The following is a 57,671-nucleotide window of genomic DNA, read 5'->3' on the forward strand; positions in this document are numbered from 1 at the left end:
AACCACGTAAAGATTTCACCGATTGCTCGCCTAACACCCAGCGTATCGCATCGGTTATATTACTTTTTCCACTACCGTTTGGTCCGACTACAGCCGTTACACCTGGAACGAATTCAATTGAAATTCGTTCCGCAAACGACTTGAAGCCGAGACTTTCCAATTTTTTTAAATACATATTCATACTCCTATTATTCATCACAAGCAGCACTTAGAAAACCGCTTGAATACACAAGGTTTTTCAACTTATTCATTTTATCATAATCCATCGTTCAAAAGAAGTCTGGCTCTTATTTTCCACTGAAATGCTCTCTGCAATTTGCAAGATTCGAAGGGAATTGATATATTAAAAAGGATATTTTTGATATATCATACGCTTCGGATCATTATTATGGGAGGGGTTTCATGTCATTCGATGAGGCTAATCAAGAGAATTTATCACAGATGCTCAATGAACTTGCTGATCATTTAAATGTTGCTAATCGTGGTCTATTTGATGCGGAAGACTATGATTTGAACAAATACAATGATTTAAAACTGTTACATCAGGTCATCATGAATAAAGAAAAGCTAAGCGCCCTTGAAACACAGGCATTTGTAGATGAACTTGCAACAATCCGTAAAAAATAAATCAGTGGACTCTTCCACTGATTTATTTTTTTCATTCATTCAATTTATTCAAGGCGACTTTTGCGGCTCGTTGTTCGGCTTCTTTCTTCGATTTTCCAAGCCCTTCTCCAATGATAGCTCCGTTGATGAATACATGAACAAGATATTGCCTGTCATGCGCAGGACCTTTTTCCTCGGCAACCTCATATGTCACCTTTTCATCTTTGTTCTGTTGTATCAATTCCTGAAGCTCGCTCTTATAATCCATCCCATGGGAAAAAGCGCCAGTTTTTATTTTCGGAAAAACATGTTCACCTAGAAATTCAATAACCTTTTCGTAGCCTTGATCAAGATAAAGCGCACCTAAGAATGCTTCAAATACATCTGCTAATATGGCAGGACGATCTCTTCCGCCTGTTTGCGCTTCTCCTCTGCCAAGCAATAAATACTTACCAAACTGTAAATCCCTCGCAAATTCTTCTAAAGACGGCTCGCGCACGATAGCTGCACGCAGCTTCGACAATTCGCCTTCTGGCATTTGTTGGTAAGTAGAATAGAGATATTGAGAAACACCTAATTCAAGAACAGCATCTCCTAAAAATTCAAGTCTTTCATTATCCGAAAACTCTTCCTGACCATGCTCATTCACATACGATGAATGGGTAAAAGCTTGATTCAACAAAGACTTTTCCTTAAAATCAATCTGTAGCTGGCGTTCTAATTCACTTACATCCATACAGTTCACCTCGTTGTGAATAGGTAAAGAGGCTGGGATAACGATTCTAGAAAAATAAAATCCCAGCCTCTTCTTTTTTATTATTAGGAAACACTGTTGATATAATTTACAGCGTCACCCACTGTATTAATTTTCTCAGCTTCTTCATCAGCAATTTCCATGTCGAATTCGTCTTCAAGTTCCATTACAAGCTCCACTACATCGAGGGAATCTGCGTCAAGGTCATCTTTGAATGACGCTTCTAACGTTACTTTTTCCTCTTCTACATCTAGACGATCAACAATGATTTCTTTTACACGATCAAACACATCTGCCACACCGTTCACCTCCCTTCAAAGTCGTAGTCACGTCCGGCTCCAGCGCCCAGCAACTAGCAGGTCTTTTGGTGGGACGAGCATTGCGCAGTCCCAAACTTCACCCTCCTCCAATCGATAAGTCAACATCAACTCACTGCGTCGCCTGAGTTTCCTTTATCCCCCCTCGGAGTGCTCCAGTTTGTACGTTGCTAAACGGGCACTTACGCCTTTGTATATTACATTACCATTCCGCCATCGATATGTATCGTTTGTCCGGTAATATAGCTCGCATCATCGGAAGCTAAAAAGCGCACGACTTTCGCGACATCTTCAGGTTCACCAAAACGGTCTAATGGGATCACGGATAGCATGGCTTCCTTTTGTTCCTCATTTAGTGCCTCGGTCATATCGGTTGAAATAAAGCCTGGTGCTACTGCATTCACTAAAATATTTCTGGAAGCAAGTTCTTTTGCAGTTGTTTTCGTAAGTCCGATTACTCCTGCTTTTGCTGCTACGTAATTAGCTTGTCCCGGGTTCCCGCTTACTCCGACAATAGAAGCTACATTGACAATCCGACCGGCGCGCTGTTTCATCATTTGCCGGGTTACTGCTTTCGTACAAAGGAAAACGCCTTTTAAATTCGTGTTAATAACATCGTCAAATTCTTCTTCCTTCATACGCATCAATAAATTATCTCTCGTAACACCTGCATTATTCACAAGAATATCCAAGCTGCCGAACGCACCGATTACTTCTTTCACCATTGCTTTTACACTGTCTTCATGTGAAACGTTTGCTTGGATGGGAAAGGCTTGGACACCATAACTTTTAAGTTCCTCAGCAACTTCTTTTGCTTTTGCTTCACTTCCAGCATAGTTAACCGCAACATTCGCACCCTGTTTGGCAAATTCAATTGCGATTGTTCTGCCGATTCCCCTGGAAGCACCGGTTACTAATACACTTTTCCCCTTTAACATTTATGCATCCTCCTTATACCATTCCAAAAAGTCTTGTAGAGATTTCGCATCTTGTACCGCAAAAGTTTTCGTTTTTCGATCGATTTTCCGCAGCAGTCCAGAGAGTACTTTTCCATTTCCGATTTCAACAAATGCGTCGATTTCTTCCTCCATCATCGCCCGGATGGATGCTTCAAAACGGACAGGAGAATAGAGCTGCTTGATGAGCAAATCTTTAATTTCATCTTTTGCTGTAACCGGGGCAGCCGACACATTAGCATAGACTGGAATGCTTGCATTGTTAATCTCTATTCCGTCTAAGTAACTCGCAAATTCTTCGTTCGCCGTTTTCATTAATCTTGAATGGAACGGCCCGCTCACATTAAGCGGGAGTACTCGTTTTGCTCCTTTTTGTTTTAACAGCTCTGCAGCTAGTTCCACGCCTTTCACAGAACCAGAAATAACAATTTGTCCAGGACAATTCAAATTGGCAAGATCAACTACTTCCTCTTTGATACCCTGTAAAACTTCCGTGATCTCTGCTTCATCCAAGCCAAGAACAGCGGCCATGGTCCCTTGCCCTTTCGGAAATGCTTGCTCCATCAAACGGCCGCGTGTCGCAACGAGTGGAACAGCATCTTCAAAGGAAATAGAGCCGGAAGCTACCAATGCGCTGTATTCACCGAGGCTATGTCCGACCGACATAATCGGCTGAACCCCTTCTTTAAGCAAAACTTGCTCGATTGCAACACTTGTAAGCAAAAGTGCCGGTTGGGCATTTTCCGTTTCTGTGAGTGTATCTTGTGGTCCATTAAACATAATTTCTATTATATCTTTATTTAATAACTCATTCGCTTGATGAAAAAAATCTTTCACTTCCTGATAGGTATCATAAAAGTCTTTTCCCATTCCAACAGCTTGGGAACCTTGCCCAGGAAACATAAATGCTACTCGTTTCACGTCACTCACTCCTCTATATCCATTGATTTTATCGTTTCACCTATCATATCTGTTACATCATTATCAACCATATGCTTTGCTTGCCGGATTGCATTGACAATTGCTCGGCTTTTCGATGAACCATGTGCCTTAATGACTGGTGCTGCTAAACCAAAAAGTCCGGCGCCACCATATTCGGAGTAATCTAAACGATTTTTGAGAGCTCCTAAGTCATTTTTTACAAGTCCCGCAGCAAGTTTCGTTTTCAAAGAGGATGTGAACGTTTCTTTTAGTAAGGCGAAAACAGTTTGTGCTGTCCCCTCAATTGTTTTTAACGCAACATTCCCGCTAAAACCATCCGTTACAACAACATCAGCCGCATGGTCGAATAAGTCACGAGCTTCGACATTTCCGATAAAATTAATCGGCGCTTGCTCCATTAATTCGAAGGCTTTCTTCGTTAGTTCATTGCCTTTGGCGTCTTCAGTCCCTACATTTAAGAGAGCTACAGTCGGATCCTTAATTCCTCTCACCTTTTCCGAGTAGATCGACCCCATAATACCATATTGAAGCAGATGACTTGCTTTAGCTTCTACATTCGCGCCGACATCAAGAAATAGAAAGCCTTGTCCATTGATGGTCGGCAGTGTCGGGCTTAATGCTGGACGAGAAATCCCTGGGATCCGTCCAACGATAAAGAGACCGGCACTCATTAAGGCACCAGTATTTCCAGCAGAAATACAAGCATCCGCTCTTCCTTCTTTAACTTCTTTAGCCATCAGTACGAGAGAGGCATCTTTTTTACGGCGTACAGCCCGTACTGGTTCATCCTCACTCGTAATAACTTCTTCTGTATGTATGATTGAAATATTTTTTGAGTTTGTTAAATAGGGTTTTATATTCGCTTCATCACCAATTAATGTAATCGATAAATCATCAAACTCACGAATCGCGTCCACTGCACCCTCAACGATTTCTTTTGGTGCATGGTCACCGCCCATTGCATCTATTGCTAATTTCATATTATTTGCCACCTGTTTCTTCATTGGATTGGAACATTTGGAAGTTACCTGTAAATACAACTTCCTGTTCTACATAACTTGTAACGTGAACAACAGTCAATCCTTTATCATTTTTGCCTTCCACCGTTGCCTTCGCAATCACCCGCTCACCTTCTTTTACTTGACGGGTAAACGTAATTTCCGATTTGGCAGTAAGTGCTAATTGCTCATTAATGACAGCTACTGCGAGTGAATTGGCTTGAGCAAATAAATGATGTCCTCTAGCAATCTTGTTTCGTGAAAAAACAAGATCCTTTGAGATATCCAATATGGAGATTGCCCGTTCATCCAGTTCCAGATCAATAATTTCGCCAATCACTTCTTCAATTTGCAAAGCACGGACCGTTTCATTCCATTGATCTTTCGCAACCGATTTAATCCGTTCACGCATTTCGGGAATGCCGAGTTCCATCCGGTCCAGACGGATTGTTTGAATGCTCACGTTAAATTCGTTAGCCAATTGTTCATCTGTTATAAAGGGAATTTCCTCGATTTTCTCTTTTAAAAGTTGCTGTCTTTCAGCTTTAGTTTTTTTCATTCTGCACCGTCCACTGTTTACCATACTTTATGACTTGGTACTAATAGTAATATATAATACGATATATAATTATGCAAGCCATTATCATGAAAAAATCAATCCAATTTCGTATGGAGATCTGGATCGGTTTCGAGTAACTCGCGCAGTTTTGCGTATTCACTATCATTCGTTAGCAATTGCTGGTTGACGATAAAGGTTGCATCATTTCTTGCTGTTTCAAGGGCACGATAATCATGTACCATGTCTGCCACCTTAAATTCCGGGATTCCACTTTGTTTTCTCCCGAAGAAATCTCCTGGCCCCCGCAGTTGCAAATCTCTTTCTGCTAATTCAAATCCATTATTTGTCTCGGTCATAATGCTCATTCTTTCTTTCCCTACTTCATTCTTCGGTTCAGCAATCAAGATACAATAACTTTGCTTGTCGCCTCTACCGACCCTTCCTCGCAATTGGTGAAGTTGTGCGAGCCCGAAGCGTTCTGCATCATAAATAACCATAATCGTCGCATTCGGTACGTTTACGCCAACTTCAACGACGGTTGTTGAGACAAGCACTTGTATCTTGTTTTCGGCGTAATCTTTCATAACTGCATCTTTTTCATCGGCTGGAAGACGACCATGCATTAAGCCAACCTTTATTTCCGGTGGGAAAAACTCAATCAACTGATGGTAAAGGTCGACGGCATTTTGGATATCCAATTTATCGGATTCTTCAATAAGTGGGCTGATCAGATATGCTTGTTCACCGCTTTGCACATGTTTGATTATAAAATTCAAGATCCGCTCAAACATATTCTCCTTCACCCAAAGCGTTTCCACTTCCTTTCTTCCAGCTGGCATCTCATTGATTTGGGACACATCCATATCACCAAAGGCAGTGATTGCTAGCGTACGGGGAATTGGTGTTGCTGTCATGAATAACACATCTGGATGAAGACCTTTATCCCTTAATGTCCGGCGTTGTTCCACTCCAAAGCGATGCTGTTCATCAACAATAACGAGACCGAGATCATGGAACAGGACATCATCTTGAATGAGCGCATGGGTACCGATGATTAGATCTATTTCCCCCGCTTCAAGTCCCGCCACTATCTCTCTACGCTCCTTCGCTTTAACCGACCCTGTAAGGAGACGGACATTCGCAAGCTCCCCGAACAATTCCTGCAATGATTGATAGTGCTGTTCTGCAAGTATTTCCGTTGGTACCATTAATGCTCCTTGCTTTCCAGCTGTCAAAGAAGCATAAAGACAGATCGCTGCGACTGCTGTTTTTCCCGAACCTACATCTCCTTGCAATAAGCGATTCATCCGGTATGAAGAACGCATGTCTAAAAGAATTTCTTCAAGTGATGCATTTTGCGCATTTGTTAATTTGAAAGGAAATCGTTCGATAAAGCTGTCCACTTTCTCCACATCATATTCCTGTGCATTTCCTTCCGTCGCTTCCCGGTGTTGCTTTCTTAAAAGCTGCATCTTCAACTGGAAAAGCAAAAATTCCTCATAAATATACCTTCTGCGTGAATGCTTCAATTGAACACGATTTTGCGGGAAATGGAGCATTTCTACTGCATCTTTCCGGGCTGGCAACTTATAATCTGTTAGGTAGGATACAGGAAGGATTTCTGTTATTTGATCACCATAATCTTTCAGCGCTTGAGAAATTACCTTTTTCAACCGGTAATTCGTTACATCCCCTTTCACCGAATACATCGGCTGGATTTCTGTGGAATCTTCCTGGGCACCTTTCCGGTAATTACTAACGGTAATCTGTAATCGGTGCGCATCCCATTTACCAGTAAGGGTGACAATATCTCCTGCATTTAATTGTTTTTTCGCGAACGCTCGATTAAACATGACTGCCTTAATGGCAACATTCTCTACATCTACCGTCAATACTAAACGTGACTTTTTTCTTCCATAAAAATTCAGGGAAGGCTCATATAAAATCCTTCCCACAATGGTTACTTTATCTTCATGGATTAGCTCGCTTAGTGGTAAAATTTCTAATACATCATATTTATACGGTAAATAATGCAATAAATCTTCAACCGTATAAACATTCATCAGATTTAAATCTTCCGCGAATTTTTCTCCGATTCCTTTTACATTTTTTACTGATTCGTTAAGCACGTCTATCACTCTTTCTAAACCGAAACACCAAATATTTTTTCTTTTAAAAGTCTTCCCGTCGGCGTGTCCGCAAGTCCTCCTTCACCAGTCTCACGTAAGCTTGGCGGCATTTGCCTGCCAATTCTATACATCGCGCCAATCACTTCATCCGCCGGAATCCGGCTCGTTACTCCTGCTAAAGCAAGATCTGCTGAGACAATCGCCTGGGACGAACCTAGTGCATTACGTTTCACGCATGGTACTTCTACTAATCCAGCAACTGGGTCACAAACTAAGCCGAGCATGTTTTTTAATGTAATTGCAAAGGCATCAGCAGATTGCTGCGCTGTACCCCCTGCCATTTCGACAGTTGCCGCTGCGGCCATTGCACCTGCTGAACCGACTTCTGCTTGACATCCACCGGCAGCGCCTGATATAAACGCATTGTTCGCTACGACAAAACCGAATGCTCCTGCAGTGAATAAGAAACGAATCATTTGCTCACGCGTCGGATTCAGCTGATTCTTTACTGCGAAAAGCGTACCCGGTACACAACCAGCACTTCCAGCTGTTGGCGTAGCACAAATAATTCCCATTGCAGCATTTACTTCATTCGTCCCCATCGCTTTACTAACTGCATCAAGTAAAATTGGTCCGGATAATGGTCTTTTCTCCTGCATATACTTCTGCACAAGTACCGCATCTCCGCCCGTCAGTCCGGTTACAGACTGCACACCTTGTAATGCTCGCTCAATAGCATTTTCCATTACTTGCAAATTCTTTTCCATCTCGGTAAATATATCTTCGCGGCTCCGTTCTTTCACATCCATTTCCTGAAGAATCATCACTTCCGAAATTGGCATTTCCTTCGTCTCTGCCATTTCCACCAATTCAGCAATTGTCCGAAACATATGCATGCTCCTTTCGATTCTAACTTTCTATTTTCGAAATCTGGATAATATGTTCTCTGGATTGTAATTCTTCCAATATATCGTCACTGACATTTTGATCGACTTCGATAACCATCAACGCTTCTTTGCCAACATCTTTTCTATTCACTTCCATATGACCGATATTGATTTCATGTTTCGCTAATATTTCGGTAACGGATGCAATCGTTCCAAAGCGGTCGTTATGCATAATCAAAATCGCCGGATGATTTCCGGAAAGCCTTAACTGAAAACCGTTCAATTCAGTAATTTCTACTTTTCCACCGCCGATTGAAATTCCGGTCAGTTCTAACTTGTCATTACCATCACCGATGAGAATCCTCGCAGTATTCGGGTGATCTACCCGTGAGTTGTCTTCAATGAATTCAATTTCCAAACCATTTTCTTTGGCAATATCCAGCGCTTTGCTCATCCGTAGGTCATCTGTTGCAAATCCGAGTAATCCTCCTGCAAGTGCAAAATCTGTTCCATGGCCTTTGTACGTCTTTGCGAAAGATTCATAGAGATAGATTTTCGCCCATCTCGGCTGTTTTCCAAATAAATTCCGTGCAGCAAGTCCAATCCGCGCTGCTCCTGCCGTGTGTGAGCTTGATGGCCCAATCATGACCGGTCCAATAATATCGAATACGGAATTATATTTCATTTTAACACCGCCTTTTATCGACTACTCATTTCCTCTACAATTATAGCAAAAAAGATTAACAGGTGCATAACTCTCGTTAAAAAACCGCCTCATACCAAGTTGATTTGGTATGAGGCGGTTGGTGATTTTGTTTACTCGACAGCGAAGATATAGGAATAGATTCGCTGTTCGCCGTTATGAACCTCAATTTCTACGTCTGCGAAATATTCTTCAACATAAGTTTCGATCTCAGCGACTTCCTCTTCTGTAACATCTTCACCATAAAGGATGGTCAAGATTTCATCGTCCTCTGTAATAAGTTCGTTTAATAATGATTTTACAGTTTCCTGTTTATTTTCATTAGATGTGATAATTCTCCCATCTTCAATCCCCATAAAGTGATTTTTTTCAATCGTTATTCCGTCAATTTGCGTGTCACGGACAGCATACGTGATTTGGCCAGTTTTCACTTCTTTACTAGCCGCCTCCATCGCTTCCTTGTTCGCTGATAATTCAGCATCCGGATCAAAGACGAGCATGGCACTGATTCCTTGAGGGATTGTCCTTGTTGAAACGACAGCGACATTTTCGTCAGCGATATCCGCTGCCTGTTCAGCTGCCATTTGGATATTTTTATTGTTTGGCAGAACAAGTACATTTCTTGCATGAGCTTTCGTGATCGCTTCTGCAATGTCTTTCGTGCTCGGGTTCATTGTTTGTCCACCTTCAATTACAACCGTAACTCCAAGACTTTCAAATAATGCCTTGAGTCCAGCCCCCATTGTAACGGTGACAATACCGTATTCGGCTTTTTCTTTTGGCTTATCCGTTTTTACTCTATTTCCAATAATCGCACTGTGTTGCTCACGCATATTCTCTATCTTCATGTTGATTAAGCTACCGTAGCGCTGACCGAGTGTTAAACAGTCTCCGGGTTGTTCGGAGTGGACATGCACTTTTACAATTTCATCGTCTGAAACAACAAGTAAGGAATCCCCCATTGTACTTAACGTCTCGCGGAATTCTTCCTCATTATATGGATGGTTTTTTAATTTATCGTCTTCAAATTTAACCATAAACTCTGTACAATATCCATAAACAATTTCAGATGTGTCCATGAAATCTTGCGTTATTTTATGATGTTCCGCATTCACAAGGTCTTCCATTCCTACATCAATCGTCGTTTCTTTTGGAAGTTCTTCCCCTTTAAGTGCGGCTAAGAATCCTTCATAAATTGTTACTAAACCTTGTCCACCCGAATCGACAACGCCGACTTCCTTTAAAACGGGAAGTAAATCGGGTGTACGTTTTAATGATGCTTTTGCTTCCACCAGGATTTTCTCCATTAGAGCAATGATATCTGTTTCCGTTTTCGCAATTTCCACTGCCTGAATGGCTGCGTCCTTTGCAACAGTAAGAATTGTCCCTTCAACAGGCTTCATCACTGCTTTGTACGCTGTCGTCACTCCAGCTTCAAATGCTTGCGCAAAGTCTTCCGCTTCTAATGTTTCTTTATTGTCCATCCCTCTACCAAATCCGCGGAAAATTTGCGACAGGATAACACCCGAGTTTCCTCGTGCGCCCATTAATAAACCTTTTGCAAATGCATTCGCAACAACGGAAACATTGTCTGAATCCGTTTGCTTCACTTCATTTACACCTGAGGTCATAGATAAATTCATATTTGTTCCTGTATCCCCGTCTGGTACCGGAAACACGTTTAATGCATCAATTTTTTGTGCATTGTTTGATAGGTGATGTGCCCCGGAGAGGATCATCTGTGCTAACAGACTACCATCCAACTTATGTATAGTCACCATACTTCCTCCTTAAATAAACCATGCCTAACTCCTGTTAACTGCTCATTTAGGTTAAGACTGTTCTATACTTTGTACGAAAACAGCTTAGAGGAGTTTAACAGGCAGTAAGCAATTCCATGTAGTTTTCATTAATCGTTAGCCACTCGGACTCCTTGAATGTATATATTTACTGAGTCAATGGATAGGCCTAAAGTTTGTTCCAGTGTATATTTCACTTGAGACTGCACATTGCTCGCAACCTCAGAAATTTTCGTGCCATAACTTACGATGATATATAAATCGATATGCAATTCTTCGTCTTCCTGACGAACTACGATTCCACGGGAATAATTCTCTTTCCTTAAAATTTCAGCGATCCCATCACGTATTTGACTTTTGGATGCCATTCCTACAATCCCGTAACATTCAACTGCTGTACCTCCCGCAATCGTTGCGATGACATCATTTGTGATTGTTACTTGACCATCGTTTGTGTGAAGTTCAATGGACATGAGGATCCTCCTTCATGATTTCTATTTCGTAAAAATAAAATAATAAATAAAGCCCTATCTTAATATTGATTTTATAAAGCATAAGGCTATTCTACTACAATCTATCCTTTTTTAAAAGTGAATGTGCGATTTACGAGCCGTTATTTTCTCTTCTTACAATGGCGGATTTTTTTCTATCTGTCAAGCGATTTTTCTTTGCAGCAAAAAATATTTCGTTGCATTATTGGTTAACTTGTGGTAAATTGTATAAGTATGAAATTCGACATTTGATATAGTAAGGAGGGAATGTCATGGCTAGAAAATGTGTTGTAACTGGACGTAAAACGAGCAGCGGAAATCTACGTTCTCATGCTATGAACTCCAACAGACGTAAATGGAAAGCAAATGTACAAAAAGTACGTATCATGGTAGATGGTAAACCTAAACGTGTATATGTATCTGCACGTGCTTTGAAATCAGGTAAAGTAGAGCGCGTATAGTCGCTCGAATTCCATGATGAATGGTATACATGTACAACCAAAAAAGTACTCTAATCCAAGAGTGCTTTTTTATTTTGTCCAAATTCTAAAATGGTAAACCAAGCTTTCTACCCAGCTCCGCAGACCTCAAGGAGAAGAAGGGTATGCTTGATCAAAGTAAGCAAAAAACACAGCTTCTGTCACGTGATGGACAAAAGCCGTGTTTTTTATTTATCTTTTTTAAATACACCCATGACCACTTTCACAAATCCACCAATAAACCTTGGGAGCTTAATCGTATAAAATTTAATTGGTTCCCCCTCCTTCGTACAAGCCAAGCTTCACGCCTCTTAAGAATCCCTACTCTTTATTAATAATAATATGCCTCGTCTGTACGAAAAATTCCCACTTTCGCGAGATAGTTCATTGGAGATGCAAAGGGTTGATCCCCAGGTGATTGTTTCGTTTTCCAGCGGATAATAAAAGCCTTTAAGTGTGATGCCTTCTACAATCTCGCTAAATGGAACAAAAGAAATGTACGGATAATCAGGATCTCTATTTATCGTATGTGTCCCAGGCTTTGTTAAGACCAATTGATTTTGTCTATCAATAATTTTTCCGTTTATCCCTTTTTCAAGAATTCGATATAATAGTTGAATGTTTATTAGTTCATGATCTTTTCTGCCAGCTGTCACTCCGAATAAAAGAATTGTTTCCGGGTGAAGCTCGAAAGCTTTGTTCAACGCTAGCTCTAGGTCTGTCTCATCTTTTTCACTTGGAAGTTTGTTAAAGTTATTTACTTTACACTGGATGCGTCTCATTTCTTCTGATGCAACCGAATCAAAGTCCCCTACCGCTTCAAAGAGCTTTAAACCGGAATCGATAATATGAAGAGCGCCCCGGTCTGCTCCAATCCACAAATCCACCGTATCCTTGTACGTAGTAAGATTGGGTAAAGCTTTTTCCGGCCCACTTCCTACAATTCCGATTGTAAGATGGTTCATGGATTACTCATTCCTTGTTGCGTCAACAATTGCCTCAATTGCTTGTTTTCTATCAGGCTGACTGAAAATAGCACTGCCAGCAACGAGGACATCTGCTCCAGCATCTGTACAAATCTTTGCGGTATCCGTATTGACGCCGCCATCCACTTCAATCTCAAAGGAAAGACCTATTTCTTTCCGCCAATTATCAAGCTGTCGAATCTTCTGCACGCTTTCCTCAATAAACTTCTGACCGCCAAAACCTGGATTTACCGTCATCACAAGTACCATATCAATATCTTTCAAGATTGGTAACAGAAGCTCTGCAGGTGTCGCTGGGTTGATCACTACCCCGGGCTTTACTCCATTGTCTCGAATCAGTTGGATTGTCCGGTGTAAATGAACACAAGCTTCCTGATGAACCGTAATAATATCCGCACCAGCTTTTGCAAATTCAGGAATATACTGATCCGGATTTTCAATCATCAAATGAACGTCAAGCGGGAGTTTTGTTACGGGGCGTATAGCTTCGACAATCAACGGTCCAATTGTAATATTAGGAACGAAATGGCCGTCCATCACATCGACGTGAATATAGTCAGCCCCATATGTTTCTACCTCCTTTATTTCATTACCTAACGTTGCAAAATCAGCAGATAATATAGATGGTGCAATTTTTACCATATTAATACCTCGGCTTTCTTAATGTAATTTCTTCTAGGAATCGTACATAATTTTCGTAACGCAAAGCGGCTATTTCACCTGAAGAAACAGCTGCCTTTACCGCACATTTCGGTTCTTTTAGATGCATGCAGCCCCTGAATTTACAATCCCCCAACAGTTTGCGGAATTCAGGGAAACAATGAGACAGTTCATTTGCTTCCAATGTCTCAAATTCGAGGGAGCTAAATCCTGGTGTATCTGCAACAAGCCCATGGTACATTTCAAGCAATTCAACATGTCTTGTCGTATGCCTCCCTCTCCCAAGGCTCTCAGAGATCTCGCCTGTCTTTAAATCCAGAGAATCATCGAGCATATTAAGTATCGAAGATTTTCCAACACCAGACTGACCAGCTATAACCGTAATGTGATCCTTGAAATAAGCTTCCAGAACGTTAAACCCTTGTTCGTCCTTCATCGATAACAACTCCGTACGATAACCAATATCCTCATATAACTTACGATATACTTCCATTTTTTCCTTTTCTTCGGCAGAAGCTAAATCCATCTTTGTGATAAAAATAACCGGCTGGATGTTTCTCGACTCGATAAGTACTAAAAAGCGATCCAGTAAGGTCTGATTGAAATCAGGTGCTTTTGCGGAAGTAACAATAATAGCTTGTGTGATATTGGAAATTGGCGGCCGGACGAGTTCATTCGAACGAGGCATAATTTCCATGATATAGCCCTCATTCGGATTTTCATACTCGAATGTAACAAGGTCTCCGACAAGGGGGGTGATCTTTTGATTACGAAATACCCCTCTGCCGCGGCACTGATAGATTGCTCCATCTTCTGTCTTCACATAATAGAAGCCACTTAACGCTTTAATAATTCTGCCTTTTGCCATTTAGTCACCCTCTTCGTAAGATACTACATCATTTGTTACGATTTCATCGTCTCTCGTAATGATATATTCCGCCTCATCATTGTAAGCAATGAGCAGTGTGAAGGTTACTGGAGTATCTTCTGTAATGGTTAACTCTTCATAAACATCGGAAACATTGTTATTCACATCTCCAATATAGATTCGTACGGTCTGTTCTACCGGTTCTTCAGGTGTCTCTTCTTCAGGGTTCTCTTCCTCTGTTTCCTCATCTTCATTTATCCCTGTATAAGGAACAGTAAGAGTAATCCGATGAGAAGTCGGCGGTATTTCACGCGGTCCGGTGGATATATATACATCAACCGATGCTCCTTCCTCAAGTTCCGTGCCGGATTCAGGAGATTGCCGTATTACTTTGCCTTCCTCCACATTATCCGAATCCTCTTCACGTTTTTGAAATACAAGATTATTTCTATCTAAATAATCTTTTGCTTCTTCTTCTGTCATACCAGTTAAATTATTTAAACTGATTAACTCTGGACCAATACTGACTTCGAATATGACACGCGTTTCACTTGGGATAACCTCTGTATCTGGTGACGGTTGAAGCTGGTCTGTTATTTCTCCGGATGGTTGATCAGAATGTTTTTCTACGGTTAAAATATTCTCTGGATCAAATCCTTCACCCTCTAAAATCTGTATCACTTGATCAAGGTCTTGTCCAACATAATCCTCCATCGGGAATCGTTCTTTTCCTTCACTTACAGTTAATGTTACAGTTGATTCTTCTTTCACCGTACGTCCGGCAGTCGGATCCATAGAAACAACATGACCTTCTTCAACTTCATCAGAGAATGTAAGTTTTTGCTCGACAATCAGATTTAAATTCTCCAGCTGTTCTTTTGCATCCTCATATTCTTCTCCGACCACGTCAATAAGCTCAACATCTTTTGGTAACAGAATTCCTGGTACAAAAAATAACACAACGGCAGTAGCGGCAAGCAAGACGAAGAGAATACTCAAGATGAGCAACCACTTCTTCTTTCTGCTTTTTTTCTTCTTTTCTTTCGGTTTCTTGTCTTTCTTTTTCTTTCCTTCTCCATCTGCTTCTGGAGGGTAAGCTTTCGTTGTGCCATTTGGCTTACTTATAATTGTTTCCTCATTTTCAGACCCATGAAACTGATCATCGGTTATGATCGGTATCGCTCGTGTTTCTTCACCGACCTCTACAGGTGGTTCGTAAGGCGGTTCATTCAGCCGATCCGGATCTAACGCATGATTAATCGCATCTTCAAGCTCGTAGATGGATTGGTAACGGTGGAACGGGTCTTTTGCAGTTGCTTTCAGTACAATATTTTCCACACTTTGCGGAATATGTGGATTATATTGCCTAATAGATGGTGTTTTACTTTGTAAATGCTTCAATGCAATTGATACGGGTGATTGACCGGAAAAAGGTAATCGGCCGGTTAATAACTCGTAAAATAGAATACCGATTGAATAGATATCTGATTTCTTTGTTGCCATTCCGCCTCTGGCCTGTTCCGGTGACAAGTAATGAACCGAACCAAGAATGGAATTCGTTTGAGTCAGTGATGTGGCACTTAACGCAATCGCAATTCCAAAATCAGTAACCTTTGCTTGCCCGAAACTGTTCATGAGAATATTTTGCGGTTTAATATCACGGTGGACGATATCATTATCATGAGCGTGAGCAATGGCAGAGCTAATTTGCTTCACAATATCTACCGCTTCATTGACCTCAATTGGACCTTGCTGTTGTATGTATTCTTTCAATGTTAGACCATCAACATATTCCATGACCATGTAAAGAATGTCTTCTTCTTCCCCAACATCAAAGATATTTACAATATTTGGATGAGTTAGGCTTGTTGCAGCTTGGGCTTCCCTGTCAAAGCGGGTTATAAATTCCGTATCATTAATATATTCACTACGGAGTGCTTTAATTGCCACATCACGCTCTAAAATCGTATCACGCGCGAGGTACACTTCAGCCATACCGCCGCTACCAATCTTTTTAATGATTTTGTAGCGTTCATTTAATAGGTGGCCTTGTCTCATTCCATTTCACCCGCTCTCACTGTCTGTTCATGATGTATAAGTGCGATTGAGATATTGTCCTCTCCACCACGCTCGTTTGCAAGACCAATTAATTCTTCACCAGTTTCCTTAAGAACAGCTGGTTTAGACAGGTAATTTTCCAGTTCTGCATCTGTTAATTTATTGGTCAATCCATCGGAGCATAGTAACAGTTTATCTTCCACTTCCCAAACAATTGTTTGAATCTCACATTCTGTCATTACTTCCGTTCCAAGTGCACGTACTAAAACGTTTTTTCTTGGATGGTAGGCTGCATCATCAGGTGAAATTTGTCCGGCGCGAAGCAATTCATTTACTAAAGAATGATCCTCTGTAAGTTGTTTCAGCGCACCATTATTGTATAAATAACCGCGACTGTCGCCGATATGAGCAACTGTAATGAATTCATCTGTGCAGGCAGCAAGAACAACAGTAGTACCCATGCCTTCCAGCTCTTCCTGTTCTTTTGCTTTTTTAAAAATGATAGTATTTGCCTCTTGAATTGCTTCGTTTATCCATTTTTCGAGCTCGGTTGCTTGTTCGAAGCCTCTTTCCTTTTCCCATTTCTGTTGAAGCAGATTTGTTGCAAGTTCGCTCGCTACCTCCCCTCCAGAATGTCCTCCCATTCCATCAGCGACAATTGCGAGCACTTGTTTTGCTTGGTTATAAAAAATGCCACCTGAATCTTCATTCTGATTCCTGACCTTGCCGACATCAGTTAGAAAGTATGCTTCCATGTTGACCCCCCCTTAATCTAAGCTTCTTTGATAAAGTGAAACTTCACTCAGTTAGGGGCTTTTTTCCCCACGGAGTGTTAGTTGAACAGAATCGGGCGTTACCTCCCACCTAAACTTTCTCGAAGACCCTAAAGTTTAGGTGGGAGTTTTACGGACGATTACACCGGGATAAATTTTAAAATTGTTTCAAGTTCCTTTCCTTAAACGGGTTAGAAAGAAACCGTCAGTACCGAAACTTTGCGGGAAAAGTTGAAGACCATACTCGGTGACACCGATAGAAGACTGTAATTCTTCCGGTAGCTCCTTGAAGAAATCAGCATCGACGGTAAAGTCAGGATTTTCTTTAAGAAAACTTTTGATCACCTGTTCATTTTCCGTTTTTTCTATCGTACATGTACTATAAACGAATAAACCGTCATTCTTTAGTAAATCAGCAACATGATTGAGGATATCAAGTTGAATTGTGTGCAGCCTTTCAATATCCCGTTCCGACTTTTCATATTTAATTTCCGGTTTGCTGTTGATTACGCCTAGCCCTGAACAAGGGGCATCGACAAGAATCCGGTCAAAACTTGCTTCGGCATATTTCTCCTTTAATTTACGGGCGTCGTGGGCTGTTGCTTGAATGATAGATAGATCCAACGTTTTCTGTTTGTCTTCAATGAGCTTCACTTTCTTCTGATGCAGGTCATGAGCATAAACGGCTCCTTCATCAAGCATTTTCTCAGCAATATGTGTTGCTTTTCCGCCCGGAGCACTGCATGAATCAAGGACATCCATTCCAGGTTCAGGTTTTAACACCTCAGCAACTAACATGGAACTTTCATCTTGAATCGTCAGCTTCCCTTGTTCAAATAATTTACTCGAGAGTACATTCCCTTTTTGAATTAAAATTCCTTGATTCGAAAACAGGGATGGTTTTACAGTAAACCCTTCTTGTCTCAGTTCTTCCATTGCTTCTTCGCGGGATATTTTTAATGGTTGAATACGTACAGACATTGGCTTCTGTTTTAAATTTGCTTGGCAGATCGCTTCTGTTGTTTGAAAACCGTATTGTTGAATCCAGCGGTTCACGAGCCATTCTGGGTGACTCGTCTCAATGGAAAGTCTTTTTACTGGATCTTTTATCTCACTTATTTCACGTACACCATTTCGCTGGATATTTCGCAAGACCCCATTAATAAAACCTTGAATGCCGCGATGCCCTTTTTTCTTCGCAATTTCAACTGCTTCATGAATGACGGCGTGGTCCGGAATCTTGTCCAAATAAACCATTTGATAAACAGACATCCGTAATAGCATTCTTACCCAGTCATCTATTTTTTTATTCGGGTCAACATACTTGAAAAGGTAATAATCGAGCGTCATTTTCCTTTCTAATGTTCCGTAGATAATCTGTGTCAAAAGAGCTTCATCTTTCGGGTTCAATTCTTTTTTCTTTATTTCTTGATTAATTAATAAATGACTGAAACCATGATCCTTTTCAATCCGTACTAATAATTCCAGTATTAAGTTTCTTAGTTTGGCTGTCTTCATCTCATTCTCCTAAACGTACACCGACTTGAATCCGGTCAACTGACCCTTGAAGGAAATCTTTCACATGCATTCTCGTTTTTCCTGCTGGCTGAATTTCTGTAACGCGAATTCCTTTTTTATCTCCGCAAACGACAACGAAATCAGCTTGATCGTTTTTGGCTACAATTACTCCTGGCTCACCATCATACGTTTTGTCATCGGTTTCTCCCCACCATATCTTCATCGTTTTCCCAAGATAAGTCGTATAAGCAACTGGCCATGGATGTAAGCCACGGATTTGATTGTAAATTTCTGCACTACTCTTATTCCAATCAATCCATTCATCTTCCCGTTTAATATTTGCAGCGAATGTCGCTTGCCCTTCTTCTTGAGTGATTGGTGTCAGCTGTTTGTTAAACAGTTCTGGTAAAGTTTCGATTAATAATCTCGCTCCAGCTTCTGATAATTTATCATGCAGGATGCCGACATGGTCGTCTGCAGCAATTGGTACTGTAACTTGTGTCAGTATATCTCCTGCATCAAGTTTCTCAACCATGTACATAATCGTAATCCCAGTTTCTTTTTTGCCCTGAACAATAGCATGATGAATCGGTGCACCGCCACGCAGATCTGGAAGTAAAGAAGCATGAACGTTAATACAGCCAAATGGCGGGGCTTCGAGCAGTTCATTCGGCAGTAATTGGCCGTAAGCGGCTGTTACTATTATATCCGGGTTTACATCAATAATTTTTTGGTAATCATTTCTCAACCGTTCAGGCTGGAACACCGGCAGTCCTAACTCTTCTGCAGCTTGTTTAACTGGAGATGGGGTAATAACCCGTTTTCTCCCCTTAGGTCTATCTGGCTGAGTTACGACTAAAACAATCTCGTACGCCTCCCTGGCTAGCGCTTGGAGAATTGGTACCGAAAAATCCGGTGTACCCATAAATACGATTTTTTTCATCGGTTATACCTACTTTCTATTCTTGACGATGATTGGATTAAATTACATCATCTGATAAGGTTGCATATCTACAATAATTTGTAAGTCATGTTTTTGAATCTGTTCCTTAAACTTGTTCGTAATTTCTTGAATAAAGGTGCGTAACTCTGGTTCGTGCTTGTATTTTACCATGCATTGGTAACGATATCTATCCTTAATACGCGGGATTGGCGAAGGTGTAGGACCAAGGATGATTGTTTCCGGGCCTACTTTCATCACCAACTCTTGGACAAACTGCTGTGTAGCCTGTACAACTTGTACATGGTTCTCGTGGGTAATGGTGATTAGCACCAAATAATAGTAAGGCGGGTAACGGAATGCTCTTCGTATCGTCATTTCTTTTTTATAAAAATCTTCAAAGTTATACTCACTTGCAAGTTCAATACTGTAATGGTCCGGTGTGTAAGTCTGGACGATTACTTCTCCAGGCAGCTCATGTCTTCCTGCACGTCCGCTCACCTGGGTAAGCAGCTGAAACGTCTTTTCAGATGAACGAAAATCAGGCAAGTGCAGCATAGAGTCGGCTGTGAGTACGCCAACCAATGTGACATTTTCAAAATCAAGTCCTTTTGCGATCATTTGCGTGCCTAAAAGTATATCTGCTTTATGTTCACTGAACTCGCGAAGCAGCTTTTCATGGGCGCCTTTTCTTCTTGTCGTATCTACATCCATCCGGATCACCTGGGCTTCAGGGATTAATTGGGTCAGTGATTCTTCCACTCGCTGTGTTCCAGTGCCGAAATAGCGGATTAAGTCACTGGAACACTCCGGGCAATTGTTTGGCACCGGTTCTTCATAGGAGCAGTAATGGCATTTCAGTAGATGACTATTCTTATGATAAGTTAAGGCGATATCACAGTGCGGACATTCTTTTACATGGCCACAATCGCGGCACATAATAAAGGTCGAGTATCCTCTTCTGTTTAAAAGCAAGACGATTTGTTCACCTTTTGCGATACAGTCTCTTATTTTTTCCATGAGCAAGCGGGAAAACATCGTCCGATTTCCTGCGTGGAGTTCACTCCGCATGTCGACGGTAAGCACTTCAGGAAGCGGCTTATCGTTCGTCCTTTTTGTGAGCGTTGCTAATTTATATACTCCTTTTGCAGCTCTAGCATAAGATTCAAGGGTTGGAGTAGCGCTCCCTAGAACAACTGGAAAGTTTTGATCCATCCCTCTTTTGATCGCAACGTCTCTTGCATGATAGCGGGGCTGATCTTCTTGCTTATAGCTAGTCTCATGTTCTTCATCAATAATGATAATCCCGAGGTTTTCAAATGGGGAAAAAATAGCGGAACGGGCTCCGACAACGACCTGCACTTCTTTACGTTGGATTTTCCGCCACTCATCAAACTTTTCACCTGCTGACAATGCACTATGCATGACAGCTACATTCCTGCCGAATCTTCCTTTGAATCGCTTTACCATCTGGGGGGTCAGGGAAATCTCAGGGACGAGTACAATCGCTTCTTTCCCTTTTTTGATCACTTCTTGAATCGCCTGCAAGTAGATTTCCGTTTTCCCGCTGCCGGTTACACCATGGACGAGAATCACTTCATGTTCATTATTTTCAATACTCGCTAGAATCGGTTCGATCGATTGCTGTTGTTCCGCTTTTAGCGGAAGCGGCACTGTCCGTTCGATTGCATCGTCATTATATGGATTCCGGTATGTTTCTTTTCGGTATGTATCGAGAAGTCCTTTCTCCACTAATGCTTTTACCGTATTTGTCGTCGTTCCAATCGTTTGCAGTAATGATTTTTGTTTTATCTCCTGCGGGTTCTCGATGAAAAATTCAATAATCGCACGTTGTTTCTTTGCTGATTTGGGTAAATAATGTAAATCTTCTTCCAATAAATGAATTCCTTTTTTTGGGAACACCATTGTTTCAAACTTCTTTGTGATTTTCGACTGGACGATATAATCAATTTGAACTTCTCCAGCCTCTATTGCTTTTTTCAAGATTTGATAGCTTAACGCAGAAGCTTCAAACTCTTCAAATGGAATGACACCCCGACCTTGGAATAAATCTTCCAGTTCTTCTGATAGTGTTTCTTCACTTAGGCGGCTAATTTCTTTCTTATATTTCGACTTCAGCACTTGAGGCAGCATTACTTGCAGCGCAACGATGGAAAGAGATAATGTATGGTGAGCCAGCCATTTACCCAGATCAAGCAATTCCTTTGTTAGAACGGGAACTACGTCTAACACTTCCTCAATTGGTTTTAGTTTCGTAAAGGATGAAGTATCGGTGATTTCTACAACAAAGCCCATAATCTTTCTCGGACCAAATGGAACAATAACACGCATACCTGGTGTCAGTACCTGCGTGTAGCGGTCTGGTATTTCATAATCAAAGGTTTGGTCGATGGCCGCAGAAGGCACATCGACGATTACTTTTGCTACATTCACTATAACTCATCCTTCATATCACGAATAATAAGCTTCCATAAATTTTCTGCGATTGCTTTTTTGGATGCTAACGGCAAACTTTCTTCTTCTAGTGCTCGATTTAAATAGGTAACGATGTTCGTATCTCCTGCAAAACCCGCTCCTTCAGAAGAAACATTGTTTATGACAATGGCATCAAGGTTTTTCTGTTCTAATTTACCTTTTCCGTATTCAAGCAGATTTTCGGTTTCTGCTGCAAAACCAACAAGAAACTGATGGTGTTTCTCTTCACCTAGAGACTGGAGTATGTCTTTCGTTCGCTCCATTTCAATAACGAGATCTTCTCCTGACTTTTTCATTTTTTCCTTAAATGTTTGTTTTGGGCGGTAATCTGATACGGCTGCTGCTTTTATCACGATATCACTTTCCGGGAAATATCGAAGAATCGCTTGATACATCTCTTCTGCAGAAACGACATCTATTCGCTTAATCATTGGATTTGCCATCTGATTATCTGTAGGTCCGGCTACTACAGTCACTTCCGCACCAAGTGCCGCTGCAGCTTCAGCTAAAGCAAAGCCCATTTTCCCTGACGAACGGTTGGATAAAAAACGAACGGGGTCAATAACTTCACGCGTTGGTCCAGCAGAAATTAAAACGCGTTTTCCTTTTAATGGCTCGTCCTTTTGTTGATGATTCTCGACTACTTCAATAATTGTTTCTGGTTCTTCGAGTCTGCCTTTGCCAACATAACCACATGCCAAATACCCGGCACCCGGTTCGATGAAATGGTATCCCCATTCATCCAATTGCCGCATATTTTCAATTACGGCAGGATTTGCATACATATGCACATTCATAGCAGGAGCAATATACACTTCCGCCCGTGTCGCAAGGAGTGTAGTAGACAGCATGTCATCTGCAAGCCCATTCGCCATTTTTCCAATAATATTCGCTGTTGCTGGAGCAATTATCGCAATCTCTGCCCAGTCAGCCAGATCAATATGAGCTATTTTTGCTGGATCCTTTTCATCAAATGTATCGATATATACAGGGTTTCTGGATAAGGCTTGGAAGGTGAGCGGCGAAACAAATTTCGTTGCATTTTCCGTCATCAAAACTTTTACATTTGCACCTTTTTGTGTCAGCTTACTCGTCAGCGCACAAGCCTTGTAAACAGCAATCCCACCTGAAATTCCCAACAAAATATTCTTTCCTCTAACCACAATCAAAAACCCCCTTCTCAACTCCCTTAAGTTTAACATATTTAACAACAAAAGCGGAAGCGTGCGCTTAGGGACGTACAAACTGGAATACTCCGTAATGAGATAAAGGAAACACGGTGAGGGACGAATCGATGTTGACTTATCGATTGGAGGAATATGAAGTTTGCTAGTCCCTGCACGCTGCAGCTAGACAACAACAAAAGCGGAAGCGACCCGGTTAGCGACGTACGGGTTGGACTGAACTGTAGGAGATAAAGGAAACACAGCGACCAACGGGAGCTGATGTTGACTTATCGAACGGAGGTGAAGGAAATCCGCTAGTCGCTGGGGCGCTTTCGCTAGACAACAACAAAAGCGGAAGCGTGCGCTTAGGGACGTACAATTCAGAAAGAAAAAACCCCGCTATAAAGCGAGGTGTTTATTCTTCTTCTGCAATATACAATTTTCCATCCGCAATCTCTTCTAGTGCAACCCCAACAAAGGTGTGGGAAGTTGGCTCTTCAATCATTGATTTTTCATCTTCCGCCAGCTGTCTTGCTCGCCTTGCAGATAGTGTGACTAATTCATACTTTGAATAAATTTTTTCCTGTAACTGGTCAATGGATGGTTCTAGCATCATGTCAATCTACCTCCAGTATTTTTCTATATAGTTTTTCCACTCGTTCTCTTTTCAGATGCTCCGCTTTGATAATCGCTTTTACCCGGTCAACAGCCTGATCGACGTCATCATTTACAACAACATAATCATAAGCATGCATCATTTCAATTTCGTTACGGGCTTCTTTTAACCGGTTGATGACAAGTTCTTCCGTTTCTGTTCCACGGCTTACGATGCGATTTTTTAATTCATCAAGACTAGGAGGGAAGAGAAAAATAAAGACTCCTTGCGGGAAGTTATTTTTCACCTGTAAAGCTCCTTGAACTTCAATCTCGAGAAATACGTCTTTTCCTTTTGCTAATGTTTCTTCAACAAAAGCCCTTGGTGTCCCGTAATAGTTATTGACATATTTCGCGTACTCTAAAAGTTCGCTATTCGTAATCATTTGTTCGAATTTTTCCTTCGAACGATAAAAATAATCCACGCCTTCCACTTCGCCCGGTCGCATATTGCGCGTCGTCATGGAAATGGAGTATTGTAAATCCGTCTGTTCTTCAAAAAGTCTTTTTCGAACGGTTCCTTTACCAACACCAGATGGTCCTGAAAGGATAAATAAAATACCTGACTCATCCTTCAATTTCTCTTCCTCCTAATACAAACTTACTCTATAAAGAAATCATCTATTGTTTTAATGATTTATTACGCATTGACGGTCTGTAAATCCCACCTCTATACACGAGGAAAGCTCAAAATGTGAAGACAGGGGATAAACAGTCCGTAAATCCGATTCTGTTCAACTAACATTCAGTTAGGATGGTAAGGAAATCCCCGCTGAATGAAGTTTCACTTTAAGATTCCTCCGTCACTTCTTCATGGTTCATGACTCGTTGCCCGACCGTTTCCGGTTGGACTGCAGATAAAACGACATGATCGCTATCCGTAATAATAACTGCTCTCGTTCTTCTGCCGTATGTAGCATCAACTAACTTATTGTTATCTCTTGCAACCGAAATAATCCGTTTAATAGGAGCTGATTCCGGAGATACAATAGAAATAATTCGATTAGCTGAAACAACATTACCAAATCCAATATTTATTAACGTCAGATTCACTTACGTTCCCCCTTATCAGCTAAAACCGTCTAATAGTATGCATTCAAAAAAATATTTTTGAACAATACCTAATATATCTATTATACTTTAATCTAACAGATATTTATATTTATATCCAATCAAATCTTTAACTACTCGATATTTTGTATTTGTTCTTTTATTTTCTCTATTTCGGTTTTCAGGATGACATCAAGCTCATTGATTTCCGCTGCTGTTGCTTTTGATCCGATTGTATTTGCTTCCCGGTGCATTTCCTGACAGATGAAGTCCAGTTTTCTGCCGACACTTCCTTCTTCTTTTAACGTGCTTTTCATTTGATTGATATGACTATGCAGTCTCGTTAACTCCTCGGTAATATCGCCTTTTTCAGCTAATATGGCTACCTCTTGCATAATCCTTGCCTCATCAATTGTACTGTACGCAGCAAGGTGATCGGTAATTCTTTTATTGATTCTTTCGCGGTAGGTTTCAATTACTTTCGGACGAATGTGTTGCAGGCGGTTCATTGTCTCTTCTAATACCTGTAACCGTTCTTTTAAATCCTTCTCAAGGAAAGCCCCTTCCGCTCGTCTCATTTCCAAAAGCTTCTTGCATGATTGTTCCATCGCTTGTAACAGATTAATTGTTAATGTTTCGTCTTGTTTCTCTTCTTCCTCAACAATAAATATATCCTCTATATTCACCAACTGCTCGATATTCAGTTCACCTTTAATTGGATAATGTTGCTTGATTTCTTCCACGCGCTCAACATACTGTCCCAATAATTCCCAGTCCACATGTACATTTTTATGAATCGATCCTTCACCTTGTACTGATATATATACTTCAATTTTACCTCGTTTAAAATAGTTTTTAATTATTTTCTTGAATTTTTCTTCGAGATAGTAAAAGCTGCGCGGCATTTTTAATGTAATATCTAAGAAACGGTTATTAACAGAACGCATTTCCACCGTTACTCTGTGTTCCGTATGTTCAAGTACTTGTTTCCCATAACCTGTCATGCTCAAGAGCATTTTCATCACTACCTTTTCATGAACAGTATTCTTATGTACTCATCTTTCGCACCTAAAAACACAAAAATAAATCTTCTTTATCAAGCAGCCGAAACCTTTAAGGCATGTACTTAGAAACGATTTAATGAATTTCATAATAAGGATTTACCGCTCCTTCGCCACAACATGTAGTTGCGTAGAATCTTTCTTAACTACATGATGTGGCGAAGAAGCCGTTTTTGTTAATTATGAAATTCATTCGATTACTTAAATAAAAAAGTTCTCCAATCTAAACTGGTGCTCGCTTTCATTCAGCGTAAGTGTGCCTAACTCCGAAACTCCCTTCTGGAGGTCCGCAGTCCAGACACCTCTCGCACCAGCCTATCCTCCCGCAGGAATCTCGAGGTGTCTGGACTGCTACCAGGAAAGGCCGAATATAGACTACTGTTTAATATTCCAGGAGTTTAATCCTTATCGTGACGGAACAATTTCTATTCAGAGAATCATCTAACCAGTTCAGTTGCCCGGGGGACGGTGACTCCTGCGGGAACAGCACGAGCCTGGAGACCCCTTAGTGCTTAGCCCGAGGAGCTCTAGCAGTGCCCAAGGATGCGCATCCGTCCACCGGGCAACTGAACGACGATTAGAGAGCGAACCATGAGAACATGAAAAATACTTACGCTGAATGAATGGAATCGTGTTTATAACTATGATGCATTATCGGCTTTATTCATTATATCAAAGGCTAGCTAACTATTTCAGGCCGAGAAAGTTGAGTTATGTATACCTTACCACGATTTCCCTTTTCTGCGTAATAAAACATACCCGGATCCCCTTGCACAAGGCAGAAGGAATACCGGGCCTGTTTTATTTCTTTGTATAAGCGAATAGTACTGTCGGTAGTAGACTTAGCACAAGCACAATCAACCAATCTAATATTCCGAGTGCAGTAGTATGGAATATCGGTTGAAGTGGTGGCCAATATATGACAACAAGCAATAGCAGGACAGATGACAGGACAGCAAATAGTAAATATTTATTTTCAAAAGGGTTCCGAGCAAAAATGGACTTCTCACTTCGACATTCAAATACATGAATGAGCTGGGCCATAACAAGTGTTGTAAATGTCATCGTCCGAGCATAAGTGAGGTTCTCAGAATCATTATAATAAGCGAACAAGAAAGCAATTAAAGAAACGAGCCCGATCATAATTCCTCTACTGACAATTTTATAACCGAGTCCTCTTGCGAAAATCCCTTCCCGCGGATCTCGCGGTTTTCGTTTCATCACATTTTCTTCTGACGTATCCATTCCAAGTGCCATTGCAGGCAATCCATCCGTTACGAGATTAACCCAAAGGATTTGCACTGGAACAAGGGGTAATGGCATTTTCAGCATCACAGCAAATAACATAACAAGGATTTCCCCAACATTGGAAGCTAGTAAATAACGAATGAATTTCCGGATATTTTCATATATATTCCTTCCTTCATCAATCGCTGCTTTAATTGTTGCAAAGTTATCATCCATTAGAACGAGGGAGGAAGCTTCTTTTGTTACATCCGTCCCGCTTATCCCCATGCTAATGCCGATATCCGCAGCCTTGATGGAAGGGGCATCATTCACGCCGTCTCCTGTCATTGCGACAACATGGCCTCGGCTCTGGAAAGCTTTTACAATCCTTAACTTATGTTCTGGAGTGACTCTAGCAAATACATAAATATCTTCAATTTGTTTTTCCAATTCATGCTGGTTCATTTGATTTAACTCACTCCCTGAAACGACCCGGCCTGATGCAGGGAGTAATTCCAGTTCCTTCGCTATCGCCGTGGCAGTATTTGCATGATCCCCCGTAATCATCACCGTTTTAATCCCAGCTTGTCTACATGCAAGGATTGCTGGTTTTACTTCTTTGCGTGGAGGATCAATCATACCGTATAATCCGATAAACGTAATCTCCGTTTCCAGAAACGCAGCGTCATCAAGCAGTTCATCTTTCCGTAATGGCCGCATACCGATTCCGATAATTCGTAAAGCATCATTTGCCATAAGGTTGATTGCTTGATTAAATTTATCTTTCCCTGCAAAATCAAGAACTTTCCTGCCGTCTTTCGTCAAATGGAACGATGACCTTGGCAATAATACATCAGGCGCTCCCTTTACGATGAGGAAACGTCTGCTGTTTTCATCTTCCACAACGACGCTCATCCGCTTCCTTTCCGAATCAAAAGGAAATTCCTTTATTAACCGATATTCCGTTTTCAGTTCTTCACTTAATCCGAACTTCCGCGCTGCAACAAGCAAAGCCCCATCAACGGGATCGCCATCGATTGTATACTGCCTATCTTGTAACTTTAAATTTGCCTGATTGCAAAGCATGCCATATCGGAGCATCACATTCAAGTTCGGATGGCCTCCATCGACGATTTCGTTTCCATTCAAAATGTCTCCATTAATCTGGTAACCTTCTCCTGTTAAATGAAGGAATTCCCCGTTCAGATAGAGTCTTTTAACAGTCATCTGGTTCTCCGTCATCGTGCCCGTTTTATCGGAACAGATTACGGAAGCGGAGCCTAATGTTTCAACGGAAGAAAGCTTCCGGACAATCGCCTTCCGTCTAATCATTCTTTGTACACCGAGGGATAGAGCAACTGTTACAATTGCCGGTAAGCCTTCTGGAATGGCTGCCACCGCTAAAGAAACACCCGCAAGGACCATATGATAAAGTGGTCTGCCCTGTAAAATTCCCAGAACAACAACTAATGCAGTAAGAAGTAAAGCGACAACAATCAAAACTTTACCAAGTTCCGCTAATTTGCGTTCGAGCGGCGTCATCAGCTTTTTCGTTGTCATCATTAAGGATGCAATTTTCCCCATTTCTGTCTGCATCCCTATTCTTGTGACAATACCGGTACCTTGTCCCCTTGTTACTAATGTTCCCATGAACCCCATGTTCAGCTGATCCTGAGGACCTAAATCGGTCTGTGTCATCGCTTGTCCAATTTTTGCAACGGGTAAGGATTCACCGGTCAAGGCGGATTCCTCGATCTCTAGGCTGTTCGCTTCAACAATACGGATATCAGCCGGGATACGGTCACCGCTTTTTATTTTTATTACATCCCCTGCGACTAGTTCACGGGAATTTACTTTTTCCCATTTCCCATTTCTTTTCACATTGCTTATAGGTGCAGATAATTGCTTCATTTTCTCAAGCGAATCTTCTGCCTTTTGTTCTTGGAAATAGCCGATGCCCCCATTTACAAGTACGATGACCATAATCGCGATCGCATCGACATATTCACCGAGAAGACCGGCAATTAAAGTGGCACCTAATAACACAAGAACCATAAAATCTTGAAATTGTTTCAAGAATAATAGCCACCGGGATTGTTTTTTCTGTGCTTCCAGTTCATTTGCTCCAAACTTTTTTTTCCGTGCTTGTACTTTTTCTTCGGTCAATCCTTCTGGAATGGTGACTTGCAGTTGTTCCTCCACTTCTTTTATATCTAATTGATACCATTTCATCTGCATTCCTCCAAGCCTTTACTAATCCACTACTACCCCATCTATATGCCGTACTCGTGTAATTAATGCTATAATACTTAGAAGAGGTGATTATATGCCATTTGACGGTATCGTTACACGAGCGGTGACAAATGAATTACAAGACGCTCTGCTTCCAGGTAAAATTTCAAAAATTTATCAGCCTACTGCTCAAGAACTTATTTTTACGATTCGCAGTCAGGGAGTAAACCAAAACTTACTCTTTTCGATACATCCAACATATACGCGAATCCATCTAACAAAGAATAGTCTCGTTAATCCGAAAGAACCGCCAATGTTTTGTATGGTACTCAGAAAGCATCTTGGAGGGGCAACGATCAATTCGATTGAACAAGATCGCTTGGAGCGGGTCATAACCTTTTCTTTTTCAACAAGAAATGAAATCGGAGACCAAAGTGAAAAGCAGCTGATCATCGAGTTGATGGGAAGACATAGTAATGTCATTCTCGTTAATGAAGAAACTGGGAAAATCATTGACAGTATGAAACACATTTCCATGGCACAGAACCGCCATCGGACTATTCTGCCAGGACATGACTATTTGAAACCACCGGAGCAAGATAAGCTGAATCCATTGGAAATTGCTGGAGAGGACTTAATAAAACGGATTGATTTTAATGCTGGTAAAATAGACGGGCAGCTTGTCCAAAATCTTACAGGCTACTCCCCTTTCATCACGAAAGAAATAGTAAGAAGGGCTAAGCTTGGTGATATGGCTATTTATCAAGAGAAATTTGAGGAAGTCAATCACGACGTTGTTCAAAAAAAATTTAAACCAACAATTTACACTAACGGGCGCGAAGATTACCACGTCATAGAAATTACAGCAGAGAAATTAGAAAGACAGGAATTTGTTGCGGTGAGTGACATGCTGGACAGTTTCTACTCCGGAAAAGCTGAAAGAGATAGAGTCAAACAGCAAGCAAAAGATCTTTCCCGATTCATCCGAAATGAAATAAACAAAAACGAACGGAAATTGAAAAAGCATTACCTGACATTGAAAAAGGCTGAAAAAGCTGATCGCTATCAAAAATACGGAGAGTTATTAACCGCTCATCTCCACCTGGTAAAGCCTGGTGACACAGTTGTTACAGCGATCGATTATTATGACCCGGAACAGAGTAAAGTGGAAATCGAATTAAACCCGCAAATTTCACCGAGTGAAAATGCCCAGCGCTTTTTCAAGACTTATCAAAAGTTGAAAAACTCGAGGAAAATCGTTCAAATAGAGATTAAAAAGACAGAAGAAGAAATCGATTATTTTGATCGCCTTCTCCAACAAATTGAAGTAGCAAGCGAAGATGATATTGATGAAATCCGCGAAGAACTTAGAGATGAAGGTTATTTAAGAAAACAACGGACAAAAGGTCGGAAGAACAAGGTGCAAAAACCTGTACCAGAAACATTTATCGCTTCGGACGGAACAGCGATTCTTGTTGGCAAGAATAATAAACAAAATGAGTATTTAACAATGAAGCTCGCACGCCGAGATGAAATTTGGCTGCATACAAAAGATATACCTGGGTCACATGTTGTTATTCGAAGTACGGAGCCGAGTGAAGAAACGTTACGTGAAGCGGCAAAACTTGCTGCTTATTTCAGTAAATCCCAACATTCTTCTTCAGTTCCGGTAGATTACACGCTAATTCGCCATGTAAAAAAACCAAACGGAGCGAAACCAGGCTATGTCATATACGACAACCAAAAAACCTTATTCGTTAACCCTTCCGCCAAGTTCGTGGAAGAACATAGACAGAAATAGTAAATCGACAGAACAAAGGCGCAAGCGCCCTTACAGGCTAAGTACGCGATCGTCTTCGCCACGCCTGTACTAGCACATTCTGTGCGTCGTAGCAACGTACAAACTGTGCCTTCCAGGATGGGGTGAACTTAATCGAACTTCCATTCTTCTCTTTGAGATAAAGGAAACTCGGGCGAAGATAGTGAGTAGATGTTGACTTTCACCACAAGGGTATAAGTGCGACTAAGCCTCACAAAGACCGAACGCCGAGTCTTCTTTATCGATTGGAGGAGTGGGAAGTTTGGGACTGCACACTGCTCGCCCCACCAAAAGATCTGCTAGTTGCTGGGCGCAGAGCGGACGTGGCTAGCCTTGGGTATCTAAGTTATCCACAGCATTTTTATTTTATAGTTTCCTATGCAATAAAAAAGGATTATTCCCTCTTCTCGGAATAATCCTTTTTTATTGACTTTTATTCTACTGCTTGGGGGATTAATTTAACGTCTACGTTTCCTCTTGTCGCTTTGGAATATGGACAAGCTTGATGAGCTGCTTCGACCAGTTCGTCGGCTTCTTCAGGACTAACACCGCCGATTTTAACCTTCAGCGTCACACCTATTTTATTGCCGCCGTCGCTTTCATCCTTCATAAAACTAACTTCAGCAGTTGTTTGCGAATCAATTTGTTTATCTTTTTTAGAAGCCATGAGGTTCAACGCTCCATCGAAACAAGCGGAATATCCAGCCGCAAATAATTGCTCTGGATTCGATCCTTTTCCATTCTTATCCTGCAACGGATTAACAAGTTCAAGATCCAGTATGCCGTCCGATGATTTCACATGACCTTCTCGTCCATTTTTGGCTGTTGCACTTGAAGTGAAGAGTACATCACTCATTAACTACCACTCCTTTTCTAATATAATATATATCTTCCACATTTACAGGAAGATAAAACATTATATAGAACGAAACTTCATTCAGTGGGCGACCTTACTTCTCCAGCTGTATATTAGTTGAACAGAATCAGCGATTTACGGAATGTTTACCCCACTTTCACATGTTGGGTTTCCCTCACTTAGAGATGGAGGTATTACAGACTGTTAATGCGTGAGAAATTTAGTAGAAGTCAAGGCCTCAATAAAACGATTCACTTGGGGAAGCTGGCGCGCATCCTCCTGGTAGCAAACCCATGTATCACGGGTAACACTTTCCCCGGCAAGCATCAGTGGCAAATGCGGATATTCTTCCATCATAGAATCCGACACACTCTTTGGCAGAACTGCCATTCCTATTCCCTGTTTCATGAATTGCTTACATGTTTCAATCTGATCTACCGTCATCGTCTTGAGCGGTTTAATTGATGCCTGCTGATAATAAAGCCAGTTATCAACTAATTCATGCATGCTATCATCGCTTTTAAAGGAAATCAATGGCCGTTCCTTCACACCATCTTCTGGAAATGGCTCAGTATCAAAAATATAAAGCGGGTCAGCAAATAGACGTACACAAGTGCTTTCCTTTAATTTATCGCCTCGGATAATGCAGACATCATAATTTTTATGATCAAGGCGAATATCTTCACTAATACCAGTTACAAGGTCGATTGCAACTTTTGGAAACTGATTGGTGTATGCACCGAGGATCTTTGGCAGAAAGCGTTGGCTGATAAGTGAAGAACAAGCAATCGACAAGGTACCCTGCACTTCTTTACTAGACTTCGCAAGTTTATTTAACACGTGTTCTTCCCTATCAATTACTTCTTTTGCATGTTCTAAAATAATTTCACCTGCTGGGGTGAGTTTTAAACGCTTGGATGTTCTTAGAAATATTTGTACTCCGAAATATTCTTCTATGTATTTTAAGCGCTGAGTAACAGCCGGTTGCGAAATAAGGACAATTTTTGCAGTGCCGCGAATCGTACCTATTTCATTTAATTTGATCAACAGTTCATAATCCGTGATTTTCATGTTAACACCCTTATTTGATTTCGATATATCTATTATAAAGGAATCACGGCCAAGATTCAGTAAATCAGGACAGGGGAAAACTGACAGTTTCATGAATTTACATTTAACTATCGCAAAGTAGCAAAGCAAATCACACTTATCACCTTGCTGAATATAAATAACTAGCTGTCCAAACTACGAAATTTGAGTTAACAAATAAACCGAATGAAAGGGTCTCCTTTCACTCGGTCTTAGTTTAATGTATTCCGCCAGTTTAATAGCTCGTGCATTTCTTCCTTACTTAATTCACCGCTGACCGTTAATGCTTCAAGTAGTTCATCAAAATTTGTCACGGTTTCGTGAATGAGGTTTGCTGCACGAAAGTTATCCTTTGCCTTTTCTAATCCGTAAGAAAAAATAGCTAATACACCAGCAACATCTGCCCCAGTAGCGGTAAGAGCTTTCGCAGATTGAATCGCTGAACCACCCGTCGAAATAAGATCTTCAATGACAACGACACGCTGACCTGATTCAATGATTCCTTCAATTTGATTTCCTTTACCGTGGGCTTTCGGCTTGGAACGTACATAAACGAGTGGTAAATCAAGTGCAGTGCTTAACCATGCGGCATGAGGAATCCCTGCTGTAGCACAACCAGCAATTACATCCGGTTTCCAATTATTTGCTTCTAATAGTGAAATAAATCCTTCTGTAACTTTTTTGCGGATGGCCGGATATGACATAATCAACCGGTTATCACAATAGATGGGTGATTTTACACCGGAAGTCCAAGTGAAATAGTTCTTCGCATTAATCTGTACTGCACGAATATCGAGTAAGTCACGCACAAGTTCTTTTTCAATTACCATGTATAAAAGTCTCCTTTATCGCTTCCTGATAAGCTGCTTTCGGATCAGCTGCTCTTGTGATACTTCTTCCCATCACAAGATGGTCGGCCCCTAGTCGACTTGCTTCAGCAGGAGTTGCAACCCTTTCCTGATCATCTTGAGAAGATGCTGCTAAACGGATCCCTGGTGTTACAGTCAAAAAGTCTTCTCCGCATAAGCGCTTTATTTCTTTTACCTCATGAACAGAACAGACAACACCGTCAGCCCCACTTGCTTCAGAAAGACTTGCCAATTTCGTTACCTGCTCATCTAATTTAAGCTGCAGCCCTAATTCCTGTTGCATCGACTGTTCACTCATCGATGTCAGTATCGTAACTGCAAGCAGCCTTGTTTGATCTGCCCCACCTGCAAGCAAGCCTTCTTTCGCCCGTTTCATCATATCGGAACCACCAAGGGCGTGCACATTGACAATATCAACATCCAATCTTGCTAAATTCTTCATGGCCCGTTCCACTGTTGTTGGAATATCGTGAAGTTTTAAATCAAGGAAAATCGAATGATTATCCGCCTTTAATTTTTCAATCATTGCTGGTCCTTCTCGGTAAAAAAGCTCCATCCCTACTTTTACCGGAACTCCTTGCAAATGATGACGAGTAAGGAATTGTTCCGTTTCCTGCCAATCCGAGAAATCTAACGCAAGATAAATTAAGTCTGTCATCCTGTTACCGCCTTTCCGATCGCTTCCTCAACCGAGCTGAAGCCATATTTCTGCAGTACTTTCGGTAACTCTGAAATTAGTTCTGGAAGGATAAGTGGGTTCTGGAAATTTGCTGTTCCGACTGCAACTGCACTTGCTCCAGCGAGCAGGAATTCCAGCACATCTTCTGCCGTTTGAATTCCTCCCATGCCGATAATCGGAATGTTTACTGCTTGTTTCACTTCATAAATCATCCGGACTGCAATCGGCTTAATCGCCGGACCGGAAAGACCGCCTGTTTTATTTGCAATGAGCGGACGTTTCGATGGAAGATGCAGCTGCATGCCTGTTAATGTATTAATCATCGTGAGACCATCTGCTCCAGCTTCTTCTACTGCTTTTGCCATGGCAACAATATCCGATACATTCGGGGAAAGCTTCACATAAACTGGCTTATCACTTGCTTGCTTTACCTTTTCTGTTACATGTTTGGCCATTTCCGGATCTGTTCCAAATTGAATGCCGCCTTCCTTCACATTTGGGCAGGATATATTTAATTCCAGCGCATGTACATTCCGTGTTAGATTAAATTTAGCTGCTACTTCTTCATATTCTTCAACCGTGCTTCCAGCAATATTCGCTATAATAGCTGTGTCATAGTTTGCAAGAAATGGTACTTCTTCGTTAATAATCCTGTCTACACCCGGATTCTGTAAACCGATGGCATTCAACATTCCACTGTTCGTTTCGGCAACTCTTGGTGTTGCGTTTCCTGGACGCTCTTCTCCAGTAGCGGCTTTCATTATGACAGCACCAAGTAAGCTCAAATCATAAAATTTACTGTACTCTTTTCCAAATCCAAAACAGCCAGAAGCAGGCATGAGAGGATTTTTTAATTTTAAGCCGGGTAATTCGACTTGTAAATGGGTCATAACATAACCTCCTCAGCAGCAAAGACCGGTCCATCATGACAGATCTTTTTATAGCTACCTTCTGTTGCTGTCGGGATTACACAAGCTGCACAAGCACCAACTGTACAGCCCATTCGTTCTTCCAATGAGATATACCCGGTTTTGTTTTTCATTTGTTCAGTTAACGCGCGCAGCATTCCGGTCGGCCCACATGCATAATAGGCATCAAAACCAGGAATGATGTTTACAGCATCCGTCACAAAGCCTTTCATCCCATAAGATCCGTCATCCGTTACAATAATCGTCTCTCCTAAGCTCTCAAATTTCTTTTCATAGAAAACATACTTTCCAGATTGAAAGCCAAGAATCGATTTGACTTCAATTCCTTGCTCCTCCAATCGTTTACCGAGATAATACAGTGGTGGAACCCCAATTCCCCCACCGATTAGTAATACTTTATCAACTTGGCCTGAATCTAGAGGAAAACCATTACCATTCGGCCCAAAACAATCGACTTCAGTTCCAGGAATGAATCCAGCAAGTGTATCTGTTCCTTTTCCCATAATTTTGAATAACAGTGTTATTTCCCCATTTTCTCGGTCAATATCTGCAATGGAAATCGGTCTAGGCAGCGTATGATTCGGTAAGGCAATGGAAATAAATTGACCTGGATTTGCTACTTTCGTTATATAATCATCTTCCAATTTCATTTCAATCGTATCTTTTGCAATTTCTCGTATTTGTAAGAGTCTCATTTTAATTTTACGCATGTTTATCCAGCCTCATTTTTGTATATTCTTATGTATGAACGATGTCTGCTTCGTCCTGGTATACGACTTTTCCCTCTGCGATTGTCAGTACTGGATTTCCAACTACGTTCCAACCATTAAATGGTGTGTTTTTACCTTTTGAATAAAACGTATCTTTATCGATTGTCCATTCCTCGGTTAAATCGACGAGAACGATATCTGCAAAACCAGCGACTTCGAGGCGACCATAAGGCAGCCCAAAAACTTCAGCTGGTTTAATCGTCAAGTAGTCAACGAGCTGCTTTAAGCTTAATTTTCCTGATTTTACTAAATGCGTGTAAAGCAGTGGAAAAGCAGTTTCGAGCCCCGTAATTCCAAAAGGCGCCTGCAAAAATCCGAGGTCTTTCTCATATTCAGCATGTGGTGCATGGTCTGTCGCTATAAAGTCGAGTGTGCCATCGAGCAACCCTTCGAGTAACGCTTCTTGATCTTCTTTTGCCCGTAATGGCGGATTCATCTTAAAGTTTGCATCATCTGATAAAATAGCTTGTTCATTTAGTATTAAATGATGTGGTGTCACTTCAGCGGTTACATTAATCCCCGCTCGCTTTGCATCACGGATGACACGCACAGATTCTTTCGTACTGACGTGGCATACATGATAATGACACCCGGCCTTTTCAGCTAGTAGGACGTCTCTTGCAATTTGCACGGATTCACTGATTCCAGGTAGACCCGGCAAATGAAGTCGCTCACTCACTTCGCCGTCATGAACAACTCCGCCATAAACAATTGAATTATCCTCACAATGGGCCACAATCGCTTTACCAAGTTTCGCGGCACGCTTCATTGCTTGGAGCATAAGGTCTGCCGTCTGCACGCCTACACCATCATCCGTGTAGGCAAAAGCTTTCGTCAAGCTTTCTAAATCTGTAAGCTCTTTTCCTTCGAGACCTTTTGTTATGGATGCATAGGGTAGAACGCGGACAGCCGCGTCATCTTCAACCTTTGTTAGAAGATTATCTAATCTTCCCTGGTCATCTGGGACTGGATTTGTGTTTGGCATAGCAGCAACTGTCGTAAAACCACCTCTTGCTGCCGCCTTTGTTCCCGTTTTAATCGTTTCTTTATGTTCTCCGCCGGGCTCTCTTAAATGGATATGGAGATCAATGAACCCTGGCAAGGCCAGCTTTCCTTTTCCGTCAATTACTTCATCTGTACCGATACTTAAACAGTCAGCAATTTCCGATATTTTATTACCATCAATCCGTATTTCTTTTTGAATTATTTCACCTGTTTCAGATAGCAGTTTGATATTTTTCATTAACTTTTTCATTTAAAATGCCCCACTCCTTCAATAGGTTGATGATGATTGCCATTCGCACGTAAACACCATTATTCATCTGTTTAAAGATTCGTGACCGTTCACATTCGACTAAGCATGAGTCAATTTCTACTCCGCGATTAATCGGTGCCGGGTGCATGATGATTGCATTATCTTTCATCCTGCTCTCCCTCTCCTTTGTTAATCCATATTGCTTTAGATAACCATACGTGTTCATTGAATGTTCATGACGCTCATGCTGAATCCGTAAGAGCATGACGACATCACATACTTCTACTGCTTCATCAATTGGAAGATAAGGAAATTCTAATGCGTCTCTTTCCATTCCTTGTGCTGCACTTAAATATACTTCGGCCCCAAGTTTCTGTAAGCAAGCAGCATTGGATCTTGCTACTCTGCTATGTTTGATATCTCCGGCTATCGCAATTTTTAAGCCCTTAAATTTTTTAAATTCTTGATAAATCGTTAGTAAGTCAAGCATGGTTTGAGTCGGATGCTCTTTCGCTCCCGCTCCGCCGTTTATTAATGGAATGGACATTTTTCCTTCTAATTCTTCATACCAATCATCATCTTCGTGACGGACGACTAATAAGTCAGCTCCGATTGCTTCAAAAGTCTTCGCTGTATCGTAAAGTGATTCTCCCTTTAATACAGCTGAATTTTGCGCGTGAAAATCCAAGTTTTCTATCCCTAATTTTCTCTCTGCTACAACGAAGCTCATTTTCGTTCTTGTACTCGGTTCAAAAAATAAGTTTGCCGCAAATAATTGCTGTTCAAGTTTGTATTCATTGCTTCGAAGCTTTTCCGCACCCTCTAAAATGGAATGAATTTCCTCTGTTGTCAATTGGTCTACTGAAATAAAATGTCTCATCTTTCTCCCTCCATTTTTTCGAATAGATAATTTTGGCATAAAAAAATCTTCTCGCAAAAAGGCTGCAAGAAGATACACATGTCCGCATATGTGACATGTAAAATCGCAACCTTTTAAATCTCTCTGGATTTAGTTAAAAGTTGTTTCGTTATTCACTTTTCATAAATAGAAACATGGTTGTCTTGATCTACTTCATCTAAATGAACGACAATAATTTCTTTCTCTGATGTAGGGATATTTTTTCCTACATAATCTGCGCGTATCGGTAATTCACGATGTCCCCGGTCAATTAGTACACCAAGTTGGATTTGCGATGGTCTTCCGAGGTCAATTACAGCATCCATTGCTGCTCGGACTGTTCGACCTGTGTATAACACATCATCAACTAGTACAACGAGCTTTCCGGTAACATCCACGTTAATACTTGAAGATTTCAGTTCTGGTTCATCATTGCTTGTTACTTTTTCCAAGTCATCACGATATAATGTAATGTCTAATTCACCAGTGGGTACAGTAATATTTTCAATCTGTTTAATTTTTTGCTGGAGACGTTCTGCTAGTGGCACCCCGCGTGTTTTAATCCCAACAAGAATTAAATCATCTGCTCCTTTATTTCTTTCGAGTATTTCATGAGCCATCCGCGTTAGCGCCCGGTTCATTGCAGGTGCATCGAGAACAGTTGCCTTCTTCATCATTCGCTTAGTTTCCTCCTATGTTCTCCATATAAATAATCCCTTTTTCACATGAGGAAAAAGGGATTGATACAATGACAGCATTTTTGCCGATCCTTTTTAGCCTCACAGGACTATGATTAAAGGTCTTCTTATTTCTATACATTATTTCAAACTTTGATTAACATGTCAATACATTTTTTCAATTATTTTTAACGCATCTTGAAAATAAGTCGGTATCTCTGATTCAAATTGCATCCATTTGCCTGATATCGGATGGGTAAAGCCAACCTTCTTTGCATGCAGTGCCTGCCCGCCTAAATCAATCGTCTTTCTTGGACCGTATAGTGGATCTCCAACAAGCGGATAACCAATATATCTCATATGCACACGAATTTGATGGGTTCTCCCGGTCTCTAGCTCGCATTCAATAAAAGAATAATCCGGGAAGTGTTTCAGTACTTGAAAATTGGTTACAGCCGACTTGCCGTTATCAACGACTGCCATCCGCTGTCTATTCTTTGGATCTCTACCAATTGGAGCGTCAATGATTCCTGTTTCATGAGGGATTTCCCCGTGGACAAGTGCAATGTACTTTCTTTCCACTTCCCGATTAGCAAGCTGCTCAGATAAGCCGATATGCGCCTGATCATGCTTTGCAACGATTAAGAGCCCACTTGTATCTTTATCTATCCGGTGGACAATCCCCGGCCGTTCCACTCCATTAATGCCAGATAGGTCGTTACAGTGATAGAGTAAAGCATTCACTAAAGTTCCCGAACCGTGCCCTACTGACGGGTGAACAACCATACCACGCGGTTTATTGACTACGAGCAAATCACTGTCCTCATATATTACATCAAGCGGTATGTTTTCCGCTTCAATTTCAAGTGCTTTTACTTCAGGGATTTGCCACTCGATTATATCCCCTTCTTCGCATTTATAATTTGCTTTAACTTGTCTGTCATTCACCTTTACGTAACCTTCTGCAATCCACGTCTGGATTTGCGATCTGGAACGTTCCGGATTTACATCAGATAACAGCTTATCAATTCTTATTTTGTTTTGTTCAGGAGCTACCGTATGGTTATAAAAACTCATGCCTTTTTCTTTTCCTTCCTTTTTTCATTTCTTTCTTCTATAATTGTTACAATAATAATGAGGACAACACCAATTGTCAGTGCAGAATCTGCTACATTAAAAATAGGGAAATTATAATTAAAGATAGTAAAGTCTGCAAAGTCCACAACTTCTTGTCTGAACAACCGATCAATGAAATTACCAATCGCTCCTCCAATAATAATTCCTAAAGAGATTCCGAGCAATTTATTGTCCCTGGCGTATTTATGCAGATAGTAAACAGCAGCCCCGATAAAGATGAGGGTAATAATATAGAAGAAAATCATTTGTCCTTGTAAAATCCCCCAAGCTGCTCCACTATTACGGTGTGAAGTTAAATGAAAGAATCCATCAATGATAGGAATACTTTCTCCAAGTTCCATATTGATGATAACAAGCCACTTTGTAATTTGATCCAGCACAATAATCGCAAGTGCGATGAGATAATATGTCAGCATGCAGCAATCCTCCGAATAAATGCTTCGATTAAAATTTTTCCTTTATTTATCTTATACTCTCCAGACACGAAACACAAGATTAAGCATAGCTTACAGATTAAAAAGACTGCTCCTTCAAGTAGAAAGAGCAGTCTTGATATTAACTAACGTGGGGAACTATATAATAAATATGCAGTTGACAACTAAAGTTGCTAGCATTATCCACGTCGGCTCTGCGCCCAGCAACTAGCAGATCTTTTGGTGGGGCGAGCAGTGTGCTGTCCCAAACTTCCCACTCCTCCAATCGATAAGGAAGACTCGGCCGTTCGGTCTTTGTGAGGCTTAGTCGCACTTATACCCTTGTGGTGAAAGTCAACATCAACTCACTATCTTCGCCTGAGTTTCCTTTATCTCAAAGAGAAGAATGGAAGTTCGATTAAGTTCACCCCATCCTGGAAGGCACAGTTTGTACGTTGCTACGACGCACAGAATGTGCTAGTACAGGCATTACGAAGACGATCGCGTACTTAGCCTGTAAGGGCGCTTCTGTCTTTGTTTTAACCTTCATAATGTTCTTTAACAACAGATGCACAGCGTGTGCAAAGTGTTGGGTGATCTTGGTCCTCTCCAACTGTTTCGGATGATACCCAGCAACGTTCACATTTTTCACCAGGATGTACTTCTACAAGTACATTTACATAGCGATATTCTTTCGCTTTTGGCTCTTCATCTTTGATTGTTGCTTCGGAAACGATCAAATATTGATGGAGGTATTCCATCGATTCCAATACTTTTTTCGTTTCTTCATCCCGTGGAATCAATGTCACTTTCGCTTCTAATGGTTTGCCAATTAGTTTGTCATTTCTTGCTTCTTCCAGTGCTTTCAAGACATCATCACGCACATTCATGAATTGATCCCATTTTGCTTTGTCTAAGCCTTTAATTTCTCTTGGTTCTGGAATATCAGTCAACTGGACATATTCCTCTTTGACTCCCGGCACATATTCCCAAACTTCTTCAGCTGTGTGCGGAATAATCGGTGTAAGCACCTTAACAAGTGTCGTTAAGATTTCATAGTAGGCTGTTTGAATACTGCGTCTACGCTTATCATCTGGTTTTTCGATATAAAGAATATCTTTTGCAAAGTCCAGATAGAAAGAACTTAAATCTACCGAACAGAAGTTATGGACTTCATGGAAGATCGGTGAGTACTCATACACCTCATAAGATTTGCGTGCATCCGCTAGTACTTCCTGCAGGCGAGTCAGCATGAATAGATCAATCTCTTCCATTTCAGATTCAGGTACCTTATCTGTTGCAGGGTCAAAATCAGCTAAGTTTGCCAGCATGAAACGGAATGTATTTCTGATCTTCCGGTATGCTTCTGATGTTTGTTTGAGAATATCATCTGAGATTCTAACGTCTGCCTGATAATCGACAGATGCAACCCAGAGACGTAAAATGTCTGCACCTAATTGCTTCAACACTTTTCCTGGAACGATGACGTTTCCTAATGATTTACTCATCTTCCTGCCATCACCATCAAGTACAAATCCATGGCTGACAATTGATTTATAAGGTGCTTTGCCAGTTACAGCAACAGCTGTTGAGATGGATGAGTTGAACCAACCACGATATTGGTCACTACCCTCTAAATAAATGTCTGCTGGTCGGCGGTGATCTTCACGATTCATCAAAACTCCTTCATGTGTTGAACCGGAGTCAAACCAAACGTCCATAATATCCGTTTCTTTCGTAAATTCCCCATTCGGACTATGCGGGGAAGTAAATCCTTCTGGCAGCAGATCTTTTGCTTCTTTTTCAAACCAAATATTGGAACCATGCTCTCTAAACAGCTCAGATACATGATTAATCGTTTCTTCCGTAATGATTGGTGTATGATCCTCCCCATAAAACACTGGAATTGGCACACCCCAAGTCCGCTGTCTTGAAATAACCCAATCTTCACGATCTCTTACCATATTATACAGACGAGTTTCTCCCCATTTCGGGAACCATTCGACATTTTTAATTTCTTCCAGAATATCTTGACGGAAATCTTTGATCGATGCAAACCATTGTGGTGTTGCACGGAAAATTGTCGGTTTCTTCGTCCGCCAATCATGAGGATAGGAGTGCGTAATGAAAGTAAGCTTTAATAATGCACCGACTTCCTCTAATTTTTCAGTAATTGCTTTATTCGCTTTATCATAGAACATTCCTTCAAAGCCTGGTGCTTCGTCTGTGAATACTCCGCGATCATCGATTGGAGATAATGCATCAAGTTCATAACGCTGAGCTACATAAAAGTCATCTTCCCCGTGGCCTGGTGCAGTATGAACACAACCAGTACCAGCTTCTGTCGTTACATGATCGCCAAGCATGACAAGTGAATCACGGTCATAGAATGGATGTTTTGCGACGACTTTATCAATTTCCTGCCCCTTAAACTGTTTAACGACTTGTGGATTATTCCACTCCAATTCTTCAGCAACCGCCTCAAGCAATGATTCTGCTACAACATATTTTTCGTTACCCACTTCTGCTACAACATATTCCAGGTCTGGGTGAACACTGATTCCAAGGTTGGCTGGTAGTGTCCATGGTGTCGTGGTCCAAATAACGATTTTTTCATCTTCATTTAACACCCCTTTTCCATCTTTCACTTCGAATGTGACATAAATGGATGGGGACCGCTTATCATAATATTCGATTTCCGCTTCTGCAAGTGCTGACTCAGAAGATGGAGACCAGTTGACTGGCTTTAACCCTTTATAAATGTAACCTTTTTTTGCCATTTCACCGAACACTTTAATTTGAGCAGCTTCAAAGTCTTTTGTGAGTGTAATATAAGGATTATCCCAATCACCACGAACTCCTAATGATTTAAATTGTGTGCGTTGGTTGTCAATTTGCTCTAAAGCATACTCTTCACAAAGCTTACGGAATTCTGGAATAGGGATTTCCTTCCGGTTAATCTTTTTCTTTTTTGTAAGTGCAGTTTCAATCGGCAAGCCATGCGTATCCCAACCAGGAATATATGGTGTATGGTAGCCGGTCATCGACTTGTAACGAACGATGAAGTCTTTTAAGATTTTATTCAAGGCATGCCCGATATGCAAGTCACCATTCGCATATGGTGGTCCATCGTGCAGAATAAATAATGGTCGGCCTTTCGTACGTTCTTGTACTTTCTCATAGATATGATTATCTTCCCATTGTTCGCGACGAACAGGTTCTTTATTTGGTAAGTTTCCGCGCATCGGAAACTTTGTTTTTGGCATCAATAATGTTTCTTTATAATCCATTATGTATTTCCTCCTTCAAATTCGCTTCAGCATAATTTATAAAACAGATCATCATAACCCAACTTTCACAGTTTGGAACAACAAGATATTCCCTTCATTCAGCGTGAGTGATTTGGCTCGTTCACTTATTCAGAGCGCCAATCCGCCGTTCAATTGCCCGGGGGACGGATGCGCATCCTTAGGCACTGCTAGAGCTCCTCGGGCTGCCGCCCTGCGGGGTCTCCAGGCTCGTGCTATTCCCGCAGGAGTCACCGTCCACCGGACAACTGAACTGGTAGGGGTGATTATTGTTAATCGCATATACTCCAGGGCTATATCACGATAAAAATTATATCTTTGGAATAATAAACAGTGATCTAAATTTGACCTTTCCTGGGAGCAGTCCAGACACCTCGAGACTCCTGCGGGAGGCCGGCTAAGAACTCACGTCCTGTGACCAACGCCGGCATTAGAACTTCCTGTTCGGAGGTAAGCTTGGTGAGACCCCGCAGCGGGCTTGCCTGCGTGGAGGCTCACCAGCCGCTCAGCAGGTGCGAGAGGTGTCTGGACTGCGGACCTCCAGTAGAAAGTTTCGGAGTTTGGCACACTTACGCTGACTGAAAGCAATTGTCTTTTGTATGAAAGTTGCGTGGTAATAAAAAAGTCCTCTCTATCCCAAAAGGGACGAGAAGACTCGCGGTACCACCCTTATAAATTTAAATAACATATTTAAATTCACTCAAGAATCTCTTAACGGTGATGAGCCGGCCACTATTACTGTCATTTCATAGTGGATACATCAGGAGTGATTTTCTAAAAGTTATCTGTATCAGGCTTGCACCGATCCCTGACTCGCTTATCAGACATTTGCTTTTATACTGTCTCCGTCATTGTATGTTTCACATAATGTTTACTTGTATGAATTATATGTAAAAATTCCGTTGACGTCAAGCCTGCTATGCGTTATTTTTCAACAATTCATCTTCATCGCTAATTTCAGCTTCGAACAGATCGTCCCAATCCTCTGTTTCAATCATATCCAGCTGTGCTTCCACGATCATTTTCAAGCGAGTGCGGAATACTTTCGCTTGTTTCTTTAGTTCTTCTACATCCATTGCAATTCGTCTTGATTTGCTTAGCGCTTCATTAATGATACGATCAGCATTCTTTTCAGCTTCTTTTATGATTAATTTCGATTCTTTTGTAGCATTGCCTTTCACTTCCTCGGCAGTTTCCTGGGCAACAAGGATCGATCTATTTAAAGTCTCCTCGATATTCGTGAAATGACCTAACTTTTCTTCAAGCTTGTCCACTTTCTCTTCTAAATTCTTCTTCTCTCTGATGACCATTTCGTAGTCTTTCACAACTTGGTCAAGAAATTCATTGACCTCATCTTCATCAAATCCACGAATTTTTCTAGAAAACTCTTTATTATGAATATCTAACGGTGTTAACGGCACTAAGGCCACCTCCTTAAGTATAAGAAATTCTATCCATTTATTTTAATATGATTCACTTTATAATTCGACAGAAAATAAAAAAATCCTGCTTAAAAAGATTATTTTATTCCAAAGTCGCAGTAGTGATCCGCCATTTTTCTTTCTTTGTCTGCCCTTCTATCCGTACTATTTTACTTCGCCCCTTGCCTCGAAACGACAATAAGTCGCCCGCTTCCAAAAGAAACTTCGTGTCCTGAACCACTTTATGGTTCACTTTCACTTGTTGTCGCTCGATTGCTTGCTGACTAGCACTACGCGATATGCGGTAAACTTCCTTCAACACGGCGTCCAGCCGGAGAGAGGATACTGTCTGACTAGATTCCACCCAATTTGGACGGGGTATACTGACATTTGCCAGTTCTTTTTCTGTCAGTTTTATTTTTGCGTTTTTTACCGATGTCAGATTCATTACGATATAGGGACTTATTTCAGCTGCAACAATAATTTGAAGGAGTCCATTTGCAACAAAAATGTCTCCAAGTTTTTCACGCTTCACACCTGATGATAAAAAAGCACCCATCGCATCCCGGTGTGTCAGTGAAACAAATTTCTCCTGATAGGTTGCCTCCAGAAGGATTAGCTGGTAACTCTCCTCGGTTATTTCTTCATAGAATGGTGCGATGATCATTCTTTTTCTTTCTGTATGCGGGGAACCACCGAATGCGGCGATTTGCAGTTCGTCGTTTCCCGCACCAATTATTGTTTCAACAATTTGCTGCTCACGTGGATCGAGAAAATCGGTAAGCTTCGAAATATAGCTCCGTTCCACTTGATCTTTCCAAGAGAGGACCTGGTCAATGAACGGGGCTTCATCTTTACGAAAGTGCTGATAAATATCCATTTCATACTTCCTTTAATTGCAATTACTTTAGAAAAACATCCGGAAGAAGGTATCTAATCCCATTCCGGCAAAACGCAGAACGATAATCGCTACGATTGGGGAGATATCGATCATTCCTAGCGGCGGAATGAAACGCCTGAATATTTCCAAGTACGGTTCTGCGATTCTTCCAATTAATTCTCCAAATGAAGATTCCCTGGCTCCCGGAAACCAAGACATTAAAATATAGATAATCAAAACCCAAGAATAAATATAGATTGCAAAACTAAAGAGACCTAAGAGTTGCTCCATCAAAAACTACCTTTCTTTTTAAATTTCGTCATCATACAAATAGGACTCAGAAATCGACCCTGTAACATCAACACTTTCAGGTGTACACAGAAATGTTTCTGCACCGAGTTTCTGAATGTCACCATTTAATGCATAAACTGTTCCGCTTAAAAAATCGACAATCCGTTTTGCCTGGTGACCTTCCACCCTTTGCAAATTAATCACAACGGAACGCTTATTGACTATATTATCAGCGATTTCCTGTGCTTCATTATAGGACCTTGGCTCACAGAGGACAACTCTCTGAGCTGGTTGCTGAACACTTTGGAGGTTCACTACGTTCTGAGACTTTTGCTTCGGCGTTATTTTCTCCGGTACGCTGTCTTCTTCAATATACTCGTATTCATACTCATCGTCCATTGTAAAGTAGTTTTTAATCTTATTTTTAAAACTCATATTTTTCACCTCTTCTTAAAGGGTAGGCTTATTCACCGACTAATTTCGAACCGATGCGAATATGGGTTGCACCTTCTTCAATTGCAATCTCATAATCATTACTCATTCCCATGGATAAATAATCGCATGGTGCGTGGAGTAACTTTTTATCCCTTATTGTATCCCTTAATGTCGCAAGTTCACGGAAGACGCGACGAATTAATTCCTTATCTTCCACATGTGGCGCCATTGTCATCAAGCCAACAATTCTTACCTTTTCATACTTTTCGATTTCCTGAATGAAGGTTTCTACTTCTTCAACTTTCAGACCGTGCTTTGTCTCTTCTTCACTCACATTAACTTGTACGAAACAATCGATAGGGTTAGATGCACGCTTATTTATTTCTTTAGCAAGTGATACCCGGTCAAGGGAATGAATCATATCAACTTTATCGATAATATCTTTTACCTTTCGAGACTGAAGTGTACCGATAAAATGCCAAGCTGCCTCTTCTCCAACTGCTTCGTATTTTTTCAAAAATCCTTCTGTACGATTTTCTCCAAAATTTTTAATCCCTGCTGCAACTAATTCTTTATTTCGTTCAATTGTAACATATTTCGTTACAGCAATTAATGAAATATCTTCCTTATTCCGATTACTGCGTTCACATGCTGCCGTAATATTATTTGTAATCTCCTCAAGATTCGTTGCTACTACCATTTTCTATACAAACTCCTTCATAACATTATTCCAGCATACCAATGAACCCGAGCATTCGACCTGTTCGTCCTTGGTCACGCCGATGGGAGAAAAATAAATCATGCTCCCGATACGTACAATAATTTGTCATATCTATATTATGCCTTAATATTCCACAATGTAAAAGGATTTCCCTGTTTAACTCTTTCAGATCCAATAAATAGTGATTGTCACTCTTTACAGTCAGAACCTTGTCTCGAACATCTTTCGTAATTTGGGATGCAACATACTCATCTACTTCATAATGATTCCAAGAGATGCCTGGTCCAATTGTAACGAGAATATTCTCCCGCACCGAGCCATTTGCTGCAAACTGAGCAACCATTTCTTTTGCTATTTCCTTTACCGTACCCTTCCAGCCGGCATGTGCAATCCCAATTATTTTTTCTTCCGGGTCGTAAAAGAACAATGGAATACAGTCTGCGAAAAATGCCGTAAGCATAATGCCTTTTTCCTTTGTCAATATGCCATCAACGTTCTTTAAAGCTGTAGCTGTCGATATAGCGCCTTTCCCTTTATCCGAAGCGGTTACAAGTTGCACTTTTTTCCCATGAACTTGTTCGCCGGCAACCCAGTTTTCTAAGGGGAAGCCCGTTAGGTCACTAAGGGTTCTTCGGTTGTCTAACACATTCTCTATTGAATCATGGACATGGAGGCCGCAATTAAAGCTTGAAAAATCTCCTTGACTGACACCGCCATTTTTTGTGGAAATTCCAGCAACTAAGTCTTGCGATAATTCTTTCCAATTAATAAGCCGCATTAACTGCTTTTCTTTGATAATAAAAGGTTCCATTCCCAAGCACGCCCCCTCTACTTTGTTTCATTTTATCATATTTTGTCTAGTAGATAACCCCTAAATCTACACTTCTTTTTAAGGAAGCATTAATGTACGCTGATCAGCCGATTCTTTCACTAATATAACGTCTGTCCCAATTCGTAAAATTTGCTTCCATAACACTTGAATCTCCTCCGCCTTTCCAAAAAAGCCGCCCTTCGTATCCCGGTCTGCGAGAATGAGCGAAATAATTCTACCCGTTCGCACATCAATTTCCAAGTCAATGATGAAGCCTAATCTTCTTCCGTCCACCACAGAAATAACTTCTTTCATCTGCAATTCAGATAGCCGTATCATGATCTCACCCCTCTTATTATACTATATGCTCGGTACAACCTATTTTAAGACAAAAGAAAAAAAGCAGGTGGATGCCTGCTTTTGATTAATTATTCAAACATTCGTTTATTCATTTGTTTAATTGCTGCTTTCTCAAGCCGCGATACTTGGGCTTGTGATATCCCGATTTCTTCAGCGACTTCCATTTGTGTTTTGCCCTGGAAAAATCGTTTATTAACAATCATTTTTTCTCGTTCATTTAATTGAACAATTCCTTCTTTCAGGGATATTTTATCATCCCAGTTCGTCGCCTTGTCTTTCTCATCACTTATTTGATCGACGACATAAATAGGGTCGCCTCCATCATTATATATCGGTTCGAATAAGGACACTGGTTCTTGAATCGCGTCAAGAGCGAAGACGATATCTTCTTCAGGAATTCCTGTTTCTTCCGCTATTTCTTTATGTGTCGGTTCTCTTGAGGTTTTACTCATCAAGAGTTCCCTTGCTTGCAGGGATTTATAAGCAATATCCCGAAGTGAACGGGATACACGTATTGGATTATTATCTCTGAGATAACGACGGATTTCACCGATAATCATCGGAACCGCATAAGTGGAGAAGCGCACATTATGTCCTAAGTCAAAGTTATCAATCGATTTCATTAAACCAATACAACCGACTTGAAATAAATCATCAACATATTCTCCGCGGTTGTTGAAGCGTTGAATGACGCTTAACACAAGTCGTAAATTTCCATTTACCAACTCTTCCCGCGCCGAGAGATCATCTTCTTGCTGAAGTCTTATAAATAATTTTTTCATTTCTTCATTCTTAAGTACAGGCAGTTTCGATGTATCTACACCACAAATCTCTACTTTATGTCTAGCCATATCTGCTCAACCCTCCCAGATGTCGATGCTGTCAAGGACAGTATCTCCCTCTAAAAGGATTTTTATGCAGGTTGATAAAAGTAAGAAACTGGAAAAACCTAACGAGGTCAGGTCCAATAAGTGGTTACATCATTTTATTAAATTCTTTTTGGAGCCTGCGGATAATTTTCTTTTCTAACCTTGAAATATAAGATTGCGAAATACCTAACATATCCGCTACATCTTTCTGTGTTTTCTCTTCTTGGCCTTGGAGTCCGAAGCGTAACATCATAATTTGTTGTTCCCGTTTATTAAGCTGCGATAAGGCATCCCGTAATAAGTTTTTATCGACCGTAGACTCAAGATTCTTCGTAATAATGTCTTCCTCTGTTCCAAGTACGTCGGATAGCAATAATTCATTGCCGTCCCAATCAATGTTTAATGGTTCATCGAACGAGATTTCGGATTTCAATTTGTTTGTGCGTCGCAAGTACATTAAAATTTCATTTTCAATGCAGCGGGAAGCATATGTTGCTAGTTTTATCTTCTTTTCTGGTTTGAATGTATTTACTGCTTTAATCAAACCAATCGTTCCAATACTAATTAAATCTTCAATGTTGATACCTGTGTTTTCAAATTTTCGGGCAATATACACGACAAGGCGCAAGTTTCGTTCAATCAACACTGCTCTTGCTGATTGATCTCCCTTTGTTAATCGTTTTAGAAGTTCTGCTTCTTCTTCTTTATTGAGTGGAGGAGGCAGCGCTTCTTTCCCGCCGATATAGTAAATCTCACTTGATTTTATTTTTAATTTAAATAATAAGCGATACCACAACATCCGTAAACGCAACTTCCACATGTCCATCTACCCTTTCTATTATGCTGAATAATGAATAGCCGTTTTAATTAGTTCTGGCTGCAACAAGCAATGATAGCTCCCGTCTCCGGTTAAATTTCCAAATTGAATTCCAACGAGAAAATTCGTCGCATAAATTTCTTTTTTATCATAATAAATCGTAATTTCGTCAGGTATAATTGTGAATAAAAAACCATTCCCCCCTTCAACACCTTGATATGGAATAATTCGTAAACGATCAACCCACTCATCGGGAATCTGATCCATATCGAGCGCCTCATGAGCGATTTTTAACTTTCCCCAGTCCTCTTTGTCAAACCAATGAGCTAAAAATGTTTCATCACAAATGATGACAGGTTTTTTAGTAAATGGGTCGACAAGCTGATTACCGCTATCAATAAAACTTTTTGTGGAATGACTCACCCCATTCATTTTTAATGTCACTGGGATTGTCGCATCATAACGAATCTTTTCTTGTACGTGCTTGTCCATGCGCTGTTTCGTAAAAATCCAAACAAGCGGGAAACAAACCACGATGAACAACCAGCTTAACGGATCACCAAATCCTCTGTTATAGGTGATGAATCCATTTCCAGAAACCGTGATTGGCTGATGAATGAGAAAGTGAAGGGCAATCACCCCCCCACCTATAGCGAAACTCATCATGTAAAATAAAGTAAGCAATTTCACTAATCGATAAATTGTTTTATAACCGAAACTGCTCGTCATAATAAAAATGGAAAAGATGAATTTGCCGATTACACTCGTGAAAAAGGAATCTGGATAGTAAATCGATAGCGGTACAATAAGTGAGGCGACCAATGCGCCGAAAGCTAAACGGTAACGGCTTGTATGTAATTTTGCTAACTTATCTGTCAGTAACAGCAACATGTAATCCAGCAAAAAGTTGAGTAACCATACCGCATCAAGATAGATAGCCAATACACTCTCCCTTTCTCCTGGTTTGATTCGTGATGGGCTCATGCGTGGTGTAAATTGAAGTATAGCCTAGCTACTTAGAAAAGTCTGTCAGTTCTTGTCTGCGATAAACAACTTCTTTTCACTAAATTATTCGGGGTTTGTCGGAAGGAGGATACCGGGAAATTGGCCAGCAAAAAAAGCCGGAACAAAACTTGAAAATAAGTTTCGTTCCGGCTTTTTTAAATTCAATTGTTAGATTAACGATTACGGTTACGATTTCTTAAGAACGTTGGAATATCGAGTTCGTCTTCTTCTATTTTAGGGCGCGGATTATTCGGCTTTGTTTCTCGTTGTGGTTGTTCTTCCGGCGCACGGCTTGCTGCTTGCTGTCTTTCTGCAATAGAAGGTCGCGCATCCCTTTTCGGTTTATTCGACTTTTGCGCGTTTTCATCGAAACCTGTTGCAATTACCGTAACGACGATTTCATCGTTCAGACTTTCATTAATAACAGAACCGAAGATAACGTTCACTTCTTCATCCGCTGCATTCGTTACAAGGTCTGCTGCCTCTTGTACTTCATACAGACTCAAGCTCGTTCCACCGGTAATATTCATCAAAATACCGTGAGCACCATCAACCGATGTTTCAAGAAGCGGGCTGGAAATAGCTTTCTTCGCCGCTTCTGTCGCTCTTGTTTCTCCGGTTGCGATTCCGATTCCCATTAAAGCAGAACCTTTATCAAACATAATTGTTTTAACGTCGGCAAAGTCTACGTTGATCAGACCTGGCTTCGCAATTAAGTCGGAGATACCTTGTACCCCTTGTCTTAGAATGTTATCCGCTTCACGGAACGCTTCCAACATTGGGGTGTTTTTATCGACAATTTCAAGCAGCCGATCATTTGGAATAACGATCAATGTATCTACATTACTCTTTAATGTCTCAATCCCGGAAATAGCCTGGTTTGCTCTGCGCCTGCCTTCAAAGGAGAATGGACGAGTCACAACACCAACGGTTAATGCTCCAAGTTCTTTCGCGATTTGTGCGATTACCGGTGCAGCACCTGTACCTGTCCCCCCACCCATTCCAGCAGTTACAAAAATCATATCAGCTCCAGAAAGTACTTCTTCTAATTGTTCTTTACTTTCCTCTGCTGCCTTCTTTCCAACTTCCGGGTTCGCGCCTGCTCCAAGACCACGAGTTAATTTCGCTCCGATCTGAACTTTAACTTCCGCTTTAGATAAATTTAAAGCTTGAGCGTCTGTGTTAACAGCGATAAATTCCACGCCTTCCACTCCGTGCTCAATCATACGGTTAACTGCGTTGTTCCCGCCACCCCCGGCGCCGACAACTTTTATTTTCGCTAGTTCCTCCATATTTGTATCAAATTCCAACATACTTCGTTCCTCCTAATATGCAAAATTACAGATGTTTAAGAAGCTGATTCATCTTAATCTTTGAATCAATCAAAGAAATATTTAAATAGATTAGCAATCCCAGATTCTTTCTTTTTCTTCTTCTCTTTTGGTTCTTTCAATTTGACTTGTTTTGGATTCCGTTTTGCTTTTGGTTCGTGCTCCACTTCGGTAACAGATGGATATAACTGTTTCCCTTGGATTTTCGCATTTCGATATGCAAATTGCAATATACCGACACCTGTTGTATAAAGCGGTTCCCTTACACCTATGTAATCCGGAATTGCAATACGGACATTTGAGTAGAATAAGTTTTGAGCAAGTTCTAAAACTCCGGGCATCGCCATGGTCCCGCCGGTTAAAACAAATCCGCCCGGTAATTCATGGAAGCCCATACGTCTAATTTCTCGATCAGCAAACTCAAATATTTCTTCTATTCTAGCCTCAATCATATCAGAAATCTGTAACTGATTATACGTTTGTCTCTTATCACTGCCAATTATGGAAACGTCAAATGTTTCTTCTTCGTTCGCTTCATCGTAATAGGCGTAACCGTGATTAAGCTTAATATCTTCTGCTTCCTCTGTTGATGTACGAAGGCCAATGGACAAATCTTTCGTAATATTGTCCCCGCCAAGGGCAATTGTACTTGTCGCAACGAGATAATCATTTTCAAAAATGGATACAGTCGTACAGCCGCCACCTACATCAATAAGGGCTACACCCATGTTTTTTTCATCATCAGACAGCGCTACAGAACCCGCAGCTAATGGTGACAGACAAATATCTGATACCTCAAGTCCTGCCCGTTCTACACATTTCAGTGTATTATGTAACACAGTTTTCGAACAGGTAATCAATGTCCCTTCCATTTCGAGACGAACACCAATCATTCCTCGCGGGTCAGTGATTCCATCCAAGCCATCTACAATAAATTGTTCCGGAACCACATCGATAATTTCCCTTTCTGGGGGAATTGAAACAACTTGCGCTCCGTCCAATACTCTTGTAACGTCCTCATCTGTGATTTCCCTGTCTTCACTTTGGACAGCTACTACACCATGACAAGCCTGCAGCCAAATATGATTTCCATTTACACCGACCACGACCCGGTTAATTTCCATACCAACCATTCTTTCTGCTTGCTCAACTGCATTCCGAATAGATTGTACCGTTTGGTCAATATCAACAATCGCACCTTTTTTCATACCTAGGGACTTGGCAGTGCCAACCCCGATTATATTCAATGAATCATTCAATACTTCTCCGATAATAACTTTAATTTTGGTTGTTCCAATATCTAAACTTACTAGAATTTCGCTATTATTCAAAGAAAAGGCACCCCCTCATTCAACATAACCGTTCAAAATCATGAACAGATTATTCTCTATTAAAGTTTGTATTTTTCTTAGTCTCATTAATTATTAATTCAACATGACAAAGATGATTTCCTTTAAAATAAGAAAATAAACTTGTCAACTCCTATACTTTTCGTGTAATTCATTCATTTGTTGACGTTTTTGCTGGATAATTAAACAGTCATCCGTATTATTCTTCTGATTCTCCTGTTTCAGATTCACCCATCAATTCTTCATCATCCGCATTCACTTCTTCATCCTCTGCATCGAAAGCTTCAAAATAAACCCCAACTCCCATATGTATAACACCCTTCACTTCAGGATCGAGCTGGGAAACGACAGAAGGATAGATCGTCATACCATCTGCAAAATCTCGAATCGAGCTTTGTACAATAAAACCATCGTTCATATAAAATAATACATTATTTTTATTATCTTCTGTTGGTTGCCAGTACATCTCAGATATTAAGTCTAAAATATCTTTTGGCAATTTATTCAATTCATTTGCAGCCTTAGCGAGGTATTCTTGATCTGTAAATCCAATTAATAACGGAGCTTCACCCGTGAATGACTGATATTCAACCATTTCCAGCAGTTCGCCGCTTTCGAGCACCGGAAGATAGGTCCCTTCTTCCGTTTCAAGGATTCCGATAATTTCTTTCTCTTGTACTGTGATTGCAACCGTACTTGGCAATTTCCTGTCTACCGTCACCGTATCTATTATCGGATTATTCTCCAACGTTTCTTCGACAGCTGCAAAATCAATTGCCCAAATGTTTTGCTTCTCAGATAGACCACTGATTTCCACAATCTCCTCATCTGGGACAAAAGCGTTGTTCTGAACCGTTACTTGTTTTACCTCACTTAATGGTGATTGAAGGTAAATGATTATCGAGATAAGGAAGAAAAAGATCGTCATGTAAAAAACTAAACGCCGATTCGCTTTCTTCTTCCGAGCTTCTTTTAATTTTGGAATACGGTCCTCAATGGAAACAATATTCTTATTGTTTTTATTCATCTCCATTTCTTCCTTTGTCAGCATACTAAATCATATTATTTTCAATTTTTATTGCTGATAACAAACCTGTTTATAAATTCGACTTTGTTATCAGGTTATTAGAATTATATCATAGATTAGGATGTAATCGATAGTTTACTTGTCATAGATTTGAAAGTTTTTACTGGTAAAACAAATAAACCTACACTTTCACTAAAGTTGCTACTGCCTTGCATACTCATTTTCATGTTAATCGGAATTAATCTGAAGCAGATTTAGAGGAGATTCAGATACTTCAACTGAAAATCCGCAATCTCTGGAGCATGTACCCGGGCATAACTATTAAAGTATTTTTTTCAAAATGACTGTTGAACGCTCTCATTCAGCGTAAGTGTGCGTAACTCCGAAACTTTCTACTGGAAGTCCGCAGTCCAGACACCTCTCGCTTTCCGCAGGCGGCTCCAGAAGTGCCCGCGGAAAGCATCCGTCCACCTGGCAACTGAACGGCGATTAGAGAGTGAACCATGAGAACGTGCAAAATACTAACGCTGAATGAGAGTAAACAGTAAAAAACAGTTTTGCGCCGGTTGTCTCAAGTGCTATATTTTGGAATGGATGCTGATGTTCAGAAGGATGCCTACGGAACAGAGGGTGAGTGTTAAGGATGAGCCCCCGTAGCTTAAGAATGGCAGAGTGATTCCTGTGACGGGTATTAGGCCGATAACGACGCTAATATTTATCATCACCTGTATAATTAACATCGCCACAATTCCTAAAGCTAAGTACCTCGCAAATGGATCAATGGACTCTAAAGCTATTTTAATTCCACGCCAAAGCAAGACGAAAAATAACAGAATCAATCCTACTCCGCCGATGAAACCTAGTTCTTCTGCAAGAATCGCAAAAATGAAATCAGTTTGCGGTTCCGGTAAGTAAAAGTATTTTTGTAAGCTATTGCCCATTCCAAGCCCCATCAGCCCTCCAGGCCCGATCGCATACAAGGATTGGATAATTTGAAAACCATCACCAAGAGGATCTTCCCAAGGGTTAAGAAAGGCAACAATCCGGCTGATCCGGTATGGTGCCGATATAATTAAAAAAGCAAATCCAATCAAACCGATTAAGCCTAAACCTACAAAATGGGAGATTCTTGCACCAGCAATAAAAAGCATGATGACGCAAGTGAGTACTAATACAAGACCAGTGCCTAAATCCGGTTGCAACATGATTAAACCAAATGCTGTAAAGATAAGGAGTAAAGAAGGCAGAAAACCTTTCGTAAAAGAAGTGATATATTTTTGTTTCTCTGATAAAAGTGCAGCAAGAAAAATAATCAAGCCCAGTTTCATAAATTCAGAAGGCTGAATACTAAACGCACCAACACCTATCCAGCTGCGCGCCCCTCCTCGAACCATTCCAATTCCTGGTATGAGCACAAGGATAAGTAAAATAAAACAGCCAAGCAGAATAAAATTAGAGTACTTTTTCCATGTTGTATATGGGATAAGCATAAAAAAAAGCATCGCCACAAAACCAACTCCTGCAAACAAGAGCTGTCTTTTTAAATAATAGAACTCATCACCGAATTTATAAAGCGACCAAACATGTGAGGCACTGTACACCATCACGACCCCTACAATTAAAAGCACAGCAATAACAGTAAGCAGCAAGGCATCTGGTCGATTTTCAGCCTTCGTGAGATTCCTAAGCATGAAAAAACCCCTTTCTCAAAAGAATGGGGGCAATTCAAATCTATTATCACAAGCTTCATGTTGTCCAAGCCCCTACAATAGTTTATGCACGGCTTGATTAAACATGTCACCTCTTTCTTCAAATGTACGATATTGATCCCAACTCGCACAGGCTGGGGACAGTAAAATTACATCATTTTCTTCTGAAATTCCGTAACCTTTTTGAACAGCATCTTCCACATTTTCCGCTGTTAAAACAGTAGAAATCCCAGCTTCTCTTGCCACTTCTTTAAACTTTTCTTTCGTCTCTCCAAAGCTTACAAGGCCTTTTACATTTTTCAAATGAGGAATCAGCCCTTTTAGATCATCCCCACGATCCAGGCCGCCTGCAAGTAAAATCGTTGGCTGTTTAAAGGAAGCTAATGCTTTTTCCGTAGCGAGCATATTTGTCGCTTTTGAATCATTATAAAAGTATCGACCCTTCAAATTTGTTACATATTGAAGACGGTGCTCTACACCTACAAAGGTTGTTAAAACTCTTTCAATCCCCTCATTCGTTGCACCTGCCAATTTCGCTGCACAAATCGCTGCCAGGATATTCTCTAAATGGTGCTCACCAACGAGAACAATTTTTTCCACGTCGATAATCTTCTCGTTTAGGAAATAAATCGCTTCG

At 40.8% G+C, this 57,671-nt stretch carries 57 protein-coding genes and 1 other annotated feature (2 of these 58 running past the window's edge); of the genes, 3 read left to right on the top strand and 54 right to left on the bottom strand.

Annotated features, from left to right (window positions below):
• On the bottom strand, positions 1-175 hold the start of the coding sequence (gene smc, locus LZD48_RS04770) for a chromosome segregation protein SMC (protein WP_235761593.1). 3,392 nt of this gene lie to the left of the window's left edge; the window shows 175 of its 3,567 coding nt (coding positions 1-175); its start codon is at positions 173-175; its stop codon lies off the left edge, out of view.
• Positions 176-402: 227 nt separating this feature from the next.
• On the opposite strand from smc, the gene LZD48_RS04775 reads away from it, so the two are divergent.
• Positions 403-627 (top strand): DUF1128 domain-containing protein, encoded by a 225-nt coding sequence (locus tag LZD48_RS04775; RefSeq protein ID WP_235761594.1) that lies wholly within the window; start codon positions 403-405, stop codon positions 625-627.
• A gap of 31 nt (positions 628-658) precedes the next feature.
• Here LZD48_RS04775 and rnc read toward each other — a convergent pair whose 3' ends face one another.
• The 11 genes from rnc to LZD48_RS04830 all read right to left on the bottom strand — a co-directional run bounded on the left by rnc (position 659) and on the right by LZD48_RS04830 (position 11,123).
• Positions 659-1,342 carry a ribonuclease III gene (rnc, locus tag LZD48_RS04780; RefSeq protein ID WP_235761595.1) on the bottom strand — a complete coding sequence of 228 codons (684 nt, stop codon included), beginning with the start codon at positions 1,340-1,342 and terminating at the stop codon, positions 659-661.
• Between the two features lie 83 nt (positions 1,343-1,425).
• Positions 1,426-1,659: an acyl carrier protein gene (acpP, locus tag LZD48_RS04785; protein ID WP_235761596.1), complete on the bottom strand. Its 234-nt coding sequence runs from the start codon at positions 1,657-1,659 to the stop codon at positions 1,426-1,428.
• Positions 1,660-1,874: 215 nt separating this feature from the next.
• Positions 1,875-2,615 (bottom strand): 3-oxoacyl-[acyl-carrier-protein] reductase, encoded by a 741-nt coding sequence (fabG, locus tag LZD48_RS04790; protein ID WP_235761597.1) that lies wholly within the window; start codon positions 2,613-2,615, stop codon positions 1,875-1,877.
• A complete protein-coding gene (fabD, locus tag LZD48_RS04795) occupies positions 2,616-3,554 on the bottom strand; it encodes an ACP S-malonyltransferase (protein ID WP_235761598.1) in 939 nt (312 codons plus the stop codon).
• 5 nt (positions 3,555-3,559) lie between these two features.
• Positions 3,560-4,555, bottom strand: coding sequence for a phosphate acyltransferase PlsX (gene plsX / locus LZD48_RS04800; RefSeq protein ID WP_235761599.1), 996 nt, complete (start codon positions 4,553-4,555; stop codon positions 3,560-3,562).
• A gap of 1 nt (position 4,556) precedes the next feature.
• The gene (fapR, locus tag LZD48_RS04805) at positions 4,557-5,132 is read right to left on the bottom strand and encodes a transcription factor FapR (protein WP_235761600.1); all 576 of its coding nucleotides are present in this window, start codon (positions 5,130-5,132) and stop codon (positions 4,557-4,559) included.
• A gap of 95 nt (positions 5,133-5,227) precedes the next feature.
• Positions 5,228-7,261, bottom strand: coding sequence for an ATP-dependent DNA helicase RecG (gene recG / locus LZD48_RS04810; protein WP_235761601.1), 2,034 nt, complete (start codon positions 7,259-7,261; stop codon positions 5,228-5,230).
• Between the two features lie 14 nt (positions 7,262-7,275).
• Positions 7,276-8,151 (bottom strand): L-serine ammonia-lyase, iron-sulfur-dependent, subunit alpha, encoded by an 876-nt coding sequence (gene sdaAA / locus LZD48_RS04815; protein WP_235761602.1) that lies wholly within the window; start codon positions 8,149-8,151, stop codon positions 7,276-7,278.
• Between the two features lie 19 nt (positions 8,152-8,170).
• Entirely contained in the window at positions 8,171-8,833 is a 663-nt protein-coding gene (sdaAB, locus tag LZD48_RS04820; RefSeq protein WP_235761603.1) for an L-serine ammonia-lyase, iron-sulfur-dependent subunit beta, read from the bottom strand.
• Between the two features lie 131 nt (positions 8,834-8,964).
• A complete protein-coding gene (locus LZD48_RS04825) occupies positions 8,965-10,629 on the bottom strand; it encodes a DAK2 domain-containing protein (RefSeq protein WP_235761604.1) in 1,665 nt (554 codons plus the stop codon).
• Between the two features lie 131 nt (positions 10,630-10,760).
• Positions 10,761-11,123 (bottom strand): Asp23/Gls24 family envelope stress response protein, encoded by a 363-nt coding sequence (locus LZD48_RS04830; protein WP_235761605.1) that lies wholly within the window; start codon positions 11,121-11,123, stop codon positions 10,761-10,763.
• Between the two features lie 290 nt (positions 11,124-11,413).
• Between LZD48_RS04830 and rpmB the strand changes: the two genes are divergently transcribed.
• Positions 11,414-11,602, top strand: coding sequence for a 50S ribosomal protein L28 (gene rpmB / locus LZD48_RS04835; protein WP_156855498.1), 189 nt, complete (start codon positions 11,414-11,416; stop codon positions 11,600-11,602).
• A gap of 206 nt (positions 11,603-11,808) precedes the next feature.
• On the opposite strand, the gene spoVM is transcribed toward rpmB, so the two are convergent.
• From spoVM to LZD48_RS04910, 15 genes are all read right to left on the bottom strand, one after another.
• Entirely contained in the window at positions 11,809-11,892 is an 84-nt protein-coding gene (gene spoVM, locus LZD48_RS04840; protein WP_156855553.1) for a stage V sporulation protein SpoVM, read from the bottom strand.
• A 39-nt stretch (positions 11,893-11,931) separates the two neighbouring features.
• Complete coding sequence (locus LZD48_RS04845; RefSeq protein WP_235761607.1) at positions 11,932-12,585, bottom strand: thiamine diphosphokinase; 654 nt, start codon at positions 12,583-12,585, stop codon at positions 11,932-11,934.
• Positions 12,586-12,588: 3 nt separating this feature from the next.
• The gene (rpe, locus tag LZD48_RS04850; protein WP_235761608.1) at positions 12,589-13,248 is read right to left on the bottom strand and encodes a ribulose-phosphate 3-epimerase; all 660 of its coding nucleotides are present in this window, start codon (positions 13,246-13,248) and stop codon (positions 12,589-12,591) included.
• A gap of 1 nt (position 13,249) precedes the next feature.
• Entirely contained in the window at positions 13,250-14,134 is an 885-nt protein-coding gene (rsgA, locus tag LZD48_RS04855; RefSeq protein WP_235761609.1) for a ribosome small subunit-dependent GTPase A, read from the bottom strand.
• Positions 14,135-16,192, bottom strand: coding sequence for a Stk1 family PASTA domain-containing Ser/Thr kinase (gene pknB, locus LZD48_RS04860; protein ID WP_235761610.1), 2,058 nt, complete (start codon positions 16,190-16,192; stop codon positions 14,135-14,137).
• Complete coding sequence (locus LZD48_RS04865) at positions 16,189-16,947, bottom strand: Stp1/IreP family PP2C-type Ser/Thr phosphatase (RefSeq protein ID WP_235761611.1); 759 nt, start codon at positions 16,945-16,947, stop codon at positions 16,189-16,191. The genes pknB and LZD48_RS04865 overlap by 4 nt, the downstream gene beginning before the upstream one ends.
• A 186-nt stretch (positions 16,948-17,133) precedes the next feature.
• A complete protein-coding gene (rsmB, locus tag LZD48_RS04870; protein WP_235761612.1) occupies positions 17,134-18,483 on the bottom strand; it encodes a 16S rRNA (cytosine(967)-C(5))-methyltransferase RsmB in 1,350 nt (449 codons plus the stop codon).
• A 1-nt stretch (position 18,484) separates the two neighbouring features.
• A complete protein-coding gene (fmt, locus tag LZD48_RS04875) occupies positions 18,485-19,426 on the bottom strand; it encodes a methionyl-tRNA formyltransferase (RefSeq protein ID WP_235761613.1) in 942 nt (313 codons plus the stop codon).
• Between the two features lie 42 nt (positions 19,427-19,468).
• On the bottom strand, positions 19,469-21,877 hold the full coding sequence (gene priA / locus LZD48_RS04880) for a primosomal protein N' (protein ID WP_235761614.1): 2,409 nt from the start codon (positions 21,875-21,877) through the stop codon (positions 19,469-19,471).
• The gene (gene coaBC, locus LZD48_RS04885; protein ID WP_235761615.1) at positions 21,877-23,082 is read right to left on the bottom strand and encodes a bifunctional phosphopantothenoylcysteine decarboxylase/phosphopantothenate--cysteine ligase CoaBC; all 1,206 of its coding nucleotides are present in this window, start codon (positions 23,080-23,082) and stop codon (positions 21,877-21,879) included. The genes priA and coaBC overlap by 1 nt, the downstream gene beginning before the upstream one ends.
• Before the next feature lie 418 nt (positions 23,083-23,500).
• Positions 23,501-23,701 carry a DNA-directed RNA polymerase subunit omega gene (gene rpoZ / locus LZD48_RS04890; RefSeq protein ID WP_235761616.1) on the bottom strand — a complete coding sequence of 67 codons (201 nt, stop codon included), beginning with the start codon at positions 23,699-23,701 and terminating at the stop codon, positions 23,501-23,503.
• 1 nt (position 23,702) lies between these two features.
• Positions 23,703-24,317: a guanylate kinase gene (gene gmk, locus LZD48_RS04895; RefSeq protein WP_235761617.1), complete on the bottom strand. Its 615-nt coding sequence runs from the start codon at positions 24,315-24,317 to the stop codon at positions 23,703-23,705.
• A 211-nt stretch (positions 24,318-24,528) separates the two neighbouring features.
• Positions 24,529-24,792 (bottom strand): extracellular matrix/biofilm regulator RemA, encoded by a 264-nt coding sequence (remA, locus tag LZD48_RS04900; protein ID WP_156855510.1) that lies wholly within the window; start codon positions 24,790-24,792, stop codon positions 24,529-24,531.
• A gap of 131 nt (positions 24,793-24,923) precedes the next feature.
• Complete coding sequence (locus LZD48_RS04905) at positions 24,924-25,805, bottom strand: YicC/YloC family endoribonuclease (RefSeq protein WP_235761618.1); 882 nt, start codon at positions 25,803-25,805, stop codon at positions 24,924-24,926.
• A gap of 846 nt (positions 25,806-26,651) precedes the next feature.
• The gene (locus tag LZD48_RS04910; RefSeq protein WP_235761619.1) at positions 26,652-29,309 is read right to left on the bottom strand and encodes a cation-translocating P-type ATPase; all 2,658 of its coding nucleotides are present in this window, start codon (positions 29,307-29,309) and stop codon (positions 26,652-26,654) included.
• 94 nt (positions 29,310-29,403) lie between these two features.
• Here LZD48_RS04910 and LZD48_RS04915 point away from each other — a divergent pair, with 94 nt between their 5' ends.
• Positions 29,404-31,110 (top strand): Rqc2 family fibronectin-binding protein, encoded by a 1,707-nt coding sequence (locus tag LZD48_RS04915; RefSeq protein ID WP_235761620.1) that lies wholly within the window; start codon positions 29,404-29,406, stop codon positions 31,108-31,110.
• Positions 31,111-31,561: 451 nt separating this feature from the next.
• Here LZD48_RS04915 and LZD48_RS04920 read toward each other — a convergent pair whose 3' ends face one another.
• From LZD48_RS04920 to murD, 27 genes are all read right to left on the bottom strand, one after another.
• Positions 31,562-31,984: an organic hydroperoxide resistance protein gene (locus LZD48_RS04920; RefSeq protein ID WP_235761621.1), complete on the bottom strand. Its 423-nt coding sequence runs from the start codon at positions 31,982-31,984 to the stop codon at positions 31,562-31,564.
• A 204-nt stretch (positions 31,985-32,188) separates the two neighbouring features.
• Positions 32,189-33,055 (bottom strand): LysR family transcriptional regulator, encoded by an 867-nt coding sequence (locus LZD48_RS04925; protein ID WP_235761622.1) that lies wholly within the window; start codon positions 33,053-33,055, stop codon positions 32,189-32,191.
• 230 nt (positions 33,056-33,285) lie between these two features.
• A complete protein-coding gene (pyrE, locus tag LZD48_RS04930) occupies positions 33,286-33,903 on the bottom strand; it encodes an orotate phosphoribosyltransferase (RefSeq protein ID WP_235761623.1) in 618 nt (205 codons plus the stop codon).
• Positions 33,893-34,600, bottom strand: a complete 708-nt coding sequence (gene pyrF / locus LZD48_RS04935) for an orotidine-5'-phosphate decarboxylase (protein WP_235761624.1) — start codon at positions 34,598-34,600, stop codon at positions 33,893-33,895. Before pyrF ends, pyrE begins: the two co-directional genes overlap by 11 nt.
• On the bottom strand, positions 34,597-35,511 hold the full coding sequence (locus LZD48_RS04940; protein ID WP_235761625.1) for a dihydroorotate dehydrogenase: 915 nt from the start codon (positions 35,509-35,511) through the stop codon (positions 34,597-34,599). The genes pyrF and LZD48_RS04940 overlap by 4 nt, the downstream gene beginning before the upstream one ends.
• Entirely contained in the window at positions 35,508-36,260 is a 753-nt protein-coding gene (locus tag LZD48_RS04945) for a dihydroorotate dehydrogenase electron transfer subunit (protein WP_235761626.1), read from the bottom strand. Before LZD48_RS04945 ends, LZD48_RS04940 begins: the two co-directional genes overlap by 4 nt.
• A 28-nt stretch (positions 36,261-36,288) precedes the next feature.
• A complete protein-coding gene (gene pyrC / locus LZD48_RS04950) occupies positions 36,289-37,575 on the bottom strand; it encodes a dihydroorotase (protein WP_235761627.1) in 1,287 nt (428 codons plus the stop codon).
• Positions 37,538-38,455, bottom strand: coding sequence for an aspartate carbamoyltransferase catalytic subunit (locus tag LZD48_RS04955; RefSeq protein ID WP_235761628.1), 918 nt, complete (start codon positions 38,453-38,455; stop codon positions 37,538-37,540). The genes pyrC and LZD48_RS04955 overlap by 38 nt, the downstream gene beginning before the upstream one ends.
• Positions 38,456-38,607: 152 nt before the next feature.
• The gene (gene pyrR / locus LZD48_RS04960; protein WP_235761629.1) at positions 38,608-39,150 is read right to left on the bottom strand and encodes a bifunctional pyr operon transcriptional regulator/uracil phosphoribosyltransferase PyrR; all 543 of its coding nucleotides are present in this window, start codon (positions 39,148-39,150) and stop codon (positions 38,608-38,610) included.
• A gap of 165 nt (positions 39,151-39,315) precedes the next feature.
• Positions 39,316-40,227 carry an RluA family pseudouridine synthase gene (locus LZD48_RS04965; protein WP_235761630.1) on the bottom strand — a complete coding sequence of 304 codons (912 nt, stop codon included), beginning with the start codon at positions 40,225-40,227 and terminating at the stop codon, positions 39,316-39,318.
• A complete protein-coding gene (gene lspA / locus LZD48_RS04970) occupies positions 40,224-40,703 on the bottom strand; it encodes a signal peptidase II (RefSeq protein ID WP_235761631.1) in 480 nt (159 codons plus the stop codon). Before lspA ends, LZD48_RS04965 begins: the two co-directional genes overlap by 4 nt.
• A 536-nt stretch (positions 40,704-41,239) precedes the next feature.
• Positions 41,240-43,990, bottom strand: coding sequence for an isoleucine--tRNA ligase (gene ileS, locus LZD48_RS04975; RefSeq protein ID WP_235761632.1), 2,751 nt, complete (start codon positions 43,988-43,990; stop codon positions 41,240-41,242).
• Between the two features lie 656 nt (positions 43,991-44,646).
• Positions 44,647-44,869, bottom strand: a binding site (T-box leader).
• Between the two features lie 56 nt (positions 44,870-44,925).
• Positions 44,926-45,429, bottom strand: a complete 504-nt coding sequence (locus tag LZD48_RS04980) for a DivIVA domain-containing protein (protein WP_235761633.1) — start codon at positions 45,427-45,429, stop codon at positions 44,926-44,928.
• A 103-nt stretch (positions 45,430-45,532) separates the two neighbouring features.
• Entirely contained in the window at positions 45,533-46,309 is a 777-nt protein-coding gene (locus LZD48_RS04985; protein ID WP_235761634.1) for a YlmH family RNA-binding protein, read from the bottom strand.
• A gap of 27 nt (positions 46,310-46,336) precedes the next feature.
• Positions 46,337-46,600, bottom strand: a complete 264-nt coding sequence (locus LZD48_RS04990; protein WP_235761635.1) for a YggT family protein — start codon at positions 46,598-46,600, stop codon at positions 46,337-46,339.
• 18 nt (positions 46,601-46,618) lie between these two features.
• Positions 46,619-47,035: a cell division protein SepF gene (locus tag LZD48_RS04995; RefSeq protein ID WP_235761636.1), complete on the bottom strand. Its 417-nt coding sequence runs from the start codon at positions 47,033-47,035 to the stop codon at positions 46,619-46,621.
• Between the two features lie 28 nt (positions 47,036-47,063).
• The gene (locus LZD48_RS05000) at positions 47,064-47,735 is read right to left on the bottom strand and encodes a YggS family pyridoxal phosphate-dependent enzyme (protein WP_235761637.1); all 672 of its coding nucleotides are present in this window, start codon (positions 47,733-47,735) and stop codon (positions 47,064-47,066) included.
• A 25-nt stretch (positions 47,736-47,760) separates the two neighbouring features.
• Positions 47,761-48,567 (bottom strand): peptidoglycan editing factor PgeF, encoded by an 807-nt coding sequence (pgeF, locus tag LZD48_RS05005; protein WP_235761638.1) that lies wholly within the window; start codon positions 48,565-48,567, stop codon positions 47,761-47,763.
• 78 nt (positions 48,568-48,645) lie between these two features.
• Positions 48,646-48,906, bottom strand: coding sequence for a YlmC/YmxH family sporulation protein (locus LZD48_RS05010; protein ID WP_235761639.1), 261 nt, complete (start codon positions 48,904-48,906; stop codon positions 48,646-48,648).
• An 89-nt stretch (positions 48,907-48,995) separates the two neighbouring features.
• Positions 48,996-49,778, bottom strand: a complete 783-nt coding sequence (sigG, locus tag LZD48_RS05015) for an RNA polymerase sporulation sigma factor SigG (RefSeq protein ID WP_235761640.1) — start codon at positions 49,776-49,778, stop codon at positions 48,996-48,998.
• 124 nt (positions 49,779-49,902) lie between these two features.
• Complete coding sequence (gene sigE, locus LZD48_RS05020) at positions 49,903-50,622, bottom strand: RNA polymerase sporulation sigma factor SigE (RefSeq protein ID WP_235761641.1); 720 nt, start codon at positions 50,620-50,622, stop codon at positions 49,903-49,905.
• 12 nt (positions 50,623-50,634) lie between these two features.
• Positions 50,635-51,555, bottom strand: a complete 921-nt coding sequence (gene spoIIGA / locus LZD48_RS05025) for a sigma-E processing peptidase SpoIIGA (RefSeq protein WP_235761642.1) — start codon at positions 51,553-51,555, stop codon at positions 50,635-50,637.
• 236 nt (positions 51,556-51,791) lie between these two features.
• Positions 51,792-52,931, bottom strand: coding sequence for a cell division protein FtsZ (ftsZ, locus tag LZD48_RS05030; RefSeq protein WP_235761643.1), 1,140 nt, complete (start codon positions 52,929-52,931; stop codon positions 51,792-51,794).
• 65 nt (positions 52,932-52,996) lie between these two features.
• A complete protein-coding gene (ftsA, locus tag LZD48_RS05035; protein WP_235761644.1) occupies positions 52,997-54,280 on the bottom strand; it encodes a cell division protein FtsA in 1,284 nt (427 codons plus the stop codon).
• A 217-nt stretch (positions 54,281-54,497) separates the two neighbouring features.
• The gene (locus LZD48_RS05040) at positions 54,498-55,325 is read right to left on the bottom strand and encodes a cell division protein FtsQ/DivIB (protein ID WP_235761645.1); all 828 of its coding nucleotides are present in this window, start codon (positions 55,323-55,325) and stop codon (positions 54,498-54,500) included.
• A 578-nt stretch (positions 55,326-55,903) separates the two neighbouring features.
• Positions 55,904-57,016: a stage V sporulation protein E gene (gene spoVE, locus LZD48_RS05045; protein ID WP_235761646.1), complete on the bottom strand. Its 1,113-nt coding sequence runs from the start codon at positions 57,014-57,016 to the stop codon at positions 55,904-55,906.
• 72 nt (positions 57,017-57,088) lie between these two features.
• Positions 57,089-57,671 carry the 3' portion of a UDP-N-acetylmuramoyl-L-alanine--D-glutamate ligase gene (murD, locus tag LZD48_RS05050; RefSeq protein WP_235761647.1) on the bottom strand. 767 nt of this gene lie beyond the right edge of the window, so the window shows 583 of its 1,350 coding nt (coding positions 768-1,350); the start codon falls outside the window, past its right edge; the stop codon is at positions 57,089-57,091.

The organism is Oceanobacillus alkalisoli (genome assembly GCF_021556485.1).
Taxonomy (GTDB): domain Bacteria; phylum Bacillota; class Bacilli; order Bacillales; family Amphibacillaceae; genus Oceanobacillus; species Oceanobacillus alkalisoli.

Coding starts and splice junctions, on each gene's coding strand:
- LZD48_RS04775 (WP_235761594.1), top strand. CDS start 403: ATGTCATTCGATGAGGCTAATCAAGAGAATTTATCACAGATGCTCAAT.
- rnc (WP_235761595.1), bottom strand. CDS start 1,342: ATGGATGTAAGTGAATTAGAACGCCAGCTACAGATTGATTTTAAGGAA.
- fabG (WP_235761597.1), bottom strand. CDS start 2,615: ATGTTAAAGGGGAAAAGTGTATTAGTAACCGGTGCTTCCAGGGGAATC.
- plsX (WP_235761599.1), bottom strand. CDS start 4,555: ATGAAATTAGCAATAGATGCAATGGGCGGTGACCATGCACCAAAAGAA.
- fapR (WP_235761600.1), bottom strand. CDS start 5,132: ATGAAAAAAACTAAAGCTGAAAGACAGCAACTTTTAAAAGAGAAAATC.
- sdaAA (WP_235761602.1), bottom strand. CDS start 8,151: ATGTTTCGGACAATTGCTGAATTGGTGGAAATGGCAGAGACGAAGGAA.
- sdaAB (WP_235761603.1), bottom strand. CDS start 8,833: ATGAAATATAATTCCGTATTCGATATTATTGGACCGGTCATGATTGGG.
- LZD48_RS04830 (WP_235761605.1), bottom strand. CDS start 11,123: ATGTCCATTGAACTTCACACAAACGATGGTCAAGTAACAATCACAAAT.
- rpmB (WP_156855498.1), top strand. CDS start 11,414: ATGGCTAGAAAATGTGTTGTAACTGGACGTAAAACGAGCAGCGGAAAT.
- LZD48_RS04845 (WP_235761607.1), bottom strand. CDS start 12,585: ATGAACCATCTTACAATCGGAATTGTAGGAAGTGGGCCGGAAAAAGCT.
- rpe (WP_235761608.1), bottom strand. CDS start 13,248: ATGGTAAAAATTGCACCATCTATATTATCTGCTGATTTTGCAACGTTA.
- rsgA (WP_235761609.1), bottom strand. CDS start 14,134: ATGGCAAAAGGCAGAATTATTAAAGCGTTAAGTGGCTTCTATTATGTG.
- pknB (WP_235761610.1), bottom strand. CDS start 16,192: ATGAGACAAGGCCACCTATTAAATGAACGCTACAAAATCATTAAAAAG.
- LZD48_RS04865 (WP_235761611.1), bottom strand. CDS start 16,947: ATGGAAGCATACTTTCTAACTGATGTCGGCAAGGTCAGGAATCAGAAT.
- rsmB (WP_235761612.1), bottom strand. CDS start 18,483: ATGAAGACAGCCAAACTAAGAAACTTAATACTGGAATTATTAGTACGG.
- fmt (WP_235761613.1), bottom strand. CDS start 19,426: ATGAAAAAAATCGTATTTATGGGTACACCGGATTTTTCGGTACCAATT.
- rpoZ (WP_235761616.1), bottom strand. CDS start 23,701: ATGATGCTAGAACCATCCATTGACCAGTTACAGGAAAAAATTTATTCA.
- LZD48_RS04905 (WP_235761618.1), bottom strand. CDS start 25,805: ATGCTCTTGAGCATGACAGGTTATGGGAAACAAGTACTTGAACATACG.
- LZD48_RS04910 (WP_235761619.1), bottom strand. CDS start 29,309: ATGAAATGGTATCAATTAGATATAAAAGAAGTGGAGGAACAACTGCAA.
- LZD48_RS04915 (WP_235761620.1), top strand. CDS start 29,404: ATGCCATTTGACGGTATCGTTACACGAGCGGTGACAAATGAATTACAA.
- LZD48_RS04920 (WP_235761621.1), bottom strand. CDS start 31,984: ATGAGTGATGTACTCTTCACTTCAAGTGCAACAGCCAAAAATGGACGA.
- LZD48_RS04925 (WP_235761622.1), bottom strand. CDS start 33,055: ATGAAAATCACGGATTATGAACTGTTGATCAAATTAAATGAAATAGGT.
- pyrE (WP_235761623.1), bottom strand. CDS start 33,903: ATGGTAATTGAAAAAGAACTTGTGCGTGACTTACTCGATATTCGTGCA.
- pyrF (WP_235761624.1), bottom strand. CDS start 34,600: ATGACAGACTTAATTTATCTTGCGTTAGATTTCTCGGATTGGCAGGAA.
- LZD48_RS04940 (WP_235761625.1), bottom strand. CDS start 35,511: ATGACCCATTTACAAGTCGAATTACCCGGCTTAAAATTAAAAAATCCT.
- LZD48_RS04945 (WP_235761626.1), bottom strand. CDS start 36,260: ATGCGTAAAATTAAAATGAGACTCTTACAAATACGAGAAATTGCAAAA.
- pyrC (WP_235761627.1), bottom strand. CDS start 37,575: ATGAAAAAGTTAATGAAAAATATCAAACTGCTATCTGAAACAGGTGAA.
- LZD48_RS04955 (WP_235761628.1), bottom strand. CDS start 38,455: ATGAGACATTTTATTTCAGTAGACCAATTGACAACAGAGGAAATTCAT.
- pyrR (WP_235761629.1), bottom strand. CDS start 39,150: ATGATGAAGAAGGCAACTGTTCTCGATGCACCTGCAATGAACCGGGCG.
- LZD48_RS04965 (WP_235761630.1), bottom strand. CDS start 40,227: ATGAGTTTTTATAACCATACGGTAGCTCCTGAACAAAACAAAATAAGA.
- lspA (WP_235761631.1), bottom strand. CDS start 40,703: ATGCTGACATATTATCTCATCGCACTTGCGATTATTGTGCTGGATCAA.
- ileS (WP_235761632.1), bottom strand. CDS start 43,990: ATGGATTATAAAGAAACATTATTGATGCCAAAAACAAAGTTTCCGATG.
- LZD48_RS04985 (WP_235761634.1), bottom strand. CDS start 46,309: ATGGATATTTATCAGCACTTTCGTAAAGATGAAGCCCCGTTCATTGAC.
- LZD48_RS04990 (WP_235761635.1), bottom strand. CDS start 46,600: ATGGAGCAACTCTTAGGTCTCTTTAGTTTTGCAATCTATATTTATTCT.
- LZD48_RS04995 (WP_235761636.1), bottom strand. CDS start 47,035: ATGAGTTTTAAAAATAAGATTAAAAACTACTTTACAATGGACGATGAG.
- LZD48_RS05000 (WP_235761637.1), bottom strand. CDS start 47,735: ATGGTAGTAGCAACGAATCTTGAGGAGATTACAAATAATATTACGGCA.
- pgeF (WP_235761638.1), bottom strand. CDS start 48,567: ATGGAACCTTTTATTATCAAAGAAAAGCAGTTAATGCGGCTTATTAAT.
- LZD48_RS05010 (WP_235761639.1), bottom strand. CDS start 48,906: ATGATACGGCTATCTGAATTGCAGATGAAAGAAGTTATTTCTGTGGTG.
- sigG (WP_235761640.1), bottom strand. CDS start 49,778: ATGGCTAGACATAAAGTAGAGATTTGTGGTGTAGATACATCGAAACTG.
- sigE (WP_235761641.1), bottom strand. CDS start 50,622: ATGGACATGTGGAAGTTGCGTTTACGGATGTTGTGGTATCGCTTATTA.
- ftsZ (WP_235761643.1), bottom strand. CDS start 52,931: ATGTTGGAATTTGATACAAATATGGAGGAACTAGCGAAAATAAAAGTT.
- LZD48_RS05040 (WP_235761645.1), bottom strand. CDS start 55,325: ATGAATAAAAACAATAAGAATATTGTTTCCATTGAGGACCGTATTCCA.
- spoVE (WP_235761646.1), bottom strand. CDS start 57,016: ATGCTTAGGAATCTCACGAAGGCTGAAAATCGACCAGATGCCTTGCTG.